This window comes from Cupriavidus sp. 2KB_3 (genome assembly GCF_052115685.1).
Taxonomy (GTDB): Bacteria; Pseudomonadota; Gammaproteobacteria; order Burkholderiales; family Burkholderiaceae; genus Cupriavidus; species Cupriavidus campinensis.
Window position 1 is genome coordinate 1 of record NZ_JBFRHD010000009.1, and the last position, 56,458, is coordinate 56,458.

Below are 56,458 nucleotides of genomic sequence, written 5' to 3' on the forward strand. Positions count from 1 at the left end.
CAGTTGCGTCGTGGCATAGCCGAATACATCCGGTACTACAATCACGACCGCATCAAGCTCAAGCTAAAAGGGCTGAGTCCTGTGCAATACAGGACCCAGCCCTTGGCCGCGGCCTAACTTACCCGTCCAACTTTAGGGGGTCAGTTCATCAAGGCCCGCTTCTTTCCTCATCACCGCATCACATCAATTCAGCAACCCCAGCTCGAAGCGTCCCGCCGACGTACCGATCAGCAGGCCCCCGTTCGACAGGTACGACGCCACCACCCCGCCCGAGGCATCGAGCACGCCTGCCACCGGCTGGTTGTAGGTCAGCACACCCGAGGCGCCGTCGCGCACGATGGCCGTGGCGTTAAGGTCGGCGCTGACCTGGCTACCATCGGTGCCCATCATGCGGTACCGGCCATCGGCTGCGCCCGCCGTCAGCGGCGCGGTGGGCTGCGAGGCGTAGACGTTCATCCCATAGGCCGTGGCCGAGCGCGTCAGGACCACCGGCACCGGCTTGCCGTTGACGATGCCGCTGATCAGCGACCCGCTCAGCACGCCGTCCCCGGCAGCGATGGTGCCGCCCACGTAGTAGTCGAACGCGTTGCGCGCCGGGTTCCAGACGATGTAGCCCTTGGTGGTGTTGGCGCAGGCCGCGTCATAGACCATGAAACCGCCGCCCGCCGTTGCCGAGCAGGTCTGCCACGTGGCCGCCGACGAACGCAGCCGTGCCGAGCCGGTGCGCAGTGTCACCGCGCCGCCCGCCACCGCCGTCTGCACGCCGTTGACGTTGTAGATGTCGGCCACGGCCTTGAAGTCCGATGACACGGTCTGGAACGCCACCAGTGGCAGGAAGCCAGCGCCCGAGACCGGCGCCACCCCACCGGCCAGCACCCCGCCGCCGGTGAAGGTGAAGTTGGCGCCGTTCTCGTCGCTGGCATGGGTGCAGCCGCCCTGCGAGACGAGCTGGCCGGTGCGCGTAACGCCGGCGGTCCGCTGCAAGCTGGCATCGATCGTCACGGTGTACTGGAGCGTGGCCGGGTCCACGCGCACCGACAGCTCCTCGCCGTTGGTGTTGCCGCCCTTCCACGTGGTGGCCACAGCCGGCAGGTTCAGGCAGGACTGCACGATGCCGGACGCGCCCTCGCAGGTGTAGTTGATGGCCGCATCCTGGCTGCCCGAGCCCTTGTACTTCGGCCACGCCGGGTACTGGCACAGCGGCCGCGTGCGGCCATAGGTGCCGGCGTTGGTGTCCATCACCGTACGCTGGCCCGGCGCCACGCCCATCTCCACCCAGTTCTCAAGCGCAGTCAGGGAGTTCCACGCCGGCAGGAAGCTGCCCGTGCCGTGGCCCATGCCGGGCACCGTGTAGAACGTGATGCCCTGGTCCACCGCCGCCTGCCCTACCCGCGCGATCACGGCCTTGTACCAGGCGATGGTCGAATTGGGGCTGATGACTTCATCGGCCAGCCCGTGCAGCAGGATCAGCCGGCCACCCGTGGCCAGGAACGCGGACAGGTCCGGATTGGTGGCATCGGTCAGCGCCGAGACGGTCTGCACGCGCAAGGTCCAGCTACCCGGGCTGGCCGGGTCGAAGGTCAGCGCGTCGAACGTGGCGGCGCGGGTGACGAAGTACTTCACCCACTGGTCGCCGGTGAGGTACATGTTCGCGTCCGCCGTGGTGGCCGGATTGCCGGGCACCGGCCGCGTGCCGAGGTCACGCGTGGTGAACGGCCCCGCCACCAGCGCGCCTTCCAGGATGTTGTAGCCGCCGGCCACGGTCACGCCGTTGGCCAACGGATAGCTCAACTGGAGCGGCTGCTCGATGGTCTTGACGGTGGCGATCTGCGCGTCCGAGAGGCAGGTGTCGCCCGTGTCCGTGCCGCCGGGGCAGCGCAGGTTGGCCAGCACCTGCATCGCGCCAAGGCGGCAGCCCTCGACATTGCTGACCACCTTGTCGGCCACGCCGTCCAGCGTGTCGCAGGCGGTCATGGCGGCGGCCTGCACCATCAGCGTCTTGTTGATGTTGAGCCAGCCGGCGCCGCCGTTCAGGTAGAGCGCGCGGCCCACGGCCACATTGGAGAGGCGCGTGCCGGTGTAGTTGAGCGCCGGCTCGTTGGCGATGACACCGTCGTAGTCGGCCGGCCAGCGCTGGATGTAGCTCAGCGCGTCGCGCCCGCCCGTGGAGGTGCCGAGGAAGTACGCCCGCGTGGGTGCGCGGCCATAGCGCTGGCGGATCATCGCCAGGGCCACGTCGTGGGTCTTCTTGAGCGTGTCGCCACCGTAGTTGGCCAGCTGCTCGTCGTTGGTGGCAAAGCGGCCATCGGTGATGCTGGTGCTCTGGTGGCCGGAATCGTCGCCCCAGGCGGCGTAGCCGCGTGCCAGCGGCGCCGGGTCGGCCGGCAGCGCGAAGCGCACGGTCTCGGTGCCGTCGATCAGCGTGCCGTCGAAGCCGCCGCCGCCGAACTGGATGCCCTTGCCGTTCCATTGCGTCGGCAGGTTCACCGCGAAGTTGATGTTGGACGCGGCAGCGTCCACGGGGGCGATGGTGCCGCGCACCTGGCAGTACTCGCCGAGCGTGTTGCCGGTGGCGTCAGCGGCAATCAGCGTAGCCGCCGTGACCGTGGCGCCGCCCGAGGCCAGCGTCAGCGCCGAGGCCGGCAGGCTGGCACCGTTCAGCGCGTTGCAGGCCTCCAGCGCGCTCAGCGCCGGCTGGGTGGGCATGTCAGGCGTATCGGTGCCGGGGGTACCGGGGGCGCCGGTGCCGGGTGCCCCGCCCGACGCCGTCGGGGCGTCGTCGCCCCCGCCGCACGCGGCCATCAATGCGGTGGCCGCGCAGGCGGCCGCCAGCAGCGCCAGGCGCCGCCGGATGTTCGATCCGGATGTCATGTTGTGGTCTCCTCCAAGCGCACGCGGGTACTTGTGCCGGCATGCTGGAGCGAGACGGTATCACCGGGTCGGTGCTACGTAAAATATATGTCTGATGGCATATCCATACTCCATGAATATGGATAACACGACATCACGACATCAGTCCTGCGGGGTCGCCTGGAGCCGCGTGATGTCGAAGCCCTTCGCCTCCAGCCGGCGCAGCAGCGCCTGATAGGCGCCGGACTCCACCGTGGGCGTGCGGGAGAGAATCCAGAGGTACTCGCGGCTCGGCTCGCTGACGGCGGCCAGCGTGTAGCCGGGGTCGAGGTCGATGACCCAGTAGTCGCCCCACACCCACGGGATGAACGACAACCACGCCGGGGCGAACCGTACCTCCAGCTTCGGTGTGCCGGCCTCGCCCACCGGGCGGGCCACGCCGGTTGCCTCGTCGCTGCCTCCGTCCGCCTTGCGGCAGCGATTCACCACGTCGACCCGCCCATCGGACCGCGCGGCGTACTGCGCCGTGGTGTGGCCGGCGCACTGGCGCTGGAAGCGGTTCGGATACTTGGCGATTTCGTACCACGTGCCCATGTAGCGGGCCACGTCGAGCGAGGCGATGGGCGCCAGCGGCGCGGCCGGCTCGGCGCGGGCGGGAACCAGCGCGGCGGTGGTAAGGGCAGCGAGGGCAGCAAGCCCGAGCACGAAACGCTTCATGGCGGACCTCCGGAGGGAACGATCTCGGCATTGTCCCGTGGCATGCGCGCCGCCCGCTGTCGGCGGGTAGACGACTTGCGCCTCGGCAAGCGTCCTACGCTGGCAGCCCAACGTAGTTCTCGGCCAGCGCCCGGCAGGCGGCTTCGGAGCCCACCAGATAGTCGAGTTCGGCCTGCTGGATGCGGTGCGCAAACGCGTCGGCATCGGGGAAGCGGTGCAGCAGCGCCGTCATCCACCACGAGAACCGCTCCGCCTTCCACACGCGCCGCAGGCATTTCGCGGAATAAGCGTCGAGTTCGGCCGGATCGCCGTGCTGGTACTGGGCGATCAGCCCGTCGGCGAGGTACAGCACGTCGCTGGCGGCCAGGTTCAGCCCCTTGGCGCCGGTGGGCGGCACGATATGCGCGGCGTCGCCCGCCAGGAACAGGCGCCCGAAGCGCATTGGCTCGCAGACGAAGCTGCGCAGCGGTGCGATGCTTTTCTCGATGCTCGGGCCGGTGACCAGCGCCTGCGCGGCGGCGGGGTCGAGTCTGGCGCGCAATTCGTCCCAGAAGCGTGCGTCCGACCAGGCCTCCGCGCGCTCCGTGGCCGGCACCTGCACGTAGTAACGGCTGCGCGTCTTCGAGCGCATGCTGCACAGCGCAAACCCGCGTTCGTGGCTGGCGTAGATCAGTTCGTCCGCCACCGGCGGCGTCTCGGACAGCACGCCGAGCCAGCCGAACGGATAGACCCGCTCGAATATTCGTTTCGATGCCTCCGGCACGCTGGCCCGGCTCACGCCATGGAAGCCGTCGCACCCGGCGATAACATCGCAGGCCAGTTCGTGCGCGCTGCCGGCGTGGCGAAAGGCCACCCGGGGGCGGTCCGTGTCGAAGTCGTGCAGCGAGACCTCGGTGGCCTCGTAGACGATAGGCATGCCGGATGCCGCGCGCGCCGCCATCAGGTCCCGCGTGACTTCAGTCTGGCCATACACGGTGACGTCGCGCCCAATCAGCGCGTGGAAGTCGATGCGGTGGCGCGCGCCCTGGTACGACAGCTCGATGCCATGGTGTCGCAGCCCTTCCGCGCGCAGCCGCTGGTCCACGCCGGCGCGCGCGAGCGCATCTACGGTCACCGATTCGAGGATGCCGGCGCGGATGCGCCCCAGCACGTGGTCGGCGCTGCGCTGCTCGATGATGACGTTGTCGATGCCGGCCACCGTAAGCAGTTGCCCGAGCAGAAGCCCGGCCGGCCCCGCCCCGATGATCGCCACGCGTGTGGCGCGCGGCATGCCGTTGCCCTGCTGACCCATGGCCTGTCTCCCGATCTGGTTTTTATGGTGTGGGACTACCGGTCAACGTCGGCGAAAACCTCCTCGGCCATGTGGAACGCCGAATTCGCCGCCGGTACGCCGCAATATATCGCGGTCTGCAACAGCACTTCCTTGATTTCGTCGCGCGTGACGCCGTTGTTGGCGGCGGCGCGCAGATGGAGCTTCAACTCCTCCGAGCGGTTCAGCGCCACCATCATCGCAATCGTGATCAGGCTGCGCGTATGACGCGGCAGGCCCTCGCGCGTCCAGATCTCGCCCCAGGCGTAGCGCGTAATCAGGTTCTGGAATTCCTCGTTCAGCGGCGAGATCCGCTGCAGCGACCGATCCACGTGGGCGCTGCCCAGCACGTCGCGGCGCACCGCGAGGCCTGCCTCGTAGCGCGCGGCATCGTCGGTCACCGGGCGGCGGCCGAGGATGAAGTCGAGCAGCGCGGCGGTGAAGCGGCCCGGCTGCTCGCGGTTGGACAGGTGCGCGGCGTGCAGTTCAACGTAGATCGCCCCGGGGATGGCCGCGGCGAGTTCGCGGCCCTGCGCCGCCGTGGTCGAGGGGTCGTCGCTGCCCGCAATCACCAGCACCGGCACGGGGATGGTCTTCACGGCCTCGCGCAGGTCCGCGTCGCGCACGGCGCCGCAACTGCCGGCGTAGCCACGCGGATCGAGGCCGGCGAGCACCGCGCGCAGGTCATCGAGCGCATGGCCGGCCGTGGCCAGGAAGCCCGGCGTGAACCAGCGTTGCAGCGAGGCATCGGTCAGCGGCGCCATGCCGTCGCGCAGCACGGTGTCGATGCGGCTGTTCCAGGCGTCCGCCGTGCCGATCTTGGCCGCCGTGTTGGCCAGCACGATGCGGCTGAAGCGCTCGGGCGCATGCGCGCCCAGCCACATGCCGGTGAGGCCGCCCATCGACAAACCGCAGAACACGGCCTGATCGATCTGCAGGGCGTCGAGGATGGCCACCACGTCACGGCCCAGCACGTCCAGCGTGATGGCACCTTCGGGCGCGGTGGAGCGGCCATGGCCGCGCACGTCGTAGCGCACCACGCGGAAGCGGCCGGCCAGCGCGGCGGCCTGCGGCTGCCACATTGTGTGATCGGTGCCCAGAGAGTTGGAAAAGACGATGGCGGGCGCGGTGTCCGGGCCATCGACGGTATAGAACAGCCGGGCGCCGGCGTGGTCGAGATAAGGCAACGTGGTCTCCTTTTCGGTATGGGGATCAGACGGCGCGCAGGGCCTGCCAGGCGGCCACGGCGGCATCGGCGAAGGCGGCGGCCTGCCCGGCGTAGTGCGCCGGATCGCTGAGGCGGTCCAGTTCGGCATCGTCCAGCAGCCCGGCGTGCGCCGGGTTGGCGGCCGGGTTGGCGGCGGGGTTGGCGGCGATCGTGGCGGCCAGCGCCACGCGCAGCGTCACGCCCTGCTCCACCGCGCGGCGCGAAGCGGCTTCCACCACGTGGTGCGCGTCCAGCCGGCCAATGCGGCCACCGAGCGCCAGCATCGCGGCCTCGCCCAGGATCAGGCCGTGGGTCAGGTCGAGATTGGCGCGCATGCGAGCGGCATCCACCTCCAGGCCCACCGCCACATCGCCCAACTGGCGCAGCGCGCCGGCGGCAAGGGTGACGATCTGCGGCAGCGTGTCCCACTCGGCCTGCCAGCCGCCCAGCGCGCGCTCGTGCTCCTGCACCATGCCGGCGAGCATCGTCGCCACCAGCGGCGGCACGCGCACAGCCACGGTCAGCACGGCCGCGCAGCCCACCGGGTTGCGCTTATGCGGCATCGTGCTGGAGCCGCCCCGGCCAGGGCCCGATGGCTCGGCCACCTCGCCCACTTCGGTCTGCATCATCAGGGACAGATCGCGCGCCATCTTGCCGAGCGTGCCGGTGAGCATGCCCAGCGCCGTCGCCACTGCCACCAGCCGGTCACGGTGGGCGTGCCAGGGCAGCGCGGGCAGGTCCAGGCCCAGCTCGCGGGCGAACTGCGCGGCCACGGCGAGCGCCTTGTCGCCCAGGCTCGCCAGCGTGCCGGCGGCGCCGCCGAATTGCAGCACGCGCGCCTGATCGGCGGCCTGGCGCAGGCGGGTCACGTCGCGGCGCAGCGCATCGAGCCAGCCGCCGGCCTTCAGGCCGAACGTGGTGGGCAGCGCGTGCTGCAGCCAGGTACGCGCCACCATCGGCGTGGCGCGGTGAGCGGCGGCCAGCGTCGCGCAGGCATCGCCCAGGCGCAGCAGGTCGGTGTCGATGGCCTGCAGGGCGTCGGCCAGTTGCAGCACGGCGCCGGTATCGATGATGTCCTGGCTGGTGGCGCCCCAATGGACGTAGCGGCCAGCCTCGGCATCGCGCCGCGCCACAGCGGCGGTCAGCTGCTTCACGAACGGGATGGCGAGGTTGCCGCCGGCCACGGCGGCCTGCGCGAGGGCGTCGAGGTCAATCACGCCCGCATCGGCGCAGACTTCGGTGATGACGGCAGCGGCCTGCGCGGGAATCACGCCGCAGTGCGCCTCGGCGCGCGCGAGGGCCGCCTCGGCATCGAGCATGCGCTGCACCGTGCCGGTATCGGAGAAGATCGCGAGCACGGCGGGGCTGCCGAACATCGGATCGGTCAGGCGGGAAATAGAGGGCATCGTCGGCGGGGGCGGACCGGTGGGAATGCTCCGATTGTGCGGCAAAACGCCTCGCGGAGGGCGAGGCGTGCCGGGATCAGATATCGAAGAACACGGTTTCGTCCGCGCCCTGCAGCACCACGTTCCAGCGGTAGGTGCCGGGGGCCGTGGCCTCGGCAACCAGCGTGGCTTGGCGCGCGGGCGGCACCAGGCCGAGCACGCTGTCGGCAGCGTTGGCGGCGGCTTCATCGCCGAAGTACAACCGCGTGGCCACGTGCTTGACCAGCCCGCGCATGAACACGGACACCATGATGTGCGGCGCCTGCAGGCCGCCGGCGAGGTCCGGCACCGGGCCGGGCTTGACCGTGACGAAGCGGAAATCGCCGTCCGGGCCGGTCGGCACGCGGCCAAAGCCGGTGAAGCCGGGCACCAGCGGGGCGTCGCCGGTGTCTTCCTCATGCCGATAGCGGCCGGCAGGATTGGCCTGCCAGATCTCGACCATGCCGTCCGGCACGGGCTCGCCGCGGCCATCGATGACGCGGCCCTCGATCACGATGCGCTGCCCGGCCAGGTCGGGGGCATCGGCGGTCAGGTCGGCGCAGTCCAGCGCGGCAAGGCCGATACGGAGGTACGGCCCAACGGTTTGGGAGGCGGTAGCGTAGAGCATGGCCTTACTCCATCGGCGTGGCATCACGGCCACGCAGCACGATATCGAATTGGTAGCCGAGCGCGTATTCGGGCGAGGTGGTGGCCCAGTCGAACGTGGCGATCAGGCGGTCGCGTGCCTTGGCATCGGGCACGCAGTTGAAGATGGGGTCGTACGCGAGCAGCGGATCGCCGGGGAAATACATCTGCGTGACCAGACGCGTGGCGTAGGCATTGCCGAACAGCGAGAAGTGAATGTGCTGCGGACGCCACGCATTGTGATGATTGCGCCACGGGTAGGCACCGGGCTTGATGGTCTTGAACTGGTAGCGGCCCTGCGCATCCGTAAGGGTGCGGCCATCGCCCGTGAAATTGGGGTCGAGCGGCGCGTCGTGCTGGTCGCGCTTGTGCACGTAGCGGCCGGCGGCATTGGCCTGCCAGATCTCGATCAGCGCATGCGGCACTGGGCGGCCGTTCTCGTCGAGCACGCGGCCCGTCACGAGAATCCGCTCGCCAATCGGCTCGCCGCCATGGCCGGCGGTCAGGTCGTTGTCGCCTTCGCGGACGAACTCCGGGCCGAAAGTCGGGCCGGTCAGCTCGGACAGCGATTGTGGCAGCGCGATCAGCGGCTGGGACGGCGCGCGCAGCTGGGTGGACGCGTAGGGGTCGAAGCGGTACGGGGGCTGGGTGTCCCAGTACGGGCGACGGTAGGGACCGGGGCGTGGGGGCATCGCGCTGTCTCCGTTTGGGTGTGTAAGGCGAGGCTTAGACTTTATGCAACGTCATAAGTCATGTAAATTGAGTTTTAGCGTAATTTAGATGAATTTTATTTATGGATGCCGCTGGCCCGTCGCCCGATCTGTTCCGCAACCGCATCCGGCTGCGGCACCTGCACTGCTTTGTCACCGTGGCGCAGACCCAGCACCTGGGCCGGGCCGGCGCGCGGCTGGGCCTGACCCAGCCGGCGGTGTCCAAGACGCTGACCGAACTCGAGGAACTGGTCGGCGCCCGGCTGCTGGTGCGCCAGCGCGCGGGCACGGACCTGACCGCGGCCGGCATGCGCTTCCTGCGCCATGCGCTGCGCATCATCGAGGACGTGGACGCGGCGGCGGACAGCCTGGCCGGCGCCGATGCCCCGCGCCACGAGCGCATCCGGCTGGGCGCGCTGCCGAGCATCGTGCCGGCACTGCTGCTCGACGCCGTCTCGCAATTCCGCGCCGCGCACCCCGAGGTGGCGCTGGCCGTGCAGACCGGCATGAACCGCACGCTGATCGACCTGCTCAAGGCCGACGTGCTCGACCTCGTCATCGGCCGCATGGACGACCCCGCTGCCATGGAGGGCCTCTGGTTCGAATCGCTGGGCCCGGAGCCGCTGGTGCTGGCCGTGCGCGCGGGCCATCCGCTGGCGGACAACGCGCGCCCCACCATGCGCGAGGTGCTGGCGTGGCCGCTGGTGATTCCGGCAGTCGGCTCGATCCCGCGCCACAGCACCGAAAGCCTGCTGGCACGCCACGGCCACACCCTGCCCGAAGGCTGCGTGGAAACCGCCGACGCCTACCTGGGCCGCCTGCTCACGCAGCAGAGCGACACCGTCTGGGCCGCGCCCCTCTCCGCCGCCCGCCGCGCCGTGGCCGCCGGCGACATGGTGCTCCTGCCCGTGGACACCCAGGGCACAGAAGAACCCATCGGCCTGCTCCGCCGCAGCGACCGCACGTTGGAACCCGTGGCGGAGGCGTTCGTGGCAGGGATCAGGGGGATTGCGGCGGGGCGGTGAGAGGGGTGTTGCAGGCTAGTTTGTCGCCGCTGCACAACGGACTGCATCAGGATTTGCACCCTTCGTAACAGATCCGCGCGCGTTAGGCCAAATGGGCTCGGGGGCGAGAACTCGCATCCGCCAGCCCTATCGAAGCGATTCTCCCGGACAACGGGAAATCGTTGCGCGCGCCAGCCCTGCGAAGACGCGAAAACGACCATCGTCCGGCTTTCAGCAAGCCCTGCGTGGTGTATAGCGAGGCTATACACTTTGAGCCAACACTGACATGATCAAGACCTCGGATTGCCTGGCTGGCGGTTGCATCGACTTAGCGGAACGCTGGTTGATCATTGGTCGGTACGCGTCGATCACTGCTGGCGACTGACGTTCCGGTTCGATGGTGACGACGCGATCGTCGTCAACTATCAGGACTATCACTAAGGACCGCGAGACAACGCATGACTCGAATGCACAATCCTCCTCACCCGGGCTCGGTGCTCGCCGAATGGCTGGACGGCCTGGACTCCATGACCATCTCCGCTTTTGCCCGCCATATCGGGGTGACGCGCGCCACGCTGTCGCGCATCGTGAATGGCCATGCGGCCATTACGCCTGATATCTCGATCCGGCTGGAGGAGGCGCTGGGCGCGAGCCGCGAGATGTGGAGCGGCATGCAGACGACCTATGACTTGTGGCAGGCTGCGCAGAAGCCCCGCAAACGTATTCCCCGCATTGCGGGTGCCGAAGACCGGTCGGTTTGAACTTTGCCCAATCCCCCCGACTCTCACCGTGAAACAATCCCCTGGGAGGCATGGCCATGCGACTGCAAGGCAGGACGGCGCGAGACGGCGCCACGCCCGGGCCGGCGGCCCAAGCGGGGCCCCAAGCGGTGCCCCATGCCGTGCCGCACGTCGTCGCCCACACCCGCCCGGCGGCGGCCGATGCTGCTGCCGCCCGGCAGGCCAGCTGCGCCGACACCCCGCGCCCCGCGCATTGCCACGCGCTGGCGCCCACGGTCACCCACCTGCCCTGCCCCGGTCCGCGCACGCTCCATGGCTGCGCGGCGGCCGATGCGGTGTCGCCGGCCGAGCGCTACGCCGAGCTGTTCGTCGACGTGCAGGCCAGCGGCCTGTTCGCTGACAGCAAGACATTTCCCGATTGCGTGCCACTGGTGGCGCCCGAAATCATCCTGGAGCACTATCGCGCGCAACGCGAGGCGGCGGATTTCTCACTCGAGGCATTCGTGCAGGCGCATTTCGCGCGCGAGACGATTCCGGACGAGCACTATGTCTCCAACCCCGACCACTCCCTGCGCGACCATATCGACGGTCTGTGGCCGGTGCTGACGCGCGAGCCCGCCGAGCATCCGTCGCTCTGCTCGCTGCTGCCGCTGCCGCGCCCCTACGTGGTGCCGGGCGGGCGCTTCCGCGAACTCTATTACTGGGACTCGTATTTCACGATGCTCGGGCTGGCGGCCAGCGGCCGGCATGACCTGCTGCGCGCCATGGCGGACAACTTCGCCTACCTGATCGACACCTATGGACTGGTGCCCAACGGTACGCGCACGTATTACCTCACCCGCTCGCAGCCGCCCGTGTTCTCGCTGATGACCACGCTGTTCGAAGGCCACGTCGCCGATGCGTGCGCCTACCTGCCGCAACTGAAGCGCGAGTATGCATTCTGGATGGACGGCGCGGAGCACCTGCGGCCTGGCGGGGCCTATCGGCGCGTGGTGCGGCTGCCCGATGGCGCGGTGCTGAACCGCTACTGGGACGACCGCGCCCATCCGCGCGAGGAGGCCTACCTTGAGGACGTGGAAACGGCGCGGCGCAGCGGCCGGCCCCACCATATCGTGTTCCGCGACCTGCGCGCGGCGGCCGAATCGGGCTGGGATTTCAGTTCGCGCTGGTGCGATGCCCAACCCGATCCAACAGCCGGGTATTCGCAGGCGCCGGCCAGCGAGCTCGCCACCATCCGCACCACCTGCATCCTGCCCATCGACCTCAACGCCCTGCTCTGGCATGCCGAGATCCGGCTGGCCACGCTGTGCAGGGCAAGCGGCGACCACGATTCCGCCAGGCGATACACGGAAGCCGCCCACCGGCGGCGCCACGCCATCTTCGCCAGCATGTGGGACGAAGACACCGGCGCATTCTTCGATTTCGACTGGCAGCGCGGCAAGCGGCGCGACCTGCTGACGGCAGCGACGCTGATGCCGCTCTACCTGCGGCTGGCCACACCGGCGCAGGCCGCGCAGGTGGCCGAAGTGGCGCGCGCCCGGCTGCTTGAGGCGGGGGGCCTGGCCACGACCGAGCGCAACTCCGGCCAGCAGTGGGACCAGCCCAATGGCTGGGCCCCGTTGCAGTGGATCGCCATCCACGGGTTGCGGCACTACGGCTGCAAGGCGCTGGCCGACGAGATCGCGCAGCGCTGGCTGGCCACGGTGGCCAGCCTCTACACCCACGAGTACAAGCTGGTCGAGAAATACCGGCTCGGGCCGCGCAGCGATGGCGCCCAGGGCGGCGGGGGCGGCGAGTATCCGCTGCAGGATGGCTTCGGCTGGACCAATGGCGTGGTGAGCGCGCTGCTGGTGCAATATCCCCACCATCCCGCAACGCACAGCGAGGCCGGCCGGCGCGACGCCAATGGGTAGGGGCGCCGCCTCACCCTAACGCGTGATGCCAAGCGCGCACGGGGGCTGGCGGCGCCTTTCCCTGCACATCATGGAATTTCGTTCTTTTGTTCAGAATCTCGCAGCGCAGCAGTGGAATCTGCCGACTCTGCCTTCGTTTCCTGCAATAACTCAGCTGAGTTATTGGCGGGCGTAGCGTCGCAGGTCACACTTGCCCCAGGGTCACTCGACACGACCCCAAACGACTTGGCAACTCTTACTACCCCGACGATCCCGCGCGTCGGGGTATTTCTTTGTGCGGCCGCTTTTTTGTGGAAATGAAGCGCCATCGCGGCCGGGCCACTCAGGCGTCGGCCCAGCGGCGCAGCAGGTTGTGATAGAGGCCGGTGAGGCCGATCACGGCGTCGTGTTCGTTGCCAAGCGTGGCGGTGACCTGGCGCAGGCGGTGGTCCAGCTCGAACAGCATCGCCCGCTCGCCGTCATCGCGGACCATGCTCTGGATCCAGAAGAATGACGACACCCGCGCGCCGCGCGTGACCGGGGTGACGTGATGCACGCTCGTGGCCGGGTAGAGGACCATGTGGCCGGCCGGCAGTTTCACGCGCTGCTGGCCGTAGGTGTCTTCCACCACGAGTTCCCCGCCGTCGTAGTCCTCGGGCTCGGTCAGGAACAGCGTGGCCGAGAGGTCGCTGCGGATGCGGAAATCTGTGCCGCGCAGGAAGCGAATGGCGTTGTCGACATGATTGCCGAACGTGTGCCCGCCTTCGTAGCGGTTGAACAGCGGCGGATAGACCTTCAGGGGCAGCGCCGCCGAGAAGAACAGCGCGCTGTTGGCCAGCGCGTCCTGGATCAGGTTGCCCACCTCGCGCGCCACCGGCGACCCTTCGGGCAACTGGAGGTTGCGCTTGGCCAGCGCGGACTGATAACCAGAGGTCTGGTTGCCATCGGCCCAGTCAGCCGCGTCCATCAGCGCGCGGCAACGTGCCACCTGGTCTTTGGACAATACGTCCGGAATCTGCAACATCATGATGGTATGCCCCCCGGCGTTACCGCCGGGGGTAGTCGGCTTAGAAGCGGAAGTTCGCCGTCAGCATACCAAAGCGTCCCGGCGCCAGTGCGGCGTAGTGGGTCGTGAATGCCTTGGTGTAGTAGGTCTTGTCAAACAAGTTCTGAATATTGAGTTGCAGGGTCAGATTCTTGTTGACACGGTACGCCGCCATGGCGTCGAAGCGCCAGTACGCCGGCACATAGGTCGAGTTGGCCGGATTGCCGTACACCTTGCTCACATAGTAGGCGCCGCCGCCCACCGTCAGCGCCGGCAGCACCTGGTACGTGCTCCACAGGCTGAAGCTGTTCTTGGGCGTATTCGGGAACTGGTTGCCGTTGTTGGCCGCGTTGGCGCTCTGCGGGCCGTTGTCCTTCAGCTCGCTGTCCAGGTAGGTGTAGCCGCCGAACAGGTTCCACTTGTCCGTCACGCTGCCCGCGAAGCCCAGCTCGAAGCCGCGCACTTCCTGCTTGCCGACGTTGGCCGTGGTGTTCGCGTCTACCGCCACGCGGGCGTTGTTCTTCTCGATCTGGAAGATGGCGCCGGTCAGCGACAGCCGCTTGCCGAGCAGGTCCCACTTGGTGCCGAGTTCCCAGGCGCGGCTGCGCTCCGGGTCCAGGTTCTGGACCTGCGCCGACAGGTTGTCCGAGCCGTCGCCGTTGGAGGTGCCCGGCGGAGTGGACGCCGTGCCGTACGACAGGTAGATGCTGCCGATGTCCACCGGCTTGTAGACGATGCCGGCCTGATAGTTGAAGAAGCTCGAATTGTTGGCCAGGTTCACCGCCGCCACGGCCGCGTTCGTGTTCGGGTTGGTGTACGCCGGCGTGGCCGAGGTGGTGCGGTAGCTGTCGTAGCGCACGCCGCCGTTGATAAGCCACTGCCTGGTGAGTTCGACGGTATCGAACAGGTACACCGCGCGCGTGTCGGTCTTGGTGGTCTGCGTGTAGCCCATCTTGCCGACGCGGCCGGTCCAGACCGCGCCGGGGTTCGGGTTGTACAGGCTCGTGCAGTCGCCGCTGTTGAGCAGCGCGGTGTTGCACGTGGTGCCCGTGGCGCCCGTGGCGCCCGGCACCACGTTGTACGGCGTGTTGTCCGTGTCGTCGCGGCTGAACTCGAAGCCGAACAGCATCGAGTGCTTGAGACGGCCAGTGTCGAACTTGGCGATGAAATCGGTCTGGTTGATCAGCGTGTCCGTCGAAGAATCACGGTTTTTACTACTCCGGTACACAAAGCCGTTCGGCACGTTGCCGCGGCTGTCGTCAGGGTTCGTGACGATGTAATCGTTGCTGCTGCGGCCCCAGCGCGTGGTGTTGCGGAAGGTCAGCTTCTCGCTGAATTCGTGCTGGACGATGGCCGTGGCGATGTCGGTCTGCGTCTCGCGGAAGTCGCGGCTGGTCAGCCCGTAGAAGTTGTTGCGGTCCACGTTGGCCGGTCCCACCGGGTTGGCCTTGGTGGCGGTTGCCGACGGACGCGCATACGGGATGCTGTAGTCCGGCATGTCGCGGCCCTGCAGATGGTAGTAGGACAGCGTGACCTTGGTCGGGCTGTTCAGGCCGAACGTGACCGACGGCGCGAAACCCCACGAATGGCCGCCCACGGCTTCGCGGCCCGGCGTGTTGGCGTCCATCGCCATGGCGTTCAGGCGCAGGCCGGTGTTGTCATTGAGGACGTAGTTGCCATCGACCGTGGCACGCTTGTAGGCATCGGTGCCGACGCCGACCGAGCCCTGCACGAAGTTTTCCTTGGTCGGCAGCTTCGACACGATGTTGATCATGCCGCCCACCGAGCCCTTGCCACCGTAGGCCGAGCTGGGGCCCTTGATGACCTCGATGTTCTCGATGTTGAAGGTGTCGCGCGTTTGCGAGCCCGCGTCGCGCGCGCCGTCCACGAAGATGCTGGCGCCGGAGTCGAAGCCGCGGATGAACGGGCGGTCGCCAAGCGGATTGCCGCCCTCGCCCGCGCCAAAGGTGATGCCGGGGGTGGTGCGCAGGGCGTCCTGCAACGTCACCGAGCCCGATTGCTGGATCACTTCCGCCGGCACGATGGTGACGGACTTCGGAGTATCGAGCAGTGGCGCAGTGAATTTCGGCGATTCTGCCTGATCGACCTTGTAGCCGTCCTCGCGAACTGCCTTGACCGTCACATCCTGCAATTGCTGGACGGGACGGGACGCGGCGGGCGGCGCGGCGGCCAGCGTGGCCGGTGCGGCTTCCTGGGCGGCGGCGCCCTGCATGGCCATCAGGGCCATCGGGCCGGCCAGCGCGGTCACCAGTACGTTAGGACGGAATACCTCCGAATACTTGCTCATCTGCTTCTTCCCCGTGAACTGCCTGTTATGAGTAGTGCTGCCTACGGGGCGCGATTGTATGAGTGTGTAAATAAAAGTACAAATGCGAATCATTTCGCATACGTAATGAGCATGCAGAGGCATCCGCCTGGGCTTCTTCACGCTACACAGGACAAAATTCCATCAATTTCTGCCAATTCCGATGAAGTGGCCGAGGGAAAGTCGTTTCCACACGCTTGGAAATTTTTTATTACGTTTTATTACTGTTGCCCATCCCCCGCAGGCCCGTATGGCGCTTGACACACATGCGGACGACGCACGTGTGGTGCCTTATGCACCCGCATGCCACCGTTCGCTTGCCCACGTGTGACGCCAACGGGCCGCGCTACACTTGCGGCTTGTATTCATCCGCCATCCATCCGTCACCGTGTCAGACTCCCACCCCGCCCTGCCCGCTCTCACCGATTTCCGCGCCGAGCCTGCACCCACGCACGACCGGCCCCGGCCGGATCGTCTTGTCGAGGGCAATCCGGCCCGCACCACGTGGACGCACTACAGCGCCACGGCGGGGGATTTCGACTGCGGGATCTGGGCATGCGAGCCTGGCGCCTGGCGCATTGCGTTTCCGGCTGGCAAGGAGGAGTTCTTCCACGTCATCAGCGGCCGGCTGCGGATCATCGACCATGCCGGCGTGGCGCGCGAGTTCGGCCCCGGGGATGCCTGTGTGATCCCGGCCGGTTTCGAAGGGGTATTTGAAGTGATCGAGCCCGTGCGCAAGCACTTCGTCGTCCTGGAACGCAACGCGGGCTGACCACGCCCGGAGGAGGTCTGGCCATGCTTCCACGCCGCATCCTGTCTGTCACCGCGCAATGTGCCATGCTCGGCGCGCTGACGGGCGCGGGGCACGCCGCCAGCCCCAGCTTCGACTGCAAGCGGGCCGAAGGCCAGGTCGAGCAGATGATCTGCAAGGACGACACACTGGCGCGGCTCGACAAGGAAACGACGCGCCTGTACGGGCTGGCGCTCGATGCGCGCTCGATGAGCACGGGCCGCAAGAAGACACTGCTGGCCGAGCAGCGCGGCTGGATCAAGGGCCGCAACGACTGCTGGAAGGCCACCGACGCGCGCGTCTGCACCACCGCCGAATACATCGACCGGATTCACGTGCTGCGCCAGAACTACGCCGGCGCGCGCACGCAGGACGACAAGGGCATCAGCCGGGGGCCATTCTCGCTGCGCTGCCCGGGCGCCGACGCGCTGATCCTGGGCACCTTCGTCCAGACCGAGCCCGGCTACGCCTACCTGACCTGGCTGGACAAGAAGCTGCTGCTGCCGCAGACGCGCGCGGCGTCGGGGGCCCGCTATGCGGCCACGACCGACGCCGGCGAGGCGATGTTGTGGGACAAGGGCCCCGAGGCCCAGCTTGCGCTACCGGGCAAGCCGGCGATGACCTGCCGCGTGGAAGCCCCGCAGTAAGCCCCCGGGGCTTCCACGCGGTCAGTGCACGCGATGGGCGTCGAGGTCCAGCGCCGCCTCGGCGGCGTCGCCGGTCTTGCCCTTGTAGTACAGGTGCACGCCGATGGCCAGCGAGTCATGGCGAATCTCGTGCATGGCGCGCCAGGCTTCGGTCGGGTCCTTGAAGACGAGGTAGTGCGCTTCCTGATCCACCAGCTCCGCCACGCGGTGCAGGCCGTGGCCGTGCAGCGCGTTGACCAGGTGGCCGAGGCTGCGGTGCGTGCGCGCATCGGTGCGCGGATAGAGCATGTGCAGCACCGCCACTTGCTGCGAAGCCATCAGCGCGGAGAACGCGACAACGATGTCCTGGTGTTGAATGGCAGTGACCGAGTCCCCCACGGCCGCGCCGGTTTCACGTTGGGCGGGCAGAATGGCTTCGAGCGTCAGGTTCATGGCGGTACCTCCTTGTTGTAACCGAAAGAACTGTCACACGAAGATTAGGTGGTGATTGCTGCAATGCAATGGACAGGATGGGCAACAGACTATTCCAGCTAAGGTGTCTAATCGCCGCGATAGTCACGCGTTAACCCCGTATAAGCTTTCAATTCCCTTGCAACGCGCCCTGTCACTGGCGCCCCGCTCCGGTCGTTCGCGAAGCGGAACCGTCGATTCGGCGCCTCGCCCTGGCATGCCGGCCGTCGGCGGCGTAATTTGTCCTCATCCACCCCACCGATGAGGTTTCCGATGCGACACGACGCGATGCACCGCCCCGCCAACCCCGCCGACGAGAACGCCATGGCGTACTGGCGCGCCCACCGCATGGTTCGGGCGCTGCGTGGCTGGTATCTTCACCTGCTGATCTACCTGGCCGTGAACGGATGGCTCTGGTTCCGCTTCCTGTTCATGCCGTCGCCCAGCTGGGCGCACCGTTCGGTGGAGGCCGGCTGGCCGTGGCCGCTCACCACCACGCTGGCCTGGGGGCTCGGGCTGGCGATCCATGGCCTGCTGGTCTGGTGGCGCGTCTCGCAGCGCGGCCGCGACTGGGAATCCCGCAAGATCGAGCAGTTCATGAACCGCGACTAAGCCCCCGCTACATCTGGCGGAAGCGGTGCACGTAGGCGCGCGAGACCGGCAGTTCGGTCTCGCTTTTGGTTTCCCCCTGAGGTTCCCGATTCTGCAGCCGCACGAACAGCCGCCCGGCGTCGTCCCGTCGCGTGCCGGCCACGTATTCCATATTGACGATGGTCGAGCGATGCACCTGCCAGAAGGTGTCCGGGTCGAGCCCCTCCATCAGCTCGGCCAGCGGCGTGCGGATCAGGTGCTCGCCGTCGCGCGTATGCACCACCACGTATTTGTCGTCGGCCTGGAAGTACAGCACGTCCTGGATCGGCACGTGGCTGGTGGTGTTGCCCCGGCTTGCCCGCACCCAGCGCAGCGGTGCCGTGCCGGCCTCCGGGCGGCCCGGGCCGCGCGTGAGCTGGCTCAGCAGTTGCGCCAGCTCCGGCAGGGGCGCCGCCTCCTGGAAGGCCTTGCGCAGCCGCTCCACGGACCGCGCCAGGCGCTCGTCCGTCACCGGCTTGACGAGATAGTCCACGGCCTCGCGCTCGAAGGCGTCCAGCGCGTACTGGTCGAAGGCGGTGACGAAGACCACCCGCGTGTCGGTCTCGATACCCTGCGCCACCTCCAGCCCGGACAGCCCCGGCATCTTGATATCGAGAAAGGCCACCGCCGGCGCCAGTTGCGCGATGGCCTGCGCGGCCTCCACGCCATTGGCCGCCTCTCCCACGATGCGCAACTCGGGCCACAGCCGCTCCAGCTTGCCGCGCAGGTGCGTGCGCAGGTGTTCCTCGTCATCGGCGATCAGCGCGGTGGGCGTCCGGGTCATGGGGTCTCTCCGTTTCGGAAGGGGGCGGACAGCGGAATGTCGATGTGGACGGCCGTGCCGGGCGAGCGCTCCACGATGCGCACCTGCGCCTCGCCGTCGTAGAGCACGGCCAGCCGGTCGCGCAGGTTGGAGAGCCCCACGCCGGCGCTGGCCGATGGACGGAAGCCCATGCCGTCATCCTCGATCGAGGCCAGCATGCGCCCGCCGCGCCGCGTCAGCCGCACGGTCAGGTGCCCGCCCTCGATCTTCGGCTCCAGCCCGTGCCGGATCGCATTCTCCACCACCGGCTGGAGCAGCATCGGCGCCAGCGGCACCTCGTTCAGCGCCGGGTCCACGTCGATCCGATACTGGAGCCGCTCGCCCATGCGGATCTCGATCAGGGCGAGGTAGTCGCGCAGCAGCGTGGCCTCCTGCGCCACCGTGCCCTGCGTGGCCCGGCTCGCGGCCAGCGACGCGCGCAGGTAGGCGATGAAGTGTTCGAGCATCAGCGTGGCCTTGTGCGGCGCCGGTTCGATCAGGCTCACCACGTTGGCCAGCGTATTGAACAGGAAATGCGGCTCGATCTGGGCCTGCAGCAGCCGCATCTGCGCCTCCACCAGCTGCTTCTCGGTGGAGAGCGTGCGCACCTGCTCGCGCGCCATGTACTCGGCGATCTTGCGCTCCTCCCAGCGGCGCCCGAGCAGGCCCACGCGGCTCCAGACCAGCACGCCATGGGCGGTCAGCCCCAGTCCCCAGCCCAGCAGCGGCCCGCCGGACCAGGGCCGGTGCGAGGCGCCGAACACGTTCCAGAGCACGAGGATGGTGTTGACCACCACGTAGAGCGTCAGGTGGATATAGAAGCCACGCAGCGCGCGCACGTTGCGGCGGGCGTCCTCATAGGCGCGTTGGTCGGCGGCGGACCGCCACATCTGCGGATCAGGATGGCGCACGGTGGGGTGGGGGGTGGGGGCCAGGGGCCGGGGGCGGATCGGGAACGCTGGGAGGTTACCACCGGCGCCACCCGGCGCAACAGCCCCACGCGGCGAACCGACGGCGGCGCGGCGTCAGCCGCCCGGACGCGGCGCGAACGCCCGGCCGCCTAAGCACCTAAGCACCTAAGCACCTAAGCACCTAAGCACCTAAGCACCTAGCACCTAGCGCCTAGCGCCTAGCCTCCAAACCGGCGCGGATCGTACGGCGCGGCATCCACATACGTCGCGTCCCCGTCGAACAGCTCGGCCAGCAGCCGCGCCGTGGCTGGCCCGAGCGTCAGCCCCTGGTGGCCATGCCCGAAATGGAACCAGAGCCCGGGGTGGCGCGGCGCCCGGCCCACCACGGGCAGCATGTCGGCGATGCACGGGCGGGCGCCCATCCACGGCTGCGCCTCCACGGGGGCGCCCAGCCGCACCATCTGCGCGGCGATCTGCTCGGCCCGGCCGGACTGGACCGGCGTGGGCGGCGCGTCGCGATGGGCAAACTCCGCGCCCGTGGTCACGCGCAGGCCCTGCCGCATCGGCACCAGCAGCACGCCGTTCTCGGCGTCCAGCACGGGCTTGGACGGCATCGCCTCGGCCGCATAGTGGCGGTGATAGCCGCGCTTGACGAACAGCGGCAGCCGATAGCCCAGCCGCGTGGTCAGGTCCGCCGCCCACGGCCCCAGCGCGATCACGGCCTGCGCGGCCTCGACCTTGCCGTCCGCGGTGGATACCTGCCAGCCCGATCCGCTGGCGCGCAGCGTGGCGGCGTCGCCGTGGCAGAAGGTGCCGCCCTGCCGCTCGAACAGCGCCGCATAGCGGGCGACCAGTTCGCCGGGATCGCTCACGGTCCACGGGTCGCGCCAATGGATGGCGCCGGCCAGCACGTCGCGCAGGGCAGGCTCGGCCTGGTGCAGCGCCGCGCGGTCCAGCAGGGCGTGATCGAGCGCATGGTCGGCGGCCACAGCCGTGGCGTCGCGGGCGGCGGCATCGAATTCGGCTTCGCTGCGGTACGCCTCCAGCCAGCCATCGTGGCGCACGAGGTCCTGCGCCCCGGCACGGGCGATCCACGGCGCGTGTTCATCGAGGCAATGGCGGATCAGCGCGCTGTAGGCCGCCACCGTGCCGGCATAGCGTGCGGGCGCCGACGCGTGCCAGTAGCGCGCCAGCGCCGGCACCAGTGCCGGCAGCGCGCGCAGGTGGTAGTGCACGTCGTTGCCCTGCCCCGTGGCCACGCGCAGCAGCGCCTGCCAGTTGCGGGGGAAGGCGTAGGGCCGCACCGCCTCGCGCTGGAGGATGCCGCAATTGCCGTAGGACGTGGCCCGGCCCGGCGCCTGCCGATCGACCAGACAGACCGCATGGCCGCGCTGCTGCAAGGCCAGCGCGGTGGAGACGCCCACGATGCCGGCGCCAAGGACGATGACGGCGGTGGAGGAAGGATTACCGGGCGCGGACGAATCGGTCATATCGAGATGGTTCTATATAGAGGGGGCGGCGTCAGCCACGATTCTGCCAAGGCAGGCCGGGTGGCGGCACATCCTTCATGTGCAATGAATCGAATAGTCGATTGCCTGTTCGGCAATCATTACCGCTCAGGCAGGCTCATGGGCCTCCCCCATGCCGGTCAGGGAATCGGTCAGTTGCTGGAGGAAGGCGCGGGCGGCCTCGGGCAGGTTGCGCTTGGCCAGGGTCTGGACCTCGATATAGCGCTCGTTCATCTCGCGGTCACGCAGCGGCACGGCGGCGATCAGCCCGGCGGCCAGCCGGCTGCGCACGGACACCTCGCCATAGAACGTGATCGCCCCCCCGCCCGCCGCCGCGAACGACACCAGCGAATCGAGGTAATTGCTGGAAAAGATGGTCTCGTAGTTCAGGCCCTGCCGGCTACAGCTGGTGTCCAGCAACTGACGCAGCGAGCTGTCCGCGGGCGCCAGCGCCAGCGGGTAGGCCACCACCTGCGAGAGCGAGATCTGGCGCTGGCCGGCCAGCGGATGGTCGGGCGCCATGATGGCCAGCACCGGCGCCGGGTGGCGCAGTTCCACCTCGATGTTCGGCTCGGGCAGCCCGCTCAGGGTCACGCCGATGTCAGCCTCGCCATCGCGGATGCGGCGCGCCACGTCGGCCTGCGGGCAGACTTCGAGATCGAAGCGGATGCCGGTGTGCTGCGCGCGGAACGCCGCCGCCAGCGAGGGCAGGAACTCGTGCGCCAGCCCGGCCACGCTGGCCAGGCGCACCCGGCCGGCGCGCAGGCCGCGCAGGGCCTGGATATCGCCGGTCACGCGCTCGATGTCCTGTTGCGTGCGCTTGGCGTAGGCGGCCAGCAACTCGCCCGCCGCATTGGGCACCAGCCCGCGTGCGCGGCGGTCGAACAGCAGGGTGTCCAGTTCGGCCTCCAGCCGCGCCACCTGCCGGCTCACGGCGGAGGGCGCCACGTTCAGCTTCAGCGCGGCGTCCTTGACCGACCCCGTCCGCACCACTTCCAGGAAGTAGCGGACGGCGGTTTCCTGCAGGGTGCGGTACGACATGGAATCTCCGGGATGGCACATGACACCAACGTCGCCAGTCTAGCGAAGATTGCCGATATGGCAATCGAATATTCGAAAGATTGCGCACACCGCAAGCATGGACCGGCTTACGATGAGATCCAACGAAGCCTGTGACGTGTCCTTTCTCTCTACTGCCGGAGCCTGTTCATGCTTTTCCCCGCCCCCCGCCTTTCGTATCGATTCCCGCGTGGCCGTCGCCTGACGCTGGCCCCCATGGCCGGCGCCCTCGCGCTGGGCCTTGCCAGCGTGGCCGGCACCGCCGCCGCGCAGGGCGGCTACCCGACCAAGCCGATCCAGCTGGTGATTCCGTTCCCGCCGGGCGGCTCCACCGACGTGATCGGCCGTATCGTCGGCCAGAAGCTTGGCGAACGGCTTGGCCAGACCGTGGTGGTGGACAACCGGCCCGGCGCGGGCACCATCGTCGGCGCCAGTTTTGTGGCGAAGGCGGCACCTGACGGCTACACGCTGCTGGTTACCTCCGGCACCACCTTCACGGTCAACCCGGCCATCCACGCCAAGCTGCCGTACGACCCCATCAAGAGCTTCGACCCCGTGGCCCAGATGGGCGTGACCGGGCTGATCCTGCTGGCCAACCGCGACACGCCGGCCAACAACCTCAAGGAATTCGTGGCGATGGTCAAACCCTCGCCGGGCAAGTATTCCTATGGCTCGTTCGGCGCCGGCACCACGGCGCACTTCGCGGGCGAGGCGCTGCAAACCCTCACCGGCACCAAGATGCTCCACGTGCCCTACAAGGGCAGCGCGCCGGCCATGACGGACCTGATCGGCGGCCAGATCCCGTTCAGCATGGACACCGTGACCGCCGCCATCCCGCAGGTGAAGGCCGGCAAGGTCAAGGCGATTGCCGTGACCACGGCCAAGCGCTCGGCCCTGCTGCCGGACGTGCCCACGGTGGCCGAGAGCGGCTACCCCGGCATGGACGCCGCCACGTGGCTCGTCATCGTCGCCCCGGCCGGCGTGCCCGCCGACGTGAAGGCCAAGCTTGAGAAGACCCTGGGCGAAGTGGCGGCGGACCCCGCCACACGCCAGAAACTGATCGACAACGGCTTCGAGCCGACCTTCGCCACCGGCGCGCAGGTGGCCGCGAAGATCGTCAAGGAAACGCCCCAGATGCGTGCCATCGCGCGCGCCGCCAATATCCAGGCCGAGTAACCCAACCCTGACGCCTGGCTCCGGAGACACCATGCCCCTGCAAGACAGCCTGCCGACCCTGTCGGCAGTGGAACTGCGCCGCCTGATCGGCAACAAGGAAATCTCGCCCGTCGCGCTGCTCGATGCCTGCATCGCGCGGATCGAGGCCTATAACCCGAAGATCAACGCGATCACGGCCACCGACTTCGAACGCGCCCGCGAGCAGGCGCGCGAGGCCGAACGCGCCGTGATGCGCGGCGAGCCGCTCGGGCTGCTGCACGGCCTGCCGCTAGGCGTGAAGGATCTGGAGGCCACCGCCGGCCTGCTCACCACCTTCGGCTCGCCGCTGTATCGCGGCAACGTGCCGGCGCAGGACAACGTGCTGGTGGCCCGGCTGCGCGCCGCCGGCGCCATCGTCACGGCCAAGACCAACGTGCCCGAGATGGGCGCCGGCGCCAATTCGCGCAACGTGGTGTGGGGCGCCACCGGCAATCCGTTCAATCCGAATCTCAATGCGGGTGGGTCGTCGGGCGGCTCCGCCGCTGCGCTGGCGGCGGACTTCCTGCCGGTGTGCACCGGCTCGGACACGGGCGGTTCGCTGCGCATTCCGGCCGCCAAGTGCGGCGTGGTGGGCTTCCGGCCCTCGCCAGGGCTGGTGCCGAGTTCGCGCAAGCTGCTGGGCTGGACGCCGATCTCGGTGGTCGGCCCGATGGGCCGCACGGTGGCCGATGCCTGCCTCCAGCTCGCCGCCTCGGCCGGGCTCTCGGTGACGGACCCGCTGAGCTTCGAGAGCGATCCGCTGGCCTTCCTGGTGCCGGCCAATGTCGACCTGGGCTCCCTGCGCGTGGGCTACACCGAGGACTTCGGCTGCTGCGATGTGGACGACGACATCCGCCAGACCTTCCGCGCCAAGATCGCCGCGATGAAGCACCTGTTCCGCAGTTGCGAGCCGGTGACGTTCGACCTGGGCGATGTGCACCGCTGCTTCGACGTGCTGCGCGCCGAAAGCTTCGTGGCCGGCATGCACGATGCCTACACGCGCGATCCGTCGAGCCTGGGGCCGAATACCCGCGCCAACTACGAGATGGGCGCACGCATGTCGCTGGTGGACAGCGCCTGGGCGCAGGCGGAGCAGACACGCATCCTGCAGCGCTTCCAGGCGGCGTATCGGGACTATGACGTGATCCTGTCGCCGACCACGCCGGTCTCGCCGTTTCCGTGGACGCGCCTCTACGCCGACACCGTGGGCGGCCAGCCGCAGGCCAACTACTACCGCTGGCTGGCGCTGACCTACGTGGTTACGCTGACCACGCATCCGTCGATCGCGCTGCCCTGCGGCACGGACATCGCCGGCATGCCGTTCGGGCTCCAGGTGACCGGCGGCTTCCGCGCGGACCGCCAGACGCTGGGCATCGCGCAGGCGATGGAAACCGCCTTCGCCACCTCCCCCACCCTGCGCCGCCCGGTACCGGACCTGGCCGCGCTGGCGGCGCCCGAGCCGGCGCTGCGCTCGATCGTTACCGATCCGCCGTTGTCCGGCGTGACGGAGCCGGCGCGGGACGTCTCTGCGGTTTGATTGCGGATTGGATCGACGCTTGACCAGAAGATTGAATCGACGCTGCCTCCGCCCGGAGGCAGTCGATCAACTGCTCCGCGCTCGGGGCCTGCCGGCGCTCGCGCAGCCGGATCAGGCCCACGGGCGGCAACGCCACCTCCACATCGAGCGGCAGCACATGGAAACGCCCTTCCGCCTCCAGTTGCTGCCCCACCGACCGCGCCACGAACCCCGCCGCGCCGCGCTGGGCAACGAAGGTCGTCACGGCCAGATAGGATGACGATTCCATCACATCGGCGGGCGGCTGCTGGCCGTGCCGGAAGAAGGTCTGTTCGATCTTCACGCGCAGCGACGCCCACGGCGGCGGCAGCACGCAGGGCATGGCCGATAGGTCGGCCCAGTCCGGCCGGGCCTTGCCGGCGAGCGCATGACCGGCGCCGACGATAGCCACCATCGGCTCTTCATAGAGCGGCTCGGTCACCAGATCCGGCGCCGCGTAGGCCGGCTCCAGCCGCCCCACGATCACATCGAGTTCGCTCAGGCGCAGGCGCGGCAGCAGGTGCGTCAGGTCGCCCTCCTCCACCAGCACCGTGGCGCGCGGGGATTGCGCCTTGAGCCGCGTGACGGCGCGCGCCAGCAGCACCGGCAGCGCCGCGCCCATCGACCCCACCCGCACCCGGCCGGCGGCGCCGCTGGCCACGGACTCGATTTCATCGCGCGTGACCTCGTACTGCGCCAGCACCGAGCGCGCAAAGCGCACCAGCGACTCCCCCGCCGGCGTGGGCTCCGTGCCGCGCGTGGAGCGCGTGAACAGCGTCATGCCCAGCATCTTCTCCACCTCGGCCAGCACCTTGGACACCGCCGGCTGGCTCACCGCCAGGAACTCGGCCGTGCGGCCCAGATGGCGGAATTCATCCAGCGCCACCAGCAGTTGCAGGTGGCGCAGCTTGATATTGGAGCGCAGCGCGCGGTCGATATGGGCCATGTCAGGCAGTCTATCTAACCTTAAGGTTATGAAGCAATGCCATTTCTTGATTGGATTGTTATGACTGGCAAGACCACAATCACGGCATGGCGATGGCAAAGCACCACCGCCCAGAACGCAAACACAAAAGAGACGGAGACAACATGGCACACGGTATCCCCACCGCTTCCCCCACCGGTTCCCTTACCGCTTCCCTTACCGCTTCCCTTACCGCTTCCCCTTCAGAACTGCCGACCAGTCTCGCCCGCCGCCGGCTGTTGCTGGGCGGCGCAGCCACTGCCGTGGCGGCTGCCACTGGCACCGCCGGCCTGATCCTGCCGAACGGCGCCCGCGCTGCGGCCGCCTACCCCGAGCGGCCCATCAAGTTCATCTGCCCGTGGCCCGTGGGCGGCACGGCGGACCAGTCGATGCGCGCGCTGTGCCAGGTAGCGGCCGGCCTGCTCGGCCAGTCGGTGGTGGTGGAAAACCAGGCCGGCGCGTCCGGCATGATCGGCACCAAGGCGCTGGCGCGCGCCAACCCGGACGGCTACACCATCGGCCAGATCCCGATCTCGGTCACGCGCTTCTCCCAGCTTGGCATGCTGCAACTGGACCCGCGCACCGAGCTGACCTATCTGGCGCGCACCTCCGGCCAGACCTTCGGCATCGCCGTGCCGGCCAATTCCCGCTTCCACACGCTGCAGGACGTGATTGCCGCCGCCAAGGCGGACCCGGGCAAGCTCACCTATGCGCACGCCGGCATCGGCGGCGCCACGCACGTGGGCATGGAGCAGTTTGCGATGGCAGCCGGCGTCAAGTTCAACGCCATCGCCTACAAGGGCGGCGCGCAGGCGTTGCAGGACGTGCTGGCCGGGCAGGTGGATCTGCTGGCGGACTCCAGCTCGTGGGCGCCGCATGTGGAGGCCGGCAAGCTGCGCCTGCTGGCCACCTGGGGCGAGCAGCGCACGCCGCGCTTCGCCAGCACACCCACGCTCAAGGAGCTGGGCTACAACGTGGTGGTGGAGGCCCCCAACGGCATCGGCGCCCCCAAGGGCCTGCCGCCGGCCATCGAGAAGAAGCTGCGCGAAGCCTTCCGCGCCGCCGTGGCCAGCAACGAATTCAAGGCCGTGGCCGCCCGCATCGACGCGCCCGTGATGTACCTCGACGGACCGGACTACAAGAAGTACGTGTCCACGGTCTACGACCAGGAAACCCAGTTGATCCAGCGCCTGAAACTGAAGGAAATGCTCCAGCAGAGCTGAACTGAGCTGCCCTGAGCTGACCCAAAACGCTTTTTGAACGGCAACGTCCATCGTGAATCCGAACCCCGTCATCCGGCTCCATGCCAACGACAACGTGCTGATCGCGCGCAGCGACCTCACGCTGGGCCAGCCCCTGCCCGACCTGGGCGTGCGCGCCCGTGCGCAGGTGCCGGCTGGCCACAAGATCGCCGCGCGCGCCATTGCCCAGGGCGAGGCCGTGCGCAAGTACGACACCGTGATCGGCGTGGCCGATCGCGACATCGCCGCCGGGGAGCACGTGCACAGCCACAATCTGCGGCTGGTGGACTTCTACCGCGACCCCGAATTCTGCCGCGACGTGCGCCCCGTGCAGTACGTGCCCGAGGCCGAGCGCGCCACCTTCATGGGCTACGTCCGCCCCGATGGGCGGGTGGGCACGCGCAACTTTATCGGCATCCTGTCGTCGGTGAACTGCTCGGCCACGGTGATCAAGCACATCGCCGCGCACTTCACGCCGGAGCGGCTGGCGGCGTATCCCAATGTCGATGGGGTGGCCGCGTTCGCCCAGAGCAGCGGCTGCGGCATGTCCTCCCCCAGCGAGCATTTCGACGTACTGCGCCGCACGCTGGCCGGCTACGCGCGCCATCCGAACCTGGCTGGGGTGCTGATCGTCGGGCTTGGGTGCGAGCGCAATCAGGTGGCTTCGCTGGTCGATTCGCAGGGGCTGGTGCCGGGCGAGAACCTCCACACGCTGGTGATGCAGGACACCGGCGGCACGCGCGAAACCATTGCCGCCGGCATCCGGGCGATCGAGACCATGCTGCCCGCCGCCAACGCCGCCACGCGGCAGCCGGTGCCGGCCAGCCATCTCAAGATCGGGCTGGAGTGCGGCGGATCGGACGGCTTCTCGGGCATCACCGCCAACCCGGCGCTCGGCGCTGCCATGGACATCTTGGTGCGCCACGGCGGCACGGCCATCCTCTCCGAGACCCCCGAGATTCACGGCGTGGAGTACATGCTCACGCGCCGCGCCGTGACGCCCGAAGTCGGCCAGAAGCTGCTCGACCGGCTGGCCTGGTGGGCGCGCTACACCGCCGGCCACAACGCCCAGTTCAACGGCGTGGTGGGCCACGGCAACCAGCAGGGCGGCCTGGCCAACATCTTCGAGAAATCGCTCGGCTCGGCCATGAAGGGCGGCACCACGCCGCTGCAGGCCGTGTACGAGTACGCCGAGCCGATCGACCAGGCCGGCTTTGTCTTCATGGATTCGCCGGGCTACGACCCGGTGGCCGCCACGGGCCAGATCGCCAGCGGCGCCAACCTGATCTGCTTCACCACCGGGCGGGGGTCGATGTTCGGCTCCAAGCCGGCGCCGACGATCAAGCTGGCCTCCAATTCGCCGATGTTCCACCGGCTGGAAGAGGACATGGACATCAACTGCGGCCTCGTGCTCGACGGCGAGCTGAGCGTGGCGCAGATGGGCGAGCGGATCTTCGCCCATATCCTGCGCGCCGCCTCCGGCGAAGCCACCAAGAGCGAGCTGCTGGGCCTGGGCGACCATGAATTCGTGCCCTGGCATCTCGGCATCGTCAGCTAACCCTTCATCCCTTGTCCCGCACCCATGCTTGATTCCCTCGCTCAGGCGGACCTGTTGCGTTCGCAGAACCTCGTCGGCCAGGAATGGTCCGATGCCCGCGCCGGCCAGCGGCTGGCCGTGACCAACCCGGCCACCGGCGAGGTCATCGCCAGCGTGCCGGACAGCCATGCCGCCGATGCCGCGCTGGCCGCCGACGCCGCCGCGGCCGCCTTCCCCGCCTGGAGCCGCCGCACCGCCCGGGAGCGCGCCCAGATCATCAAGCGCTGGCATGCGCTGATCCTGGCGCATGAGGCGGATCTGGCCCGCATCATCTCCGCCGAGCAGGGCAAGCCACTGCACGAGAGCACGGGCGAGGTGCGCTACGGGGCGTCTTACGTCGAATGGTTCGCCGAGGAAGCCACGCGCATCTGTGGCGACGTGATTGCCGAGGCCGTGCCGGGCCGCAAGATGCTGGTGATCAAGGAGCCGGTGGGCGTGGTGGCCGCCATCACGCCGTGGAATTTCCCGCTGGCGATGATCGCGCGCAAGATCGCCCCGGCGCTGGCGGCCGGCTGCACCGTGGTGGCCAAACCCGCCGAGGACACCCCGCTGACCGCGCTGGCGCTGGTATGGCTGGCCCAGCAGGCCGGGTTGCCGGCGGGCGTGCTCAATATCGTCACGGCCTCGCGCGAGCACACGCCGGCCGTGGTGGATAGCTGGCTGGCCGATCCGCGCGTGCGCAAGATCACCTTCACCGGCTCCACGCCGGTGGGCAAGCATCTGGCTCGCGAGTCCGCCGGCACGCTCAAGAAGCTGTCGCTGGAGCTGGGCGGCAACGCGCCGTTCATCGTCTTTGACGATGCCGACCTGGACGCCGCCGTGGACGGCCTGATGGCGGCCAAGTTCCGCAACGGCGGCCAGACCTGCGTGTGCCCGAACCGCGTCTACGTGCAGGACGCCGTGCATGACGACTTCGTCCAGCGGCTGGCCGCCCGGGTGCAGGCGCTGCACGTGGGCCCGGCCACCGAGCCGGCGGCCCAGATCGGCCCGATGATCAACGCCCGCGCCGTGGACAAGATCGACCGCCACGTGCAGGATGCCGTCGCCCATGGCGCGCGGGTGGTCACGGGCGGCGCGCGCGTGCGGAGCGCCGACGGCCCCCACTACTACGCGCCCACGGTGCTGGTGAACGCCACCCCGGCAATGGCGCTGGCCGGCGAGGAGACCTTCGGCCCGGTGGCGCCGGTGTTCCGCTTCCACGGCGAGGAGGAGGTGGTCCGGCATGCCAACGACACCCCGTTCGGGCTGGCCGCGTACTTCTATTCGAACGATGTGCGGCGCATCTGGCGCGTCGCCCAGGCGCTGGAAACCGGCATCGTCGGCATCAACGAGGGCGCGCTGGCGTCCGAGGCGGCGCCGTTCGGCGGGGTGAAGGAATCCGGCTACGGGCGCGAGGGTTCTCGCCACGGCCTGGACGACTACATGCATACTAAGTACCTCTGCCAGGGCCAGCTGCTCTGACCCCCTGCCCTGAACCCATAAAAGAGGAGATTCCCGATGCCCGCCCACAACCCCTTCAAGGCCGCCCTGGCCGCGCGCCAGGCACAGATCGGCCTGTGGATGTCCGCCGCCACGCCCTATCTGGCGGAAATCACCGCCACGGCCGGCTTCGACTGGCTGCTGATCGACGGCGAGCACGCCCCCAACGACGTGCGCAGCATCCTCCAGACCTTGCAGACGCTGGCGCCCTACCGCTCCCAGCCCGTGGTGCGCGCCGTGGCCGGCGAGACCGCGCTGATCAAGCAGCTGCTGGACGTGGGCGCCCGGACCCTGCTGGTGCCGATGGTCGATACCGCCGAGCAGGCGGCGGCACTGGTGCGCGCCACGCGCTACCCGCCGTTCGGCGTGCGCGGCGTGGGCAGCGCGGTGGCGCGGGTGTCCCAGTGGAGCGCGCGCACGGACTACCTCGACATCGCCGATGACGAAGTCTGCCTGCTGGTGCAGGCCGAGACCGTGGCTGCCATGCAGAACCTGGAGGCGATCTGCGCCGTGGATGGCGTGGACGGCGTGTTCATCGGCCCGGCCGATCTGGCGGCATCCATGGGCCATCGCGGCAAGCCCGGCCACCCCGAGGTGCAGGCGCAGATCGAAGCGGCCATGCGCACCATCATCGCCAGCGGCAAGGCGGCCGGCACGCTGACGTCCGACCCCGCGCTCGCGCGCCGCTACCTGGAGCTGGGTTGCACCTTCGTCGCCACCGGCGTGGACGTGCTGGTCTATGCCAATGCCGCCCGCAAGCTCGCCGCCGAGTTCCTGCCCGACACGGCCACCGCCGCCGCCACGCGCCCCGGCGCTGCCTACTGAATTGCCTGATTGCCTGATTGGCTGACTGCCTGAATTCCCTGAGCGATGACCGCCCTGCCCTCCCCCGATACCATCCTCGCCGCGATGCAAGACATCGTCGGCGCCTCCGGCTGCCTGACTGACGCCGCCGACACCGAGTCGTACGTCACCGACTACCGCCGACTGTATCGCGGCAAGTCGCCCGTGGTGGTGCTGCCCGCCACCACCGAGCAGGTCAGCGCGGTCATGGCATGGTGCTACGCCCATGACGTGCCCGTGGTGCCGCAGGGCGGCAACACCTCGCTGATGGGCGGGGCCGTGCCGGACGACAGCGGCACCGCCGTGGTCATCAACCTGCGCCGCATGAACCGCGTGCTGGCCATCGACACGATCAACGACACCATGACCGTGCAGGCCGGGGTGACGCTGGCCGGCGCCCGTGCCGCCGCCGAGGAGAGCCGGCGGCTGTTCCCGCTGCGCATCGGCTCGGAAGGCTCCTGCCAGATCGGCGGCAACCTCTCCACCAACGCCGGCGGCACGGCCGTGCTGCGCTACGGCAATATGCGCGACCTCGTGCTGGGCATGGAAGTGGTGCTGCCGGACGGGCGGGTGTTTTCGTCGCTGCGCGGGCTGCGCAAGGACAACACCGGCTACGACCTCAAGCACCTGTTCGTCGGCGCCGAAGGCACGCTGGGCATCATCACGGCCGCCGTACTGAAGCTGATGCCGCAGCCGCGTGCGTCGGCGGTGGCCTTTATCGCCGTGGAAAGCCCGGACGCCGCCGTGAAGCTGCTCGGCGAAGCGCGCCAGCTCGCCGGCCCGGCGGTGACGGCGTTCGAGTTGATCTCCGCGCCGGCGCTGGAACTGGTGCTGGAGTACCTGGGCGATACCGCCTCGCCGCTGCCGGAGGCGCACGACTGGATGGTGCTGGTCGAACTGACCTCCGGTGCCGACGAGGAAGCGCTGAACGCCACGCTGATGCAGATCCTGGAGAGCGGCCTGGAGCGCGGCTGGGTCAAGGATGCCGCCGTGGCGGCGAGCGGAGCCGACGCGCAGACCTTCTGGCGCATCCGCGAGGAAATCTCGGACGCCCAGACGCGCACCGGCGGCAGCATCAAGTGCGACGTCTCGGTGCCGCTCTCGCGCATCGCCGAATTCATCGGCAACGCCTCCGCCCGCGTGCTGGCGCTGGAGCCGGCCACGCGCATGGTCATCTACGGTCACATGGGCGACGGCAACGTCCACTTCAACCCGCTCCGCCCCAAGGACCGCAGCGCCGCCGACTTCCTCGGCCAGTGGTACAAGCCCGTCTCGGACCTCGTGGACGGCCTGGCCCACGCCGAAAACGGCTCGATCTCGGCCGAACACGGCATTGGCGTGGCCAAGCGCGACGACCTGCGGCAGTACAAGTCGCAGGTGGAACTGGAACTGATGTGGCAGGTAAAACGCGCCCTGGACCCGAAGAACCTGCTGAATCCGGGGCGGGTGTTGCCGGGGTTGGACAGCCCCAAATAAGAAAGGCGGGGGCTCACCCCGCCTTTTTTCGGTTACCGAAGGGCGCCTGGGCGCCCTTTTGTCCGGATGGCCTTTCTCCGGATGGCCGTCCTTTAGCGCGGCTTCTTCGTGTCCTTCATGTCCTTCATGTCCTGCTTGGCGTCGCCGTACGCGGCCTGGGTGCGGCCGGCCACCTGCTGCGCCTTGCCCTTCATTTCCGTCGAGGTCTTGCCGGTCATCTTGCCGGCGACTTCCTTGGCCTTGCCCTTGGCCTCTTCCATACGGCCCTTCACTTGATCCTTGTTCATGGTGAGGTCTCCATCGGTCAGGTTGAGACAGTCCGCGCCCGGCGGGTGCCGGTACAGCGGCGCTAATGGACAGTGTAGGAAGGCTGGCGCCCGGCGGGTGTAGGACTTCTTCCCAATGCGCTGTCGGCGTGGCGCCCGGGTACGGGGGGTACGGGATGGCGGCTAGACGTCGTCGCTGGCGGCGGGCTGCGTGGACGGGTCCGCGTCGATCCAGACCTTGGTAGAGGCCCCCACGCGCGTGAGGCGCATCTGGTAGGCGTAGCGCTCCGGGTGATACAGGCCCACCAGGAACTGCACGGGCCGGCCGTTGCGGTCACTGGCCACGCGGGACACGCGCAGCAGCGGCACGCCCGGCGCGATGCGCAGGATGCGGGCCACGTCCAGGTCTGCCGCCGCCGCGCCCAGCGTCTGCTCGGCGGAAACCACCTCCACGCCGTGTTGCTCCAGCGCCACGAGCATCGGGGTGTCCTGGAGGGTATGGCGGTCGATGGCCACCGCGAGGTCGGCGGGCAGGAACACCTCGGTATAGGCGATGGGATGGGTCTTGAACTTGCGCACCCGCACCACCTTGAGCACCGGTGCGCCGGGCGGCAGGCCCAGCGCCGCGCTGACCCGGGCGGGCGCGGCCATCTGGCGCCATTCCAGCACGGAGACCCGCGTGCGCAGGCTCATGCTGACGATGGTGTCGAGCAGGCCGCCGCCGGGCGACGTGCCCAGCGCAGCGCCCGGCGGGCCCTCATGACGCGCGGTGGGCACGGTCGGCACCGTGCCCTTGCCGCGCAGCCGGGCCACCAACCCCTCTTCCTGTAGCCGGGCCAGCGCCGACCGCACCGTCACCCGCGCCACGCCGAATTCCTCGGCCAGTTGGCGTTCGCCGGGCATGGGCAGCCCGCTCTCGTAGAAGCCGGCGCGGAGGCGGTCGCGCAGGATCAGGCGAACCTGCTGGAACCGGGGCAGCGTGATGTCGACATCGGGCAACATGGCAGGTGGCTTAATAAAGTGGCGTAACGAACATCTCGCCACGGTACGCGCGCCGCGCCCCCTCCGCAACCTTGGCAACCTCGGCGCCCTGCCCTCTTACTCGTAGCGCTTGCCCAGTGCCAGCATCTCCGGCGTGCCGATGACGTCGTTCAGCTCGGCAAACGTCAGCATCTTCGGCAGGTACGGCGTGGTGGTGCCGTGGGCCGCCAGGCTGGCAAGGTAGTCACGCAGCGCGAAACTGAGCGCCCGCGCCGTGCCGCCGGGGAAAATCACGATCCGGAAGCCGATTTCCTCGAGTTCCGCCGCTGGCAGCACCGGCGTCTTGCCGCCTTCGACCATGTTGGCCAGCAGCGGCGCGCGGTGGCCGAGCCGGGCGATGGCCGTGCCCATGTCCTCGCGGCTGCGCAGGGCCTCCACGAACAGCACGTCGGCGCCGGCGTCGGCGAGCATCTCCGCCCGCGCCAGCGCGGGCTCCAGCCCCTCCACCGCCACCGCGTCCGTGCGGGCGATGATCAGCGTGCTGGGGTCGCGGCGCGCATCGCAGGCGGCGCGGATCTTGCCGGCCATTTCCTGGGCCGAAATCAGCGTCTTGCCGTCCAGATGGCCGCAGCGCTTGGGCGCCGCCTGGTCCTCGAACTGGATCGCCGAGGCGCCGGCGCGCTCCAGCACGCGCACGGTCTGCATCACGTTGAGCGCGTTGCCGAAGCCCGTGTCGGCATCGACGATCAGCGGCAGGTTCACCCGCTCGCGGATATTGCGCGTCACTGATGCCACGTCATCCAGCGACAGGAAGCCGATGTCCGGCCGCCCGAAGCGCGTGTAGGCGATGCTGGCGCCGGACAGATAGGCGGCCTGGAAGCCGGCCTGCTCCACCAGCAGCGCCGAAAACGCGTCGTACACGCCCGGTGCGGTGACAATGCCCGGCGCCTGCAGCCGTTCCTTGAGATTCATGGTGTTGCCTCCGTGAGGGACTGTCCGTTCTGTTGCTGTTGTCGTGCCGCGAGTCTGCGCGCGAGATGTGGCACCAGGCCGCCATCGCGGATCATGGCAACCAGATGTGGCGGAATCGATTCGCAGGCGAGCACCGCGCCAGTCTCGGCCACGTGCACGCACGCGGCGTCGATGTCGCCATGCACGCGCTGGCCCGGCTGCACCACGCCCGCCTCCGGGCAAATCAGCAGCGGCAGGCCGAGATTGAAGCCATTGCGATAGAACAGGCCGGCGAACGCAGGCGCCACGACGGCGGCCACGCCCAGGTGGCGCAGCACCTCGACGGCCTGCTCGCGCGACGACCCCGCGCCGAAGTTGCGCCCGCCGATCACCACGTCGCCCGGTTGCACCGCCTGCGCGAAGGTGGGATCGAGCGCTTCCAGGCAGTGCCGGGCGATCTCGGCGATGCCGTATTTCATGTAGGCGCCGGGCGCCAGCAGGTCAGTGTTGACGTCATCGCCAAAGACCCACGCGCGGCCGAAGACGGGTTTCTGCGTGGCGTTCATGCCATGACCTCGCGGGGATCAGTGATGCGGCCGGCGATGGCCGAGGCCGCCACCGTGTAGGGCGAAGCCAGATAGACCTGCGACGAGGCGGCACCCATCCGCCCCTTGAAATTGCGGGCGGTGGTGCTGATGGCCACGGAGTCCTCGCCGAAGCGGTGGGCGCCGTAGCCGGCGCAGGCGCCACAGGCATTGGGCAGCAGTTCGGCCCCGGCGGCCTCCAGCGCGCCGAGCGTGCCATCGGCGGCGGCCCGGGCCTGATCGGCCGCGCTGGCCGGCGCCACCAGCAGCCGTACGCCTTTGGCCACGCGCTGGCCGCGCAGCACGTGGGCCGCCATCCGCAAATCCTCGAGCTTGGCGCCGGTGCAGGCGCCGATATAGGCGATATCGACCGAGACATCGGCGAACACGCCGGCGTCATCGGCGCCGGCCGGGCTGTGCGGGCGGGAGACCTGCGGGGCCAGCGCGACGGCGTCGAAACGGTGCTCGGCCAGGCACGGCGCGTCCGCGTCGGACTGCCAGGCGGCCAGGTCGATCTGGTCCGCATCGGCCACGCCCACCCGGGCGAGCCAGTCCCGCGTGACCGCGTCCGGCGCAATCAGGCCGACCTGCGCGCCGAGTTCGACGGTCATGTTGGACAGCGTCATGCGCTCCTGCATTGGCAGCGCGCGCACCGCCTCGCCCGTGTATTCCACGGCCTGGTACTGCCCGCCATCCATGCCGAGCTGCGTGCACATGCGCAGCATCATGTCCTTGGCCGAGACGCCCGCCTGGAGCCGGCCATGCCAATGCAGGCGGATGGTCTCCGGCACGCGCACCCAGATCTCGCCCGTGACCAGCACGCCCAGCATCTCCGTGGCGCCGATGCCGAACATGTACGCGCCAAACGCGCCGCCGGTGCAGGAGTGGCTGTCGCCGCCCACGGCGAACATGCCGGGGCGCAGGTAGCCCTTCTCGGGCAGCACCACATGGCAGATGCCTTCCATATCGTGGAAGCGCGCCACGCCGGCGGACTTCACCCAGTCGCGCGCCAGCTGCACGATGGCCTGGCTGTCCGGGTCATGGGCGGGTACGTAGTGGTCAGTCACCACCACGACCTTGTCCGGGTCCCAGACCTTGGCGCCGAGCTTCTCCAGCATCGGCTTCACGCGCCGGGGGCCGCCCGAGTCATGCATCATCGCCAGGTCCACGCCGCACGTGACGATCTCGCCCGGGGACACATGCTGGCGCCCCGTGGCGCGTGCCAGCAGCTTCTGCGCCAGCGTCTGCGGCGCGATCTGCGGCGCGATCTGCGGCAAAATCTTGGTCATTGCCACTTATTCCACCTTCGTGCCAGACGCCTGGATCACCTTGGCCCAGTGCTGGATATCGTTGCGGACGAACTGTCCAAACTGCTGCGGCGTCATGCTCACCGCCGTGGCGGCCTCGGTCTCCATGCGCTGCCGGTAGGCCGGGTCTTCCACGGCCACGCGCACCGCGCGATAGAGCTGGTCCACCGTGGCCGGCGGCAGCTTGGCCGGGCCGAACAGGCCAAACCACGCGCTCGACTCGAAGCCCTTCACCGTGCTGCCGATGGCCGGCACGCCGGGGAACTGCGGCAGCGGGTCCTTGCTGCTGACGCCGAGGATCTTGATCGCGCCGCTGCGCGCGTGGGGCAGCACGTTCACCGTGCTCGCGAACATCAGGTCCACCGTGCCGCCGAGCAGGTCGGTCAGCGCGGGGTTGGTGCCCTTGTAGGGGATGTTGAGGATGTCCGTGCCGGTCTGGAGCTTGAACTGCTCGCTGGCCAGATGCAGCGACGAGCCCTGCGCGCCGATGGCAAAGCTGAGCTTGCCGGGGTTGCGCTTCGCGTAGTCGATCAGGCCGGCCGTGGTGTCGAACGGGGCGTTCTTGCGCGCCACCAGCACGCTGGGCACCCGCGCCACCATGGTGATGGGCGTGAAGTCACGTACGGCATCGAACGGCAGGTTCCTGTAGAGCGAGGCGTTGATGGTGTGGCCAGTGAAGCTCATCAGCAGCGTACTGCCGTCCGGCGTGCTGCGCGCCACGTACTGCGCGGCGATATTCCCGCCCGCGCCGGGCCGGTTGTCCACCACCACGGTGCGATGGAGCGAGTCCCCCATCGACCGGGCAATCAGCCGGGCCAGCGCATCCGTGGTGCCGCCTGCCGGGCTGCCCACGACAATGGTGATGGGCTTGTCCTGCGCCATGGCCAGCGGGGAAGCGGTCATCGCCACTGCGGCCACTGCGGCCACGGCGCATTGACCGAGAAATTGGCCGAGGAATTGTCGTCGGTTGGGGTGCACGTCCTGTCTCCGGTGGGTGTCGGTGTTATGGAGACTGACTCTAGGGGAGCCGACCGGGCGGTTCAATGGGACCAGCTGGTCCTATCGGCAGGACCGGCTGGCCGCTCCCGGCGCCCTCGCCGGTGGCACGCAATCTGCACATGGCAGAGACCTGGCCCGAATGGGTCACTCACCTAGGGAGATTCCATGCTTCATGGCGACGTGCAGGACAAGCAGCAGAAAATGCACCGTTTGCGCGGCAAGCCGCGCCGGATCTGGACCCATCCGCTCATCCTCGGCGGCATCGCGCTGATGCTCGTGGCCTACATCGCCACCTACTGGTAGGGCCGGGTAAGCCTTACAAGGAAGGGTAACGGCTACCGCTCGCTGGACCGCTCACCGTGCGGGTTTCGGATGCGGATCGAGGGTCCAGTAGCGCTCCGGCACACTGATATCCGCCAGTTGCTCCGCATTGAACAGGCGCAACTGGCTCTCGTAGGCTTCCACGGCCAGCGCCTTGCGGGACTGGTACTGGTGCTGGGATAGCGGCAGGTGCACGGGGGCAGCGATCAGGCCCTCCTGCCACCAGCCGGCCAGGCGACTCTGCACCGCGCCGGGCATGCGGCGGTGGATGGCGTCCTCGTAGAACAGCCACTGCTGGGGGGCCGGGGCCGGGGCCAGTGCCTCGACATCGCCGACGGCCAGCGCCGACTGGTCCACCGCCACGGCCTCGCGCAGCAGCATGCAGGCGGCATTCACGAGGACGTGGTCGGGGTGGTACACCCCCAGCGGCGCGACGATGGTGGCGCGCCGCTGCAGGGACAGCAGGCCGCCGAGCCGCACGGCGATGTCCACCGCGGTGCGGTGCGCGCCGTACTGGCCGTCGAGGAAGTCCAGCCAGACCGGCTCGGCGCCAAGTCGCCGCAAGGCGCGGCCATCCTCCTGCCGGCGCGCCCGCACCGCCTGGGCGCCGCTGGAAAACCCGGCCGCGAGGTCCCATTCCGGCACGCCAGGTGCCGGGGCAGGCTCGCCGGCAAAGACGGTCACGACCATTGCCGCGTGGCTGGCGGCGATCAGGTTGCCGCAACTGAACACGGCATCGTCCAGATGCGGGGAAATCACGATGATCGAGGCAGGTATATCCATGGTGTCAGGGTTAGGCGCTGTCCGTCCTCGGCTGCGGGGGCCCAGTCCGCATCTCCATCCACGCGTACAGCGCGGAGGCAAAGACCATCGGAATCAGGTAGTACAGCGCGCGGTAGACGATCAGCGCCGCCAGCAGCGTGTGCTGGGGCACCTGGTTGCCCAGCAGCAGCACGAACACCGTCTCCAGCACGCCGAGGCCAGCGGGAATATGCGCCAGCGCGCCCGCCACGCTGCCAATCAGCAGCACGCTCAGCACCGCCGGCAGGTTCACTTCCTTCGGTAGCAGCAGGTTGATGATGGCGGCAAGCGTGATCCAGTTGGTGATGGAGAGCGCGCTTTGCAGCAAGGCGAAGCGCAGGCTGGGCAGGCTGAACACGTGCCCGCGAATCTTGATGCGGCGCCGCGTGGCCTTGGCGCAGGCCAGCCAGTAGGCCAGCCCGGCAAGGAACATCAGCACGCCCAGGCCGCGCAGCGCCAGCTCGCTGATGCCCCAGGCCGGCGGCAGCGTTGGCGGATACAGACTGAAGACGATGCCGGCGATCAACATGTAGCCGGTCCAGTTCGTGACGATGGCGATGGTGTAGACCCCGGCGACCTGCGAGCCGCTCACTTCGGCCTTCGAGTAGAGCCGCAGCCGTACCCCGAGCCCGCCCACCACGGCGCCGATATTGAGGTTGAAGATATAGGCGATGAACGCGGTCAGCATCACGCGCAGCGTCGACAGGTGGTGACGCGTGTAGTGCCGGCCGAGCAGGTCGAACGACGCGTGGAGCAGGAAGCTCAGGCACGCCAGCCCGGCGGCGGGCAGCAGCGTGCGGGCATCGTAGCCCTTCAGCCCCTGCCACACCTTGGCCCAGTCGATGCCGCCCAGCGCGCGGAAGATCAGCACGGCCACCAGCACGACGAACGCCACACCGGCCACGCGTTTGACGGCTTTCCAGGGGATGCGCCGGCGCGCCTTGGCGATCATCGTCATGGGCAGTCCTGTTCGCGCGGGGGCGTGGGCACACCGCTTTGCCAGCCGGACGGCGGCGCGTCCAGCGTCGGCGTGAGCAGCTTCGGCGTATGGGCCGGCAGCCATCCCGCCCAGGCCGGGAAACGCCGCAGCGCGTGGAAGACCAGTGCCGTGGCCAGGCCCTGCCAGCGCGGGCGCGCGCCGTCTGGCGTGGCGGGCACTTCCTGGCAGCTGCTTTCCATGCGCGTGCGCAGGTTTTGCTTCAGTGCGGCGGCAAAGGCCGCGTCGCGGATGATGAGGTTGGCTTCGAGGTTCAGGAACAGGCTCAGCGGATCGAGATTGCTCGATCCGACCGTCGCCCAGTCGTCATCGACCACGGCAACCTTGCCATGCAAGGGCCGCTCGCAGTACTCGAAGATGCGCACGCCGGACTCGCGCAGGTGGGCGTAGAGCATGTCCACGGTGCGCTTGACCCACATCATGTCCGGGTTGCCCTGGACGATCAGCTGCACGTCCACGCCGCGCCGGGCGGCATCGCAGATCGCCTGGAGCAAGCGGTAACCGGGCAGGAAATAGGCGTTGGCGATGATCAGCTCGCGCTCCGCGCCACGGATGGCCAGCAGGTATTGGCGCTCGATGTCGCGGCGGTGCCGGTCGTTGTCGCGCGTGACGAGGAGCGCGGCACCGGGGCCGGCCAGCGCGCCAGCCTCGCGCATCCGGCGTGCCGGGCGCTGGGGCGGCGCCTTCGGGCCCGGTGAGTCGGCGTGGATGGCATCCAGCAGGAACACGTGGATCTCGCGTGCGGCGGGGCCGCGTACTTCGACCGCGTAGTCCTGCTTGGCCAGCGGGCCGGAATCGATCAGGTGCTGTACCGAGACGTTGATGCCGCCCACGAAGGCCACGCTGGCATCCACGGCAACGAGCTTGCGATGCAGGCGCCGGAACAGGTTGGTACGCATGCCGACCAGCCGCCGGCGCGGCGAGAAGAGACGGACAACCACGCCCGCCTCGACCAGCCCGGCCAGGAATTCTGGCGACAGATCGGCCGAGCCGAAGCCGTCGACAGTCAACGCCACGCTGACCCCCCGGCGCGCCGCCGCGATCAGCGCGTCGCGCAGCGGCTGGCCGACCTCATCATCGAACAGGATGAAGGTCTCCAGCAGCACGCTTTGCTGCGCGCCTGCGATGGCCGCCAGTACCCGCGGGAAGTATTCCTCCCCGTTTTCGAGTAGGCGGAACTGGTTTCCGGTTGTCCATGTGGGGCCCATCACAGGCACCAAGCACGAACGGTGCCCGCCGCCGCCAGCCCGCGCCGAGGCTTGCCAGACAAGGCTTCAGCACCCGAAAGTGGCCAGAACGTTGCAGCGATTACCGGGCGCGCCTACCTGCCGCTGCAATTTGGGCGCAGCAGGGGACGTCACTTTCCATGTGGCGCGCCAACCCGTAGAATCCGCGCCTGCGGCACAGGCTTTGCGTGCCGCGAGCGATTGCAGGTGCCCGCGCCTGGCGTGGGTTAAACGGGAAACAGGTGCGCCGTGGTCCGGGAGATCCGCCCGATGGCAAAGCCTGTGCTGCCCCCGCAACGGTCAGCAGGTCAGGAATCGCCATGCCGGTCCACGGACCGGCAGTCACTGCGCCACGCCGCCACGGCAGGCGCGGGAAGGCGGCGAAACCGGGGAGCCAGCCTCCCGCCCTGCAAGCCCGGATACCGGCCTGTGGTCATCATCGTCACCCCTGTTGCACGGGCGGGGTCGCCCGGCTTATCGATGACACACCATCCGCCTGCGCATTCCCATGGCCGCTCGCGCCCGGCCGCCGTCACCGGGCTGCGCGCCTTTGCCGCCTTTCTCGCTTTCCTCGCCAGCATTTTCGATGACCAGCCCGCCGACAGCCGGCGCAAGGTCACCGCGCTCTATGCGTTCCTGATCCTCGCCAACGTCGTGGCCTGGCTGTGGGCCTGGATCGCGTTCCGCCACCAGCCGGTACTCATGGCGTCGGCAGTGCTGGCCTATACGCTGGGGCTGCGCCACGCCGTGGATGCCGACCACATCGCGGCCATCGACAACGTCACGCGCAAGCTGATGCAGGAGGGTCGCTATCCGATCTCCGTGGGCTTCTTCTTCTCGCTGGGGCATTCGTCGGTGGTGACACTGATGTCCATCGGGGTCGCCTTCGCCGCCGTGTTCCTGCAATCTCACTTCGGTGAGATGCAGGACGTTGGCGGGCTGATCGGCACCAGCGTCTCGGCCACGTTCCTGTTCCTGCTGGCCTTCTTCAACCTGTTGATCCTGCGCTCGGTGTGGCGCGCCTTCCGCAAGGTTCGGCGCGGCGGCACCCTCGCCGCCCAGGACCTGGACCTGATGCTGTCCGGCCACGGCGTGGTGGCGCGGCTGTTCCGCCCGTTGTTCCGCATGACCTCGCGTAGCTGGCACCTGTATCCGATGGGCTTCCTGTTCGGCATCGGCTTCGACACCGCCACCGAGGTGGCGCTGTTCGGCATCGCAGCCGGGCAGGCGGCGCAGGGCATCTCGTACTGGAGCGTGATGGTCTTCCCGGTGCTGTTCACGGTCGGCATGTCGCTGGTCGATACCACCGACGGCGTGCTGATGCTGCGCGCCTATGGCTGGGCCTTCACGCGCCCGATCCGCAAGCTGTACTACAACATGACCATCACGCTGGTCTCGATCCTCGTGGCCGTGGTGATCGGCGGCATCCAGGCGCTGTCACTGATCGCCCGCAAACTGGAGCTGACCGGCCAGCCTTGGGAATGGATCACCGGCATCGGCGAGCAGTTCGGCATGCTCGGCTACGTGATCATCGGCGTGTTCGTGGTGAGCTGGCTGGTCTCCATGGCGGTGTATCGGATCAAGGGGTATGACAAGATCGACGTGAAGGTTGGCTAGAAGGCATTCGGGCGGGGGCGGAGGGTTTTCGATACAGCGTCCCAGAGGGCCAGTGCCTGGGCTTCGGTGAAAGCGGCCGGCGTTGAGGGGAGATTGCGCATCGTCAGCGCAAAATAGGGCGTGTCCGGACTGCCATCCGTCGCGCCGATCTCCAGCCGGAACAGATGTTCCTGCTCCCCTTCCGCGCGCGTCGGCCGAACGATCAGCCATTCCTCGGCCAGCTCCATCGGCAGCTTGACGACACCCTTTCGCAGCGTGCGCCACCCGTCCGGCGCGCCCGTCGCCGCGTCAATACCGTCTCGCTGCAACAGCGATGGTGCCTCGTGCAGGCTGGAATGGGTGAGGATGTGGAACGAGACCCCTGTGTGGGATGGCAGATCGAAGCGCACATCGACATACTCGTACGGCTTGGATTTGCCCAGCAGATAGCCATGGGGAACACAGAGCGCGGGCTTTGTGGGAAGGCGACCGGCGGCCAGGCCCCGGAAGCTATCCAGCATGTTCAGCACTTCAACGGCGCGCTGGGGAACATTGTTCTTGACCGTCACGTTGCCAACCAGTGGGTTCGCGGACTGGTCCGGCTCGGTGAAGTCCCAGGCCTCGCGCTCGATCCGGATGCGGGCGCCATTCTCCCAGCGATACCCTTCCAGCACCCGCCTGGCCGGATCGGCGTCTACCGCGCCTCGGTGCATGAAATAGCCCGGCTGCCCGTCCTGGGATGTGGTGTTCTTGTACAGGAACGGTTCAGCATCGACGCTCTTGACTGCCTTGAGTTGGGCGCCCCGCTTCTCGATCTCATTCTGGAAGGCGCCGAGGGACATGACTTCTGTCCCAATCATGATGCCGCGAATCGTTGTCGAACCGAGCATCGCCATGCCCGGCGGCATCTCCAGCAGGTAGCGACCCACGCAATGGGGGATCAGATTGTGGGTCAGCGCATCGACGGCCTGTTGTTCCGGCGGGGACATCTTGGGCGCCCTGCCGCAGGCCCCGAGCATCAGGGTCGCGCAGAGCGTGAGGGCTGCCGCGGCATGCGCTTTCACAGACCCTCCGCTGTCAGAAGCCATTGGGCCGGGGCCGCAGGGTTCGGGAGATGGCGTCCCAGACCGCGAGGGCCTCGCCGTCGGTCAGCGATGCGCGTTCGAGCGGACGATAGTCCGGAAGCGGATTCGCTGTCTCCATATCGAGCCGTACGAAAGGTGCCAACACATCGTATGCAAGCGCATTGGCTTCGAGGGCGAACATATGCCCTTGCACTTCCGTGGTAGGTCTTGGGCCTACCAACAGCCATTCTTCGGCCTCCACATCGCGCAGAGCCACCTTTCCCTTACGAACGGTTCGCGCACCATCGACATGCTTCAACGCCTCCTCGATCTGATGATGCCGCTGCAGGAGCGACGTCGTACCGATACGACTTGAATCCGTCGCGATGGTGAAGTCAACATCCAGATGGCTTGCGGGAACGAACGTCACATTCAAGTATTCCTCCTCTCGTGCCTTTCCAAGGATCAGACCGTCCGGTAGACAGAATCCCGGCTCCGTTGGAATCTCGTTCTCGGCGCGGCCACGAAAATTCGTGAGCAGTTCAAAGACATGGTTGGCCTTTGCCGGGACATCGTTCTTGATATCCATGCGCTGCACGATCGGGTCATCCGCCTGATCGGGGCTGCTGAAGTCGGACGCCTCCAGCGTGACCTTGACGCGAACCCCATTTTCCCAACGATAGCCTTCCAAAATCCGGTTGGCGATGTGACTGCGTTCCGAACCCCGGTGCATGAAGTAGCGGGAATGCTCGTCCCACGCGGGTACATTCAGATAGAGGAATGGGTGAGCGTCAATGCTCTTTACCGCCTTGAGTTCCGTTTCCCGCTCCGATATTTCCTTGTTGAATGCGTCGATGGACATGATTTCTGTCTCGATCAATGCGTCCTGCAAGGTGACGACGCCCCCGACCGTCGCGTCAGCAGGCAAGTCGATAAGATGGCGTCCCACACAACGCGGGGTCAAATTGGAAGTCAGGGCATTCACGGTCTGTTGTTCCTGAGGCGTCAATGGAGGGGTCTTCCCACAAGCCGGCAGCACAAGCGCTACGCCCGCGAGCGCGCTGATCACCACATATCGTTTCATCATCACTGCGCGCTCAGAAGGCGTTCGGCCGGGGCCGCAGGGTTCGGGAGATGGCGTCCCAGACCGCGAGGGCTTCGGCGTCGGTCAGCGAAGCGCGTTCGAGCGGACGAAAGTCCGGAAGCGGATTCGCTGTCTCCATATCGAGCCGTACAAAAGGCGCCAACACATCGTCCGCGAGGGCGTTCCCTTCCAGGGTAAAGAGATGCCCATGCACTTCCGTGGTGGGTCGTGGGCCTGCCAGCAGCCATTCCTCGGCGTCGACGCCGGTCAAAGCGATCTTCCCTTTACGGACCGTTCGCCCACCCTCGATCTGCGACAACGCGTCCTCAATCTGCCGATGCCTCTGCAACAGTGAGCCTACTGCAGTAAGACCTGAATCCGTCACAAGTGTGAAGTCGACATCCTCGTGGCTTGCAAGAGAGAAGATCGCAGTCACGCGCTCACCTTCTCGCGCCTTACCCTGAATCAGACCGTACGGCAGGCACAATCCCGGCTCCGTTGGAATCTCGTTCTCGGCGCGGCCGCGAAAGTTCGTAAGCAGTTCAAAGACATGGTTGGCTTTGCGCGGCACACTGTTCTTGATTTGCATACGCTGCACGATCGGGTTATCCGCCAGATCTGGGCTTGTGAAATCTGACGCGTCGAGCGTGACCTTTACGCGAACCCCATTCTCCCAACGATAGCCTTCCAGCTTTCGAATTGCGATGTGGCTGCGTTCCGATCCCCGGTGCATGAAGTAGCGTGAATGCTCATCCCATGCCGGCACATTGAGATAGAGAAATGGATGAGCGTCCATGCTCTTTACCGCCTTTAGTTCGGCTTCACGCGCAGAGATCTCCTTATTAAATGCATCGAGGGACATCATCTTCGTCTTGACCCGAGCGTCTTCAATGATGGCCGATCCTTCGATGGTCATGCCTGCTGGCAAATCGATAAGATGGCGTCCCACACAACGCGGAGTTAGATTGGTAGTCAGGGCATTCACCGTCTGTTGTTCCTGAAGCGTCAATGGAGGAGTCTTCCCACAAGCCGGTAGCGCAAGTGCATGGATCACGATAAGCAGCAACGTGAGGCGTTTCATTTGCAATAGGCCATGGAAGTGTCTTTCACAGCATCCGTGATCTTGACAATGGACCAGACCGTGAATAGCCGGAGCGGCCTGACCTTGTACGCGGCTTCATGCTCGATTCCACGATAAGCCAGGCATACCTTCGCTTTCTCGCGTGGTGCTGCGCCGGACCGGCGCGGGACGGTGCCGTCACCGCTCTCATCCGAACCGTTCAGGTCAAAGACAACATGCAAAGCGTTTCCGGCGCTGCGCGTGAGGACCGAAATGGTGCCGCGGCCTGTGTCGTGCATTACCGTTCCCTCGGTAAGGTCGTCAATGGCGCGCGGTCCAAAGCGCGGCCCAGCATACCGCCGTCCCCATGTGAGCTCTCCCCACGTCTTGTGGGCGGTATCGTCGCCATAGAACGCATACGTATTCGGGTGATATCGGTTAGCGATGGCACGATGAAATGGACGCACTAGCGTCTCAACGGTTTCCACGTACCGTTGCCAGTCCTCGTCCACTGCTTTCTTGCGCGTGTCGAGCGGATTGATAAGTTGTTCGTGGCATAGCGCCCACCACTTTCCCCGCACGGTGTAGATCTCGTTATAGGGATCGGATCGCGGAAGCGAGACCATGCGGTTGCCATCACGGATCTTCAGCCAATGGCTGCCGTACTCCGGCGTGGGCAGCAATTGCAGGGGTCCGGCCGCTTGTGCGAAAACCGCCGTGACTTCTTCGGCATTACGACCCAGGACGCTTCCCGCCGCACCCTCCGTACCGGCTTTCACCCGCTTGTAGGCTGCCGCAGCGCCGGTCGCCGGCATGACCCCATTCACCACACCGAGGATGACTTCCTTGCCGCCCATCGACTCAGTGAAATACCGCCCGACAAGTCCGCCCATCGAATGCGTGACGAGAATGGAACGGTCACACATGAACCCCTTGCTCCGATAGAAGCCCATGAACTCATTGACTCTGCCTGCCAGGCGCTTTGCCGAATCCTCGTTAGACTGCAGCCAGTTGTATCCCACGGCATGGACGGGATAGCGGTATTTGTAGGACAGGGCGGCTTCCTCGCGCGTGAGGGCCGTCACGCCGATCTCGCGGGCCTTCACTTCATCCAGCAATGTCGAACGTATGCCGGTCTGCCATTGATGCGTATCGTTGAGCGCCCCCTCAAGCCATACCAGGAACTCTCCGTAGCTCATGTATGCGACTTCGCCCCAGCCTCGCCGCCGCATTTCCGCCACCGATAGAGGCGTTTCTGTCGGAAGCTTGCCACCCCCGTACACAACTGTGTCCTGTGGATTCAATAACACCATCCGCTCGGCCGCACTTCGATTTGTCCAATGGATTACGGTACTCAAGCTATCCAGCAGCCAAATAGCTGTGCTCCGTTTATCCGACTTTGCCAAATTCGACCCCATCACCCCCGGCACGAACACCACCGGTATGACCCGCTGCGAGACCAGGTAGCAAATCGCCTCGGTGTCTCCCTTCGACATGACGGAGCGATACAGCACGGAGCCGTCTTCCTGAATCTCGGGCGGGATAGTGCGTTGCGTGACTTCCATGACATCCACTCACTGTTTGGCGTTGGCCATCGCCGGCTTCTCAGATCGCGCCCGGCCTTGGCCGCAGGGTCCGGGACACGGCGTCCCACAGGGTCAGCGCCTGTGCTTCGGTCAGCGAGGCCTTCTTCAAGGGCGCTTCCAGCCCTGTCGGCCCGCCGTTGCTGAGCTTGACGGCCACAAACGGAGTCTCCGGGCTGCCCGTGGTGGCGTTGCTCTCCAGGCGGAACGCCTGCCCCTGCACGTTCGTCACGATCATCGGCCCCGCGATGACCATCTCCTCGCCCCGGCCACCCGGCAGATCCACCGTGCCCCTGCGTAACGTCTTGCCGTCATCGAGCACGCGTTGCGCAGCGGCAATCGGTCCGCCCCGCCACAGCAAGGAGGTCTTCTCCTGAAGGCTGGAATGGGTGAAGACGTGGAAGTAGACGTCCGGATAGGCCGGCAGGTTGAAATCGACATCAACCTGCTCGTCATCCTTCGACTTGCCCAGGAGAATCCCGCCGGGAACGCAGAGACCGGGCTCTGTGGGTATCGCGCCATCCGGCCGGCCGCGGAAGCTGGTGAGCATTTCGAACACCTGCGTGGCGGCGCGGGGCACGTCGTTTTTGACCGCCATCTGCCGTACGAGCGGATCCCTGGTCTGATCTGGCTTTGTGTAGTCCGACGAGCGAAGTCGGATACTGATCAGGACACCGTTCTCCCAGCGATACCCTTCCAGTATCCGATTACCTGGATCGTCGCCGATCGAGCCGCGATGCAGGAAGTAGCGTGAATGCTCATCCCAAGCCGGCGCGTTCACGTACAGGAACGGATGGGCGTCGATACTCCGCGTCTTGGTGAGTTCGGTCTCCCGCGCCGCCATCGCTTTGCGGAACTCGTCCAGCGACATGGCCATCGTCTCGACGATGGCACCTTCAATCTTCACCATGCCGCTCAATTCAACTTGCGCCGGCATATCGATGAGATAGCGCCCCACGCATTGCGGGACGAGCCGGGTAGTCAGTGCCTGGATGGCTTGTTGTTCTTGCTCGGTCATTTTCGGAGAGAAATCGCAGCCTGCAAGCGTCAGGCAAAGGCCGGCGGTAAAGCATCTACGGCTGAACTTCATTTGCTGTACGCCATGGAGGTGAGCTTGACGGCGTCGGTGATCTTCACGATCGACCAAAGCGTAAAGAGTTGGATGGGTAGCGCCTTGAAGGCGCCTTCGTGGTCGATGCCACGATAGGCAAGGCAGACCTTTGTCTTTCCTTTTGGCGCGGCACCCGAGCGGAGCGGGACCGTACCGTCACCGCTTTCTGCTGCGGGTTGGATCTGGAAGACCGTACGAACGGTGTTTTCACCGCGTCGGGTGTGGACGGCGATCTCCCCGGTGCCCTTGTTCGCCACTACCTTGCCCTCCAGCGGGTCATCGACCGGCAAGCCTCTTGCGGGCCCGAGGCCTGCCTGATGGCGTCGCTGCCATGTCACCTCGCCCCAGCTCTTGTGATTGGCATCGTCGCCGAAGAAGGCGTACGAGTTCGGATGGTATCGACCGGAGATTGCCTGATGAAACGGCCTGACGTCGTCCTTGACCATCGACTCATATGTCTTCCAGTCGCGCTCGAGGGTCTCCTTCTTCTTGTCCGCCGGATTGATCAACTTGTCATCGCAGAGGCACCACCACTTTCCACGCTTGATATAGATCTCGTCATACGGATCCGTGTTCGGCAAGCCGATCACCTTGTCCCCGTCCCGGAACTTCAGCCACCGCATGCCGTACTCCGGCGTCGGCAGCAGTTGCAGCGGCCCCGGGGACTGCGCGAAGACCGCCGTCATTTCCTCCGCGTCACAGCCCAGCGCCCAGCCAGCCGGCTTCTCCGTTCCCGCCTTGACCCGCTTGTAGGCGGCCGGCGCGCCGGTGGCGGGCATGACGCCATGCACAACGCCCAGCACCCGGTCGCGCCCGCCCAGCACTTCGGTGTAGCAGCGTGACACCAGCCCGCCCATGGAATGCGTGACGAGAATCACCCGGTCGCACATGTATCCCTGCTTCCGGTAATAGGCCATGAAGGCTTCGACGCGCGCTTTCAGGTGTTCCGCCGATGCGCGGTTCGATTGCAGCCAGTTGTAGCCGACGGCATGCACCGGGTACCGGTACTTGTAGGACAGCGCCACCTCCGCGCGGGTCAGCGGCTCCACGCCCACGCGTTGCACGGTGCTCGGCTCCATCAACTGCGAACGCACGCCTGTCAGGAAATCGTGGGTATCATTGAGGGCGTTCTCCAGCCAGGCCAGGAACCCGCCGTAGCTGATGTGGGCGACCTCTCCCCTGCCACGGCGCCGCATCTCGTCTGCCGTCAGCGACGTCCCGGCAGGCAGCTTTCCGCCGCCATAGACGGAAGTCGTTCCCGGGTCCAGCATGATCTTCCGGAACTCGGCGCCAACGGGAATCCAGGTCGCCGCATCGGCCATGCTGTCGAGCAGCCACACTGGCTCCTTCGTCAATTCAATGCTGCCGTTGAACCGCCTGCGGGGCCGGAGGCCAAGCAGATTCGACCCCATCACGCCCGGCACGAATACCACCGGGATCATCCGGCGTGACACCAGATAACAGACCGCGACGCTGTCGTCCGGCGGCGTCATGACAGAGCGATAGCGGACCGAGCCGTCCGGCTGGATTTCGGGCGGGATAATGCGTTCTCTCGCTGACAAGGTTGTCGTCCTCAGGATTTCAATGGGCAAAGCAGTTCCACGCTCTCGGCGAACAGGCTCTTCTGCAGCGATGTCCTGCCTTCCGCATCCACCTTGCCGCGAATGCGGCTGCCGTCGTCGCGGACCACGGCATACGACTCATGGCTGGCGGGTTCGTCGTCGAACGGCCACCGGACCGTGAACGCTTCGTCGAACTCCGTGTGCTTCCACGTATTCATCGCCTGCGAGAGCGACTGTTTTCTATCGAGCGTGTAGGAGGCCGACCGGATAATCCGGTCGCCACGCGTGCCGTCCTCGATGCCCGTGAGCGACAGGCGCAGGTAGGAGCCGCCGCACTTCAGCAGCAGTTCCTTTTCGGCCTCGATGACCACCCTGCCATTGGCGCTGCTGATGGTGACGTTCTGGTCGGCCAGCAGGCGCATGTCGTCGCTCTGCGCCTGGATGTCGATGGGTCCCCTTGCGGCGAACAGCTTGATGCCGAGCTTCTGCGCGAAGACCGACACCAGTTCGCCGGCGGCGACGGTGAAGCGCTTCAGCGCGCTGAAGTCCGCGTGGCCGCCCGATGTGCCGATCAGGTTCTGGCTCGCGCTCAGTTGCAGGTCGCCGCCCGACGCCAGCGCCATGCCAGCCGGGGCGCTGGCCAGCAGCCCGGCTTGCTTGAGGGTGTCGAGGGTGTTGTCGAGCAGCGCCTTCTGGCGGCCGTAGTCCGCCGCCACCGCCTGCGCGGCCTGCGCGGCGGAGGCCAGCGCCTCAGTCTGCTGGAGCGCCTGCTGGAGCAAACCCCGGGCCGCGTCCATGCCGAGTTGCGGGCCTCTCGCGGCGGGCTGGTCATCGGCCGACAGGAACAGGCCCTTGCCGCCCCGGATGGCGCCCCAGCCGGATGTGCGCAACTCGAAGCCCTCGCCGCGCTTCTGCCGCTTGTCGTCGACCAGATAGCCAAGGTTCAGCTGCGACTTGCGCGCAAAGTCGGTGGAGAGCTTGACGCCCTCCTGCCCCTCCCAGTCCTCGAAGCGCAGCTTGTTGTTGCTCTGGGTGCGGATCACGTTGCGCGACAGCCAGCGGTCCCGGTTGGTGATCAGGTCTTCGTGCTGGCTGTTGTGCTGCACGTGGGCGATGTACGGCTTGTTCGGATTGCCGTCGCGGAAGGCCACGTCCACGTAAGTGCCATCGACGAGCGGGAAGTGGAAGCCGGTCTGCCTCGCCCCCGCGAACGGCTTGGCCAGCGCCAGCGGCACGCTTTCGCCGCCGTTCGGCCAGGTGTCGAAATCGAGGTCGAAGCGGACCGTGTAGTGCCCCTGCTGCGTCAGGTAGGCGTACTTGTACTGGCCCGGCGAGGTCACGCGGGCAGACAGCGTGCCCTGGATCCTCGGCCATCGGTCTTCGGCCAGCGGCAGCCGGAAGCGCCGGTCCGAAGGGATGGCCTTGAAGGTGTTGCGATAGGCGGCATCGCGCGCGCCGGTGTGGATGACCTCGGTGATGACCTGCCCGTTCGGTGCCTCGGCCAGCGCCAGGTCCATGCGCAGGATGCGCGCCGGGCGCAGGTCCAGCACGTTGCTCTCGCCCGAGAACACCAGTTGGCCGGCCATTGCCGCTTCATGGCGCAGCTGCGCCTCCCACTTGCCGCCCGCGAAGTCCAGGTGATGGGTGCCGAAGACATAGGACTCCCCGTAGGTTGTGGCCTCCTTGCGCGCGACATTCGCCTCACCCGTGAAGCGCTCCCACGCACTGCCCGGGTGGTAGTCCGCCACGCGAAATGACGCCGCCACGGTCTGCGCATGGGATTGCAGCGCGAGCACCGCCTCCACGCCCGCCTCCAGCCCGGCGGTCTCCCGGTACGGCACGCGCAGTTCCGGCTGGTAGAGGTAATGGTCGATGTCGTCCCCGAACACCAGCATCTCGCCGAACTTGCCGGGGACGAAGTAGCTGTACAGCCCCTCCTGCTCCATCAGCAGGCGGATGTAGGCCCAGTCGGACATCTGGTACTGGAAGCGGAACGCATGCTGCGGATACTTGCGGCGCAGCCGGAAGGTGAACTGATGCCCCTGCAGGCCGTGCCGGCGCAGGATGGCCTCGATGATCTGCGGCGCAGTCTGGTGCTGGTAGATGCGGCTGGCCTGCGTGAGCTTCAGCCGCGCGGCGAGCGGTTCCACCACGGCCTCGTAGGTGAACAGGTCGCGGGAGCGCTGGAGCCGGCTGAGCCGGGTGATGCAGCCGGCAAACTTGCGGGGTTCGGCACCATCGGCACCATCGGCGCCATCGACGGGATTGCCGTGGTCGATCCGGAAGGTGGCGGGCTTGCCGAGATAGTCAGCGCGCGCGAGTTCCAGCGGGTGCGTGAACTGCACCGTGACGACGTAGGTGTCGCCCAACCATTCCTTGGCGGTGAAGGACACCACCGACAGCGCGGCGGCATGTTCGGCGCCGGGCACGTCGAGGAAGTAAGACTGCCTCCCCGCCGCCAGGGCATCGCCATCGTCCGCCCGGTATTCCTTCCGCTGCGCCATTGCTTTCACTTCCTTCCCCATCGACTTGGATTTGCGGCAGAACCGTACTCCGTTTCGATGGCGCCGGAAGCGCGCAAAGCGCGCTGTTTGCGCTACGTCATGTGTGGCTAATTCGTTGATTTTCCTAGGGTTTCTCGGAATCGCCTGAGGTCCGGCCAGCCCCTTCCCAGGCGCCCCCGATCTATCGACCGAGCTTGCAGCGGCGGTCCAGGAAGTCGCTGGCGTGGCCGTTGTTGCCCGGCGCAAGATCGACCGGCTCGTCCACTACGACAAAGCTGCCGCCGGTGTAGGCGAGAAAGATGCCCCGGTCCTGCGGCGCGATGGCGGTGCCCGGTGCCGTACCCATGTCTCCACGCACTTCATCGAACGGATTGAAGGCCAGCACCGGCTGGTCCACCGGCACGCGCTTCGCCAGCACGCGCTTTCCCGCGAACGTGAACGCCCGCCATGCCGGCGTAATGCCGCTCTGGCTCAGAAACTTCTGAGCGGCGCCGCTGATGCAGTCCAGATGGATATGGAGCTGGTCCTGGCTACGGGAGGCCCTGGAATTCACGGCCAGGCCGATCAGCGTATCGGGCACCGGCCTGCCGACCGCCCTCGCTACGATCTGGCGTTCTTCCCACCCGAAGGCCCAGCCGTCAGGGCGCGTGCCGGTCCAGACGCGCGGGTCTTCCACGCCGGTAACGGGGTGATCGGGAATCACGAGGTAGTGCGAGGCGCCGACGGCGTCCTTGTAGAGCACGAGGCCCCGGTCGCGGTCGACCACGGCGCAATCGGCATGGCGCGGCGCGCCGGCCGTGAGGCAACGCGCCTGCACGTTGCGCCAGAGACCATTGCGGGTGAAGCCGCCACCGGCATTCGGCGGCCACGCGATCTCCGCGCTGGCGACGACCGAAACGCAGGCCGCGACGATCGCGACGAACAAGCCTCGCATCGGAAAACTCCTGGGTATGGGTGAGATGTCTTGCGGCGCAGGCATGCGCCGGACCCGGGAGAGTTACCAGAACTTGTGTGGCATTTCTACCATAGGGCGGACTGGCTATCTGGATTGCACGGCGCCCTACTCCACCGCCGCGCTGGCCAGCAGCACCAGATCGGCGATGGCCTTGCCGCCCGCCGAGATATGGGTCCGCATGGCCTCGGCGGCGAGGTCGGCATTGCCCGCCAGCACCGCCTCCACCACATGCCCATGCTCGCGGTGGGAGCTGGGTACGCGGGCGTCGTTGATGAGACCCTTCTTCTGCCAGTAGATCGCCAGCCGGCGCCGCAGCTGCACGATCTGCTCCGACAGGAACGGATTGGCCGCGGCCTGGTACAGCACGTCGTGGAATTTGCGGTTGGCCTCGATGTAGCCCGCGGTGTCCCCGCGCTCCACGTGCTCGGCCGCCGCCTCATGCGCATTGGCCAGCACTTTCTTGCCGGCGGCGGTAATGCGCTGGGTCGCCAGCCGCGCCACCACGCCTTCCATCTCGGCCAGGGTTTCGAACATCGCCACCAGTTCGGCGGCGGTCGGCCGGTGCACGAACATGCCGGCGCGCGGCACGATGGTCACCAGCCCCTGCGCGGCCAGCATCAGCAGCGCTTCACGCACCGGCGTGCGCGAGCTGTCGAACGCATCGGCCAACGCCTTCTCGTCGATCTGTGCCCCCGGGGGCAGCGCGCCGGTCTGAATGGCCGACACCACGTTTTCTCGGATGCGATCCTGGAGTGATTGCACGGGTATACCCTCTTTTGTCCCAGACAAAAAATATCTGTAGGCTTCGTGAATATATCAAGAAGACCGGGAGATATTTCGGAATGGATGATAACTCGCCTCTGCTCACTGTGGACGGCGCCGTCGCCACGATTGCGCTGCGCCGCCCCGAGGTAGCCAACCGGCTCAACCCGGGTGATCTTCGCGCCATACGGAATCATATCGAGGCGGTCAACGAGATGGAGCGCGTGCTGGTGCTCCGCTTCGTCAGCGCCGGCAAGTATTTCTGCAGCGGCTACGACATCGGCTCGCTGGCCGGCAAGTCTGACGAAGGCGCGCTGAATTTCGGCGAGGTCATGGACATCATCGAGGCCGCCCGCCCGGTCACCATCGCCGCCATCAACGGCGGCGTCTACGGCGGCGCCACCGATCTCTGCCTCGCGTGCGACTTCCGCATGGGCGTGCCCGGCTGCGACATGTTCATGCCGGCCGCCCGCCTGGGCCTGCACTTCTATCGCGGCGGCATGGCGCGCTACGTGTCGCGGCTGGGCCTGAACGCCGCCAAGCGCCTGTTCCTGACCACTGACCGCATCGACGCCGCCACCATGCTGGACATCGGCTTCCTGACCGAGATGGTCGAGCCGGCGGCGCTCCACGCGCGGGTGGACCAACTGTCTGCCCAGCTGGCCGGCATGGCGCCCATCGCCCTGCTCGGCATGAAGCAGCACCTCAACGCGCTGGCGCGCGGCACGCTCGATGCCGAAGCGCTGGCGCGGGACATTCATCGCTCGGAGACCTCGGCAGATCTCCGGGAAGGCGCGGCGGCGTGGAAGGAAAAGCGCCAGCCGGTATTCAGCGGCAAGTAGCGATACAGCTACCCGGAGGAGACACCCACCATGACAAAGACCCCCGTATCCACGCAGTCCCTGGCCGCCCTGGCCACGCTGGCCCTCGTTGCTACCGCCCTGCCTGCGCAGGCTTCACCGCAGACGGCGTACCCGACCAAACCCATCCGCCTTGTCATCGGCTTCCCCGCCGGCGGCGGCGCGGACAACACGGCGCGGCTCTATGGCGATGCGCTGAGCCGCGAACTGGGCCAGCCCGTCATCGTCGATAACCGGCCCGGCGCGGGCACCACCATCGCCGCCGAGTTCGTCGCCAAGGCGCCGGCGGACGGCTACACGCTCTACATCGCCACCGCCAGCCTGATGGGCGGCGACAAGGTCCTCTACAAGTCCATCAGGTACGAGCCGGCCGACTTCATCCCCATCACGCGGCTGGTGGCGGCGCCGATGATCCTCGCCGTCAACAAGGACACCGGCATCCGCAACGTGGCCGACCTCGTGGCGCAGGCCAAGGCGCACCCGGGCTCGCTGAACTATTCGTCCTCCGGCAACGGCGTCATCACCCATCTGGCCGGCGTCTACTTCACCAAGCTGGCCGGCGTGAAGATGACCCACGTGCCGTACAAGGGCGGCGCGCCGTCCGCACAGGCCGTGGCCGCCGGCGATGTGCAGCTCACCTTCGGCACGGCGCCGTCCGTCAAGCCGATGATCGACACCGGCAAGATCGTGCCGATTGCCGTGACGTCCGCCCAGCGCTCGCCGGCCAACCCCCAGTTGCCGACCATCGCCGAGGGCGGCGTGAAGGGCTACGACCTCTCCGCGTGGTACGGCCTGTTCGCGCCCGCCAAGACGCCGCCCGAGATCATCGACAAGCTTTACGCGGCCACCGCCAAGGTCATGGCCAACCC

At 67.5% G+C, this 56,458-nt stretch carries 52 protein-coding genes and 1 riboswitch (1 of these 53 cut by a window edge); of the genes, 19 read left to right on the forward strand and 33 right to left on the reverse strand.

Annotated elements, in window-relative coordinates; all coding sequences use genetic code 11:
* Positions 1-117 (forward strand): IS3 family transposase (locus AB4120_RS11440; protein ID WP_441641843.1); only part of this gene is annotated, 117 nt, incomplete at its 5' end.
* Between the two features lie 66 nt (positions 118-183).
* Here AB4120_RS11440 and AB4120_RS11445 read toward each other — a convergent pair.
* From AB4120_RS11445 to pcaH, 7 genes are all read right to left on the reverse strand, one after another.
* Positions 184-2,871: a tannase/feruloyl esterase family alpha/beta hydrolase gene (locus tag AB4120_RS11445; RefSeq protein ID WP_441642266.1), complete on the reverse strand. Its 2,688-nt coding sequence runs from the start codon at positions 2,869-2,871 to the stop codon at positions 184-186.
* A 141-nt stretch (positions 2,872-3,012) separates the two neighbouring features.
* On the reverse strand, positions 3,013-3,567 hold the full coding sequence (locus AB4120_RS11450; RefSeq protein ID WP_149138966.1) for a lipocalin family protein: 555 nt from the start codon (positions 3,565-3,567) through the stop codon (positions 3,013-3,015).
* A gap of 94 nt (positions 3,568-3,661) precedes the next feature.
* A complete protein-coding gene (pobA, locus tag AB4120_RS11455) occupies positions 3,662-4,858 on the reverse strand; it encodes a 4-hydroxybenzoate 3-monooxygenase (protein WP_262389773.1) in 1,197 nt (398 codons plus the stop codon).
* 35 nt (positions 4,859-4,893) lie between these two features.
* Positions 4,894-6,063: a bifunctional 3-oxoadipate enol-lactonase/4-carboxymuconolactone decarboxylase PcaDC gene (pcaDC, locus tag AB4120_RS11460; RefSeq protein ID WP_149138965.1), complete on the reverse strand. Its 1,170-nt coding sequence runs from the start codon at positions 6,061-6,063 to the stop codon at positions 4,894-4,896.
* A gap of 25 nt (positions 6,064-6,088) precedes the next feature.
* Positions 6,089-7,489, reverse strand: a complete 1,401-nt coding sequence (locus AB4120_RS11465; RefSeq protein WP_149138964.1) for a 3-carboxy-cis,cis-muconate cycloisomerase — start codon at positions 7,487-7,489, stop codon at positions 6,089-6,091.
* A 76-nt stretch (positions 7,490-7,565) separates the two neighbouring features.
* On the reverse strand, positions 7,566-8,135 hold the full coding sequence (gene pcaG / locus AB4120_RS11470; protein WP_149138963.1) for a protocatechuate 3,4-dioxygenase subunit alpha: 570 nt from the start codon (positions 8,133-8,135) through the stop codon (positions 7,566-7,568).
* A gap of 4 nt (positions 8,136-8,139) precedes the next feature.
* Positions 8,140-8,844 (reverse strand): protocatechuate 3,4-dioxygenase subunit beta, encoded by a 705-nt coding sequence (pcaH, locus tag AB4120_RS11475; protein ID WP_149138962.1) that lies wholly within the window; start codon positions 8,842-8,844, stop codon positions 8,140-8,142.
* Positions 8,845-8,945: 101 nt separating this feature from the next.
* Between pcaH and AB4120_RS11480 the strand changes: the two genes are divergently transcribed.
* From AB4120_RS11480 to treF, 4 genes are all read left to right on the forward strand, one after another.
* The gene (locus tag AB4120_RS11480) at positions 8,946-9,887 is read left to right on the forward strand and encodes a LysR substrate-binding domain-containing protein (protein WP_149138961.1); all 942 of its coding nucleotides are present in this window, start codon (positions 8,946-8,948) and stop codon (positions 9,885-9,887) included.
* A 282-nt stretch (positions 9,888-10,169) separates the two neighbouring features.
* Positions 10,170-10,307, forward strand: a complete 138-nt coding sequence (locus AB4120_RS11485; protein WP_149138960.1) for a type II toxin-antitoxin system RelE/ParE family toxin — start codon at positions 10,170-10,172, stop codon at positions 10,305-10,307.
* A gap of 17 nt (positions 10,308-10,324) precedes the next feature.
* Positions 10,325-10,627, forward strand: a complete 303-nt coding sequence (locus AB4120_RS11490) for a HigA family addiction module antitoxin (protein WP_144198401.1) — start codon at positions 10,325-10,327, stop codon at positions 10,625-10,627.
* 140 nt (positions 10,628-10,767) lie between these two features.
* Positions 10,768-12,519: an alpha,alpha-trehalase TreF gene (treF, locus tag AB4120_RS11495; RefSeq protein ID WP_441642267.1), complete on the forward strand. Its 1,752-nt coding sequence runs from the start codon at positions 10,768-10,770 to the stop codon at positions 12,517-12,519.
* A 322-nt stretch (positions 12,520-12,841) separates the two neighbouring features.
* Here treF and AB4120_RS11500 read toward each other — a convergent pair whose 3' ends face one another.
* Positions 12,842-13,525, reverse strand: coding sequence for a Fe2+-dependent dioxygenase (locus AB4120_RS11500; protein ID WP_149138958.1), 684 nt, complete (start codon positions 13,523-13,525; stop codon positions 12,842-12,844).
* A 40-nt stretch (positions 13,526-13,565) separates the two neighbouring features.
* On the reverse strand, positions 13,566-15,851 hold the full coding sequence (locus tag AB4120_RS11505) for a TonB-dependent receptor (RefSeq protein WP_149138957.1): 2,286 nt from the start codon (positions 15,849-15,851) through the stop codon (positions 13,566-13,568).
* A 406-nt stretch (positions 15,852-16,257) separates the two neighbouring features.
* On the opposite strand from AB4120_RS11505, the gene AB4120_RS11510 reads away from it, so the two are divergent.
* Together AB4120_RS11510 and AB4120_RS11515 are read left to right on the forward strand one after the other, a co-directional pair.
* Complete coding sequence (locus AB4120_RS11510) at positions 16,258-16,641, forward strand: cupin domain-containing protein (protein WP_441642268.1); 384 nt, start codon at positions 16,258-16,260, stop codon at positions 16,639-16,641.
* A 23-nt stretch (positions 16,642-16,664) separates the two neighbouring features.
* Positions 16,665-17,306: an MliC family protein gene (locus AB4120_RS11515; protein WP_149138956.1), complete on the forward strand. Its 642-nt coding sequence runs from the start codon at positions 16,665-16,667 to the stop codon at positions 17,304-17,306.
* A 21-nt stretch (positions 17,307-17,327) separates the two neighbouring features.
* On the opposite strand, the gene AB4120_RS11520 is transcribed toward AB4120_RS11515, so the two are convergent.
* The gene (locus AB4120_RS11520) at positions 17,328-17,738 is read right to left on the reverse strand and encodes a hypothetical protein (RefSeq protein ID WP_144198406.1); all 411 of its coding nucleotides are present in this window, start codon (positions 17,736-17,738) and stop codon (positions 17,328-17,330) included.
* Positions 17,739-18,029: 291 nt separating this feature from the next.
* Here AB4120_RS11520 and AB4120_RS11525 point away from each other — a divergent pair, with 291 nt between their 5' ends.
* The gene (locus tag AB4120_RS11525; protein ID WP_149138955.1) at positions 18,030-18,368 is read left to right on the forward strand and encodes a 2TM domain-containing protein; all 339 of its coding nucleotides are present in this window, start codon (positions 18,030-18,032) and stop codon (positions 18,366-18,368) included.
* A 7-nt stretch (positions 18,369-18,375) separates the two neighbouring features.
* On the opposite strand, the gene AB4120_RS11530 is transcribed toward AB4120_RS11525, so the two are convergent.
* The 4 genes from AB4120_RS11530 to AB4120_RS11545 form a co-directional block, all read right to left on the reverse strand.
* Positions 18,376-19,170 carry a LytR/AlgR family response regulator transcription factor gene (locus AB4120_RS11530; protein WP_149138954.1) on the reverse strand — a complete coding sequence of 265 codons (795 nt, stop codon included), beginning with the start codon at positions 19,168-19,170 and terminating at the stop codon, positions 18,376-18,378.
* Positions 19,167-20,078, reverse strand: coding sequence for a sensor histidine kinase (locus AB4120_RS11535; RefSeq protein ID WP_149138953.1), 912 nt, complete (start codon positions 20,076-20,078; stop codon positions 19,167-19,169). Before AB4120_RS11535 ends, AB4120_RS11530 begins: the two co-directional genes overlap by 4 nt.
* 239 nt (positions 20,079-20,317) lie before the next feature.
* Positions 20,318-21,589 (reverse strand): NAD(P)/FAD-dependent oxidoreductase, encoded by a 1,272-nt coding sequence (locus tag AB4120_RS11540; protein WP_149138952.1) that lies wholly within the window; start codon positions 21,587-21,589, stop codon positions 20,318-20,320.
* A gap of 126 nt (positions 21,590-21,715) precedes the next feature.
* Positions 21,716-22,648, reverse strand: a complete 933-nt coding sequence (locus tag AB4120_RS11545; RefSeq protein WP_149138951.1) for a LysR substrate-binding domain-containing protein — start codon at positions 22,646-22,648, stop codon at positions 21,716-21,718.
* Positions 22,649-22,882: 234 nt separating this feature from the next.
* On the opposite strand from AB4120_RS11545, the gene AB4120_RS11550 reads away from it, so the two are divergent.
* Together AB4120_RS11550 and AB4120_RS11555 are read left to right on the forward strand one after the other, a co-directional pair.
* On the forward strand, positions 22,883-23,842 hold the full coding sequence (locus AB4120_RS11550; protein ID WP_144198820.1) for a Bug family tripartite tricarboxylate transporter substrate binding protein: 960 nt from the start codon (positions 22,883-22,885) through the stop codon (positions 23,840-23,842).
* Between the two features lie 31 nt (positions 23,843-23,873).
* Positions 23,874-25,397 (forward strand): amidase, encoded by a 1,524-nt coding sequence (locus tag AB4120_RS11555; RefSeq protein WP_149138950.1) that lies wholly within the window; start codon positions 23,874-23,876, stop codon positions 25,395-25,397.
* Here AB4120_RS11555 and AB4120_RS11560 read toward each other — a convergent pair.
* Positions 25,339-26,361 carry a LysR substrate-binding domain-containing protein gene (locus AB4120_RS11560; RefSeq protein ID WP_149138949.1) on the reverse strand — a complete coding sequence of 341 codons (1,023 nt, stop codon included), beginning with the start codon at positions 26,359-26,361 and terminating at the stop codon, positions 25,339-25,341. The genes AB4120_RS11555 and AB4120_RS11560 overlap by 59 nt on opposite strands.
* A gap of 143 nt (positions 26,362-26,504) precedes the next feature.
* Between AB4120_RS11560 and AB4120_RS11565 the strand changes: the two genes are divergently transcribed.
* The 5 genes from AB4120_RS11565 to AB4120_RS11585 are packed head-to-tail and all read left to right on the forward strand — an operon-like array spanning position 26,505 to position 33,015.
* Complete coding sequence (locus AB4120_RS11565; RefSeq protein ID WP_441642269.1) at positions 26,505-27,602, forward strand: tripartite tricarboxylate transporter substrate binding protein; 1,098 nt, start codon at positions 26,505-26,507, stop codon at positions 27,600-27,602.
* A gap of 52 nt (positions 27,603-27,654) precedes the next feature.
* Positions 27,655-29,178, forward strand: a complete 1,524-nt coding sequence (locus AB4120_RS11570; protein WP_149138947.1) for a UxaA family hydrolase — start codon at positions 27,655-27,657, stop codon at positions 29,176-29,178.
* Positions 29,179-29,202: 24 nt separating this feature from the next.
* Entirely contained in the window at positions 29,203-30,678 is a 1,476-nt protein-coding gene (locus AB4120_RS11575) for an NAD-dependent succinate-semialdehyde dehydrogenase (RefSeq protein WP_149138946.1), read from the forward strand.
* Between the two features lie 36 nt (positions 30,679-30,714).
* Positions 30,715-31,521, forward strand: a complete 807-nt coding sequence (gene hpaI, locus AB4120_RS11580; RefSeq protein WP_149138945.1) for a 4-hydroxy-2-oxoheptanedioate aldolase — start codon at positions 30,715-30,717, stop codon at positions 31,519-31,521.
* Between the two features lie 45 nt (positions 31,522-31,566).
* The gene (locus AB4120_RS11585; RefSeq protein ID WP_149138944.1) at positions 31,567-33,015 is read left to right on the forward strand and encodes an FAD-binding oxidoreductase; all 1,449 of its coding nucleotides are present in this window, start codon (positions 31,567-31,569) and stop codon (positions 33,013-33,015) included.
* Between the two features lie 92 nt (positions 33,016-33,107).
* On the opposite strand, the gene AB4120_RS11590 is transcribed toward AB4120_RS11585, so the two are convergent.
* The 6 genes from AB4120_RS11590 to AB4120_RS11615 form a co-directional block, all read right to left on the reverse strand.
* Positions 33,108-33,302 (reverse strand): CsbD family protein, encoded by a 195-nt coding sequence (locus AB4120_RS11590; protein ID WP_149138943.1) that lies wholly within the window; start codon positions 33,300-33,302, stop codon positions 33,108-33,110.
* A gap of 162 nt (positions 33,303-33,464) precedes the next feature.
* On the reverse strand, positions 33,465-34,283 hold the full coding sequence (locus AB4120_RS11595; RefSeq protein WP_149138942.1) for a GntR family transcriptional regulator: 819 nt from the start codon (positions 34,281-34,283) through the stop codon (positions 33,465-33,467).
* A gap of 96 nt (positions 34,284-34,379) precedes the next feature.
* Positions 34,380-35,234: an isocitrate lyase/PEP mutase family protein gene (locus AB4120_RS11600; RefSeq protein WP_149138941.1), complete on the reverse strand. Its 855-nt coding sequence runs from the start codon at positions 35,232-35,234 to the stop codon at positions 34,380-34,382.
* Positions 35,231-35,779, reverse strand: a complete 549-nt coding sequence (locus AB4120_RS11605) for a LeuD/DmdB family oxidoreductase small subunit (RefSeq protein ID WP_149138940.1) — start codon at positions 35,777-35,779, stop codon at positions 35,231-35,233. The genes AB4120_RS11600 and AB4120_RS11605 overlap by 4 nt, the downstream gene beginning before the upstream one ends.
* Positions 35,776-37,086, reverse strand: coding sequence for a 3-isopropylmalate dehydratase large subunit (locus tag AB4120_RS11610; RefSeq protein ID WP_187645230.1), 1,311 nt, complete (start codon positions 37,084-37,086; stop codon positions 35,776-35,778). The genes AB4120_RS11605 and AB4120_RS11610 overlap by 4 nt, the downstream gene beginning before the upstream one ends.
* A gap of 6 nt (positions 37,087-37,092) precedes the next feature.
* Entirely contained in the window at positions 37,093-38,007 is a 915-nt protein-coding gene (locus tag AB4120_RS11615) for a tripartite tricarboxylate transporter substrate binding protein (RefSeq protein WP_149138939.1), read from the reverse strand.
* Between the two features lie 261 nt (positions 38,008-38,268).
* Between AB4120_RS11615 and AB4120_RS11620 the strand changes: the two genes are divergently transcribed.
* The gene (locus AB4120_RS11620; protein WP_187645229.1) at positions 38,269-38,406 is read left to right on the forward strand and encodes a hypothetical protein; all 138 of its coding nucleotides are present in this window, start codon (positions 38,269-38,271) and stop codon (positions 38,404-38,406) included.
* 51 nt (positions 38,407-38,457) lie between these two features.
* On the opposite strand, the gene AB4120_RS11625 is transcribed toward AB4120_RS11620, so the two are convergent.
* The 3 genes from AB4120_RS11625 to clsB are packed head-to-tail and all read right to left on the reverse strand — an operon-like array spanning position 38,458 to position 41,430.
* Positions 38,458-39,207, reverse strand: a complete 750-nt coding sequence (locus AB4120_RS11625) for a PIG-L deacetylase family protein (protein ID WP_441642270.1) — start codon at positions 39,205-39,207, stop codon at positions 38,458-38,460.
* 10 nt (positions 39,208-39,217) lie between these two features.
* The gene (locus AB4120_RS11630; RefSeq protein ID WP_149138938.1) at positions 39,218-40,183 is read right to left on the reverse strand and encodes a lysylphosphatidylglycerol synthase domain-containing protein; all 966 of its coding nucleotides are present in this window, start codon (positions 40,181-40,183) and stop codon (positions 39,218-39,220) included.
* A complete protein-coding gene (gene clsB / locus AB4120_RS11635) occupies positions 40,180-41,430 on the reverse strand; it encodes a cardiolipin synthase ClsB (protein ID WP_149138937.1) in 1,251 nt (416 codons plus the stop codon). The genes AB4120_RS11630 and clsB overlap by 4 nt, the downstream gene beginning before the upstream one ends.
* A gap of 206 nt (positions 41,431-41,636) precedes the next feature.
* A riboswitch (cobalamin riboswitch) is annotated at positions 41,637-41,893 on the forward strand.
* 35 nt (positions 41,894-41,928) lie between these two features.
* Here clsB and AB4120_RS11640 point away from each other — a divergent pair.
* Positions 41,929-43,065, forward strand: coding sequence for a HoxN/HupN/NixA family nickel/cobalt transporter (locus AB4120_RS11640; RefSeq protein WP_149138936.1), 1,137 nt, complete (start codon positions 41,929-41,931; stop codon positions 43,063-43,065).
* Here AB4120_RS11640 and AB4120_RS11645 read toward each other — a convergent pair.
* The 9 genes from AB4120_RS11645 to AB4120_RS11685 form a co-directional block, all read right to left on the reverse strand.
* Positions 43,062-44,108, reverse strand: a complete 1,047-nt coding sequence (locus AB4120_RS11645; protein WP_441642271.1) for a T6SS immunity protein Tli4 family protein — start codon at positions 44,106-44,108, stop codon at positions 43,062-43,064. The genes AB4120_RS11640 and AB4120_RS11645 overlap by 4 nt on opposite strands.
* A 13-nt stretch (positions 44,109-44,121) precedes the next feature.
* Positions 44,122-45,195 (reverse strand): T6SS immunity protein Tli4 family protein, encoded by a 1,074-nt coding sequence (locus tag AB4120_RS11650; protein WP_149138934.1) that lies wholly within the window; start codon positions 45,193-45,195, stop codon positions 44,122-44,124.
* A 10-nt stretch (positions 45,196-45,205) separates the two neighbouring features.
* Positions 45,206-46,273: a T6SS immunity protein Tli4 family protein gene (locus AB4120_RS11655; RefSeq protein WP_149138933.1), complete on the reverse strand. Its 1,068-nt coding sequence runs from the start codon at positions 46,271-46,273 to the stop codon at positions 45,206-45,208.
* Positions 46,270-47,817, reverse strand: coding sequence for an esterase/lipase family protein (locus AB4120_RS11660; RefSeq protein ID WP_441642272.1), 1,548 nt, complete (start codon positions 47,815-47,817; stop codon positions 46,270-46,272). Before AB4120_RS11660 ends, AB4120_RS11655 begins: the two co-directional genes overlap by 4 nt.
* Positions 47,818-47,857: 40 nt before the next feature.
* Positions 47,858-48,925 carry a T6SS immunity protein Tli4 family protein gene (locus AB4120_RS11665; protein ID WP_149138931.1) on the reverse strand — a complete coding sequence of 356 codons (1,068 nt, stop codon included), beginning with the start codon at positions 48,923-48,925 and terminating at the stop codon, positions 47,858-47,860.
* Positions 48,922-50,538 (reverse strand): esterase/lipase family protein, encoded by a 1,617-nt coding sequence (locus AB4120_RS11670; RefSeq protein ID WP_149138930.1) that lies wholly within the window; start codon positions 50,536-50,538, stop codon positions 48,922-48,924. The genes AB4120_RS11665 and AB4120_RS11670 overlap by 4 nt, the downstream gene beginning before the upstream one ends.
* Positions 50,520-53,012, reverse strand: a complete 2,493-nt coding sequence (locus tag AB4120_RS11675) for a type VI secretion system Vgr family protein (RefSeq protein WP_149138929.1) — start codon at positions 53,010-53,012, stop codon at positions 50,520-50,522. The genes AB4120_RS11670 and AB4120_RS11675 overlap by 19 nt, the downstream gene beginning before the upstream one ends.
* A 181-nt stretch (positions 53,013-53,193) precedes the next feature.
* A complete protein-coding gene (locus AB4120_RS11680; protein WP_441642273.1) occupies positions 53,194-53,946 on the reverse strand; it encodes a CDP-diacylglycerol diphosphatase in 753 nt (250 codons plus the stop codon).
* A gap of 126 nt (positions 53,947-54,072) precedes the next feature.
* The gene (locus AB4120_RS11685; protein ID WP_149138927.1) at positions 54,073-54,729 is read right to left on the reverse strand and encodes a GntR family transcriptional regulator; all 657 of its coding nucleotides are present in this window, start codon (positions 54,727-54,729) and stop codon (positions 54,073-54,075) included.
* 80 nt (positions 54,730-54,809) lie between these two features.
* Between AB4120_RS11685 and AB4120_RS11690 the strand changes: the two genes are divergently transcribed.
* Entirely contained in the window at positions 54,810-55,571 is a 762-nt protein-coding gene (locus tag AB4120_RS11690; protein ID WP_149138926.1) for an enoyl-CoA hydratase/isomerase family protein, read from the forward strand.
* A gap of 30 nt (positions 55,572-55,601) precedes the next feature.
* Positions 55,602-56,458, forward strand: the 5' portion of a protein-coding gene (locus tag AB4120_RS11695; protein WP_149138925.1) for a tripartite tricarboxylate transporter substrate binding protein. The gene runs 139 nt beyond the window's last position; the window shows 857 of its 996 coding nt (coding positions 1-857); it begins with the start codon at positions 55,602-55,604; its stop codon lies off the right edge, out of view.

Bases quoted from the DNA above. Each gene is read 5' to 3' on its own strand.
- AB4120_RS11545 (WP_149138951.1), bottom strand. From the start codon at position 22,648: ATGTCGTACCGCACCCTGCAGGAAACCGCCGTCCGCTACTTCCTGGAA.
- AB4120_RS11605 (WP_149138940.1), bottom strand. From the start codon at position 35,779: ATGAACGCCACGCAGAAACCCGTCTTCGGCCGCGCGTGGGTCTTTGGC.
- AB4120_RS11625 (WP_441642270.1), bottom strand. From the start codon at position 39,207: ATGGATATACCTGCCTCGATCATCGTGATTTCCCCGCATCTGGACGAT.
- pobA (WP_262389773.1), bottom strand. From the start codon at position 4,858: ATGGGTCAGCAGGGCAACGGCATGCCGCGCGCCACACGCGTGGCGATC.
- AB4120_RS11550 (WP_144198820.1), top strand. From the start codon at position 22,883: ATGGCCGGCGCCCTCGCGCTGGGCCTTGCCAGCGTGGCCGGCACCGCC.
- AB4120_RS11660 (WP_441642272.1), bottom strand. From the start codon at position 47,817: ATGGAAGTCACGCAACGCACTATCCCGCCCGAGATTCAGGAAGACGGC.
- hpaI (WP_149138945.1), top strand. From the start codon at position 30,715: ATGCCCGCCCACAACCCCTTCAAGGCCGCCCTGGCCGCGCGCCAGGCA.
- AB4120_RS11630 (WP_149138938.1), bottom strand. From the start codon at position 40,183: ATGACGATGATCGCCAAGGCGCGCCGGCGCATCCCCTGGAAAGCCGTC.
- AB4120_RS11500 (WP_149138958.1), bottom strand. From the start codon at position 13,525: ATGATGTTGCAGATTCCGGACGTATTGTCCAAAGACCAGGTGGCACGT.
- AB4120_RS11665 (WP_149138931.1), bottom strand. From the start codon at position 48,925: ATGAAGTTCAGCCGTAGATGCTTTACCGCCGGCCTTTGCCTGACGCTT.
- AB4120_RS11445 (WP_441642266.1), bottom strand. From the start codon at position 2,871: ATGACATCCGGATCGAACATCCGGCGGCGCCTGGCGCTGCTGGCGGCC.
- AB4120_RS11620 (WP_187645229.1), top strand. From the start codon at position 38,269: ATGCTTCATGGCGACGTGCAGGACAAGCAGCAGAAAATGCACCGTTTG.
- AB4120_RS11600 (WP_149138941.1), bottom strand. From the start codon at position 35,234: ATGAATCTCAAGGAACGGCTGCAGGCGCCGGGCATTGTCACCGCACCG.
- clsB (WP_149138937.1), bottom strand. From the start codon at position 41,430: ATGGGCCCCACATGGACAACCGGAAACCAGTTCCGCCTACTCGAAAAC.
- AB4120_RS11535 (WP_149138953.1), bottom strand. From the start codon at position 20,078: ATGTGGCGGTCCGCCGCCGACCAACGCGCCTATGAGGACGCCCGCCGC.
- AB4120_RS11690 (WP_149138926.1), top strand. From the start codon at position 54,810: ATGGATGATAACTCGCCTCTGCTCACTGTGGACGGCGCCGTCGCCACG.
- AB4120_RS11520 (WP_144198406.1), bottom strand. From the start codon at position 17,738: ATGAACCTGACGCTCGAAGCCATTCTGCCCGCCCAACGTGAAACCGGC.
- AB4120_RS11675 (WP_149138929.1), bottom strand. From the start codon at position 53,012: ATGGCGCAGCGGAAGGAATACCGGGCGGACGATGGCGATGCCCTGGCG.
- AB4120_RS11585 (WP_149138944.1), top strand. From the start codon at position 31,567: ATGACCGCCCTGCCCTCCCCCGATACCATCCTCGCCGCGATGCAAGAC.
- pcaG (WP_149138963.1), bottom strand. From the start codon at position 8,135: ATGCTCTACGCTACCGCCTCCCAAACCGTTGGGCCGTACCTCCGTATC.
- AB4120_RS11560 (WP_149138949.1), bottom strand. From the start codon at position 26,361: ATGGCCCATATCGACCGCGCGCTGCGCTCCAATATCAAGCTGCGCCAC.
- AB4120_RS11590 (WP_149138943.1), bottom strand. From the start codon at position 33,302: ATGAACAAGGATCAAGTGAAGGGCCGTATGGAAGAGGCCAAGGGCAAG.
- AB4120_RS11530 (WP_149138954.1), bottom strand. From the start codon at position 19,170: ATGACCCGGACGCCCACCGCGCTGATCGCCGATGACGAGGAACACCTG.
- pcaH (WP_149138962.1), bottom strand. From the start codon at position 8,844: ATGCCCCCACGCCCCGGTCCCTACCGTCGCCCGTACTGGGACACCCAG.
- AB4120_RS11490 (WP_144198401.1), top strand. From the start codon at position 10,325: ATGACTCGAATGCACAATCCTCCTCACCCGGGCTCGGTGCTCGCCGAA.
- AB4120_RS11680 (WP_441642273.1), bottom strand. From the start codon at position 53,946: ATGCGAGGCTTGTTCGTCGCGATCGTCGCGGCCTGCGTTTCGGTCGTC.
- AB4120_RS11515 (WP_149138956.1), top strand. From the start codon at position 16,665: ATGCTTCCACGCCGCATCCTGTCTGTCACCGCGCAATGTGCCATGCTC.
- AB4120_RS11555 (WP_149138950.1), top strand. From the start codon at position 23,874: ATGCCCCTGCAAGACAGCCTGCCGACCCTGTCGGCAGTGGAACTGCGC.
- AB4120_RS11565 (WP_441642269.1), top strand. From the start codon at position 26,505: ATGGCACACGGTATCCCCACCGCTTCCCCCACCGGTTCCCTTACCGCT.
- AB4120_RS11540 (WP_149138952.1), bottom strand. From the start codon at position 21,589: ATGACCGATTCGTCCGCGCCCGGTAATCCTTCCTCCACCGCCGTCATC.
- AB4120_RS11595 (WP_149138942.1), bottom strand. From the start codon at position 34,283: ATGTTGCCCGATGTCGACATCACGCTGCCCCGGTTCCAGCAGGTTCGC.
- AB4120_RS11610 (WP_187645230.1), bottom strand. From the start codon at position 37,086: ATGACCAAGATTTTGCCGCAGATCGCGCCGCAGATCGCGCCGCAGACG.
- AB4120_RS11650 (WP_149138934.1), bottom strand. From the start codon at position 45,195: ATGATGAAACGATATGTGGTGATCAGCGCGCTCGCGGGCGTAGCGCTT.
- AB4120_RS11450 (WP_149138966.1), bottom strand. From the start codon at position 3,567: ATGAAGCGTTTCGTGCTCGGGCTTGCTGCCCTCGCTGCCCTTACCACC.
- AB4120_RS11615 (WP_149138939.1), bottom strand. From the start codon at position 38,007: ATGACCGCTTCCCCGCTGGCCATGGCGCAGGACAAGCCCATCACCATT.
- AB4120_RS11655 (WP_149138933.1), bottom strand. From the start codon at position 46,273: ATGAAACGCCTCACGTTGCTGCTTATCGTGATCCATGCACTTGCGCTA.
- AB4120_RS11480 (WP_149138961.1), top strand. From the start codon at position 8,946: ATGGATGCCGCTGGCCCGTCGCCCGATCTGTTCCGCAACCGCATCCGG.
- AB4120_RS11525 (WP_149138955.1), top strand. From the start codon at position 18,030: ATGCGACACGACGCGATGCACCGCCCCGCCAACCCCGCCGACGAGAAC.
- AB4120_RS11640 (WP_149138936.1), top strand. From the start codon at position 41,929: ATGACACACCATCCGCCTGCGCATTCCCATGGCCGCTCGCGCCCGGCC.
- AB4120_RS11505 (WP_149138957.1), bottom strand. From the start codon at position 15,851: ATGAGCAAGTATTCGGAGGTATTCCGTCCTAACGTACTGGTGACCGCG.
- AB4120_RS11465 (WP_149138964.1), bottom strand. From the start codon at position 7,489: ATGCCCTCTATTTCCCGCCTGACCGATCCGATGTTCGGCAGCCCCGCC.
- AB4120_RS11575 (WP_149138946.1), top strand. From the start codon at position 29,203: ATGCTTGATTCCCTCGCTCAGGCGGACCTGTTGCGTTCGCAGAACCTC.